Source organism: Mycolicibacterium hodleri (genome assembly GCF_025822245.1).
Lineage (GTDB): Bacteria > Actinomycetota > Actinomycetes > Mycobacteriales > Mycobacteriaceae > Mycobacterium > Mycobacterium hodleri.
In genome coordinates, this window is the sequence record NZ_JACKTL010000062.1 from 1 (window position 1) to 56,759 (window position 56,759).

Annotated in this window: 52 protein-coding genes (1 of these 52 running past the window's edge); 33 read left to right on the plus strand and 19 right to left on the minus strand. The window is 67.9% G+C overall.

The window, feature by feature from the left end; translation table 11 throughout:
• Positions 1-113: 113 nt before the first annotated feature.
• The 3 genes from H7J06_RS25635 to H7J06_RS25645 form a co-directional block, all read right to left on the minus strand.
• Positions 114-617, minus strand: coding sequence for a methylated-DNA--[protein]-cysteine S-methyltransferase (locus H7J06_RS25635; RefSeq protein WP_264042227.1), 504 nt, complete (start codon positions 615-617; stop codon positions 114-116).
• Positions 617-2,116, minus strand: a complete 1,500-nt coding sequence (locus H7J06_RS25640; protein ID WP_264042228.1) for a DNA-3-methyladenine glycosylase 2 family protein — start codon at positions 2,114-2,116, stop codon at positions 617-619. The genes H7J06_RS25635 and H7J06_RS25640 overlap by 1 nt, the downstream gene beginning before the upstream one ends.
• Before the next feature lie 144 nt (positions 2,117-2,260).
• On the minus strand, positions 2,261-2,722 hold the full coding sequence (locus tag H7J06_RS25645; RefSeq protein WP_264042229.1) for a winged helix-turn-helix transcriptional regulator: 462 nt from the start codon (positions 2,720-2,722) through the stop codon (positions 2,261-2,263).
• 137 nt (positions 2,723-2,859) lie between these two features.
• On the opposite strand from H7J06_RS25645, the gene H7J06_RS25650 reads away from it, so the two are divergent.
• The 7 genes from H7J06_RS25650 to H7J06_RS25680 all read left to right on the plus strand — a co-directional run bounded on the left by H7J06_RS25650 (position 2,860) and on the right by H7J06_RS25680 (position 12,052).
• Positions 2,860-3,291, plus strand: a complete 432-nt coding sequence (locus H7J06_RS25650) for a tautomerase family protein (protein WP_264042230.1) — start codon at positions 2,860-2,862, stop codon at positions 3,289-3,291.
• Positions 3,292-3,902: 611 nt separating this feature from the next.
• Entirely contained in the window at positions 3,903-4,940 is a 1,038-nt protein-coding gene (locus tag H7J06_RS25655) for an ABC transporter permease (RefSeq protein ID WP_264042231.1), read from the plus strand.
• 38 nt (positions 4,941-4,978) lie between these two features.
• On the plus strand, positions 4,979-6,070 hold the full coding sequence (locus H7J06_RS25660; RefSeq protein WP_264042233.1) for a substrate-binding domain-containing protein: 1,092 nt from the start codon (positions 4,979-4,981) through the stop codon (positions 6,068-6,070).
• Positions 6,071-6,094: 24 nt separating this feature from the next.
• A complete protein-coding gene (locus H7J06_RS25665; RefSeq protein ID WP_264042234.1) occupies positions 6,095-8,608 on the plus strand; it encodes an ATP-binding cassette domain-containing protein in 2,514 nt (837 codons plus the stop codon).
• Between the two features lie 26 nt (positions 8,609-8,634).
• The gene (locus tag H7J06_RS25670) at positions 8,635-10,023 is read left to right on the plus strand and encodes a M24 family metallopeptidase (protein WP_264042235.1); all 1,389 of its coding nucleotides are present in this window, start codon (positions 8,635-8,637) and stop codon (positions 10,021-10,023) included.
• Positions 10,023-11,075, plus strand: coding sequence for a zinc-dependent alcohol dehydrogenase (locus H7J06_RS25675; RefSeq protein ID WP_264042236.1), 1,053 nt, complete (start codon positions 10,023-10,025; stop codon positions 11,073-11,075). The genes H7J06_RS25670 and H7J06_RS25675 overlap by 1 nt, the downstream gene beginning before the upstream one ends.
• Positions 11,072-12,052, plus strand: a complete 981-nt coding sequence (locus H7J06_RS25680; protein WP_264042237.1) for a zinc-dependent alcohol dehydrogenase — start codon at positions 11,072-11,074, stop codon at positions 12,050-12,052. Before H7J06_RS25675 ends, H7J06_RS25680 begins: the two co-directional genes overlap by 4 nt.
• Here H7J06_RS25680 and H7J06_RS25685 read toward each other — a convergent pair.
• Positions 12,042-13,118, minus strand: coding sequence for an SDR family oxidoreductase (locus tag H7J06_RS25685; protein ID WP_264042238.1), 1,077 nt, complete (start codon positions 13,116-13,118; stop codon positions 12,042-12,044). The two genes, H7J06_RS25680 and H7J06_RS25685, sit on opposite strands and share 11 nt — an antisense overlap.
• A 205-nt stretch (positions 13,119-13,323) precedes the next feature.
• Between H7J06_RS25685 and H7J06_RS25690 the strand changes: the two genes are divergently transcribed.
• Positions 13,324-13,977 (plus strand): helix-turn-helix domain-containing protein, encoded by a 654-nt coding sequence (locus H7J06_RS25690; protein WP_264042239.1) that lies wholly within the window; start codon positions 13,324-13,326, stop codon positions 13,975-13,977.
• Between the two features lie 21 nt (positions 13,978-13,998).
• Here H7J06_RS25690 and H7J06_RS32475 read toward each other — a convergent pair whose 3' ends face one another.
• Positions 13,999-14,676 carry a GntR family transcriptional regulator gene (locus H7J06_RS32475; RefSeq protein WP_264042241.1) on the minus strand — a complete coding sequence of 226 codons (678 nt, stop codon included), beginning with the start codon at positions 14,674-14,676 and terminating at the stop codon, positions 13,999-14,001.
• Positions 14,649-15,173, minus strand: coding sequence for a VOC family protein (locus H7J06_RS25700; RefSeq protein WP_264042242.1), 525 nt, complete (start codon positions 15,171-15,173; stop codon positions 14,649-14,651). The genes H7J06_RS32475 and H7J06_RS25700 overlap by 28 nt, the downstream gene beginning before the upstream one ends.
• A 155-nt stretch (positions 15,174-15,328) precedes the next feature.
• Between H7J06_RS25700 and H7J06_RS25705 the strand changes: the two genes are divergently transcribed.
• Both H7J06_RS25705 and H7J06_RS25710 read left to right on the plus strand, forming a co-directional pair.
• The gene (locus H7J06_RS25705) at positions 15,329-17,545 is read left to right on the plus strand and encodes an alpha-ketoacid dehydrogenase subunit alpha/beta (RefSeq protein ID WP_264042243.1); all 2,217 of its coding nucleotides are present in this window, start codon (positions 15,329-15,331) and stop codon (positions 17,543-17,545) included.
• Complete coding sequence (locus H7J06_RS25710; RefSeq protein ID WP_264042244.1) at positions 17,545-18,885, plus strand: dihydrolipoamide acetyltransferase family protein; 1,341 nt, start codon at positions 17,545-17,547, stop codon at positions 18,883-18,885. Before H7J06_RS25705 ends, H7J06_RS25710 begins: the two co-directional genes overlap by 1 nt.
• Positions 18,886-18,913: 28 nt before the next feature.
• Here H7J06_RS25710 and H7J06_RS25715 read toward each other — a convergent pair whose 3' ends face one another.
• Positions 18,914-19,960 (minus strand): ketopantoate reductase family protein, encoded by a 1,047-nt coding sequence (locus H7J06_RS25715; RefSeq protein WP_264042245.1) that lies wholly within the window; start codon positions 19,958-19,960, stop codon positions 18,914-18,916.
• Between the two features lie 278 nt (positions 19,961-20,238).
• Between H7J06_RS25715 and H7J06_RS25720 the strand changes: the two genes are divergently transcribed.
• The 7 genes from H7J06_RS25720 (at position 20,239) to H7J06_RS25750 (ending at position 26,218) form a co-directional block, all read left to right on the plus strand.
• Positions 20,239-20,535, plus strand: a complete 297-nt coding sequence (locus H7J06_RS25720) for a Dabb family protein (RefSeq protein WP_264042246.1) — start codon at positions 20,239-20,241, stop codon at positions 20,533-20,535.
• Positions 20,536-20,541: 6 nt separating this feature from the next.
• Positions 20,542-21,573: a ketopantoate reductase family protein gene (locus tag H7J06_RS25725; protein ID WP_264042247.1), complete on the plus strand. Its 1,032-nt coding sequence runs from the start codon at positions 20,542-20,544 to the stop codon at positions 21,571-21,573.
• A 439-nt stretch (positions 21,574-22,012) separates the two neighbouring features.
• Positions 22,013-22,786 (plus strand): SDR family NAD(P)-dependent oxidoreductase, encoded by a 774-nt coding sequence (locus H7J06_RS25730; protein ID WP_264042248.1) that lies wholly within the window; start codon positions 22,013-22,015, stop codon positions 22,784-22,786.
• Positions 22,787-22,848: 62 nt separating this feature from the next.
• Complete coding sequence (locus H7J06_RS25735) at positions 22,849-23,907, plus strand: 2,3-butanediol dehydrogenase (protein ID WP_264042250.1); 1,059 nt, start codon at positions 22,849-22,851, stop codon at positions 23,905-23,907.
• Positions 23,907-24,668, plus strand: a complete 762-nt coding sequence (locus H7J06_RS25740) for an SDR family NAD(P)-dependent oxidoreductase (protein WP_264042251.1) — start codon at positions 23,907-23,909, stop codon at positions 24,666-24,668. Before H7J06_RS25735 ends, H7J06_RS25740 begins: the two co-directional genes overlap by 1 nt.
• A 30-nt stretch (positions 24,669-24,698) precedes the next feature.
• Positions 24,699-25,487 carry an SDR family NAD(P)-dependent oxidoreductase gene (locus H7J06_RS25745; protein ID WP_264042252.1) on the plus strand — a complete coding sequence of 263 codons (789 nt, stop codon included), beginning with the start codon at positions 24,699-24,701 and terminating at the stop codon, positions 25,485-25,487.
• A gap of 38 nt (positions 25,488-25,525) precedes the next feature.
• Complete coding sequence (locus H7J06_RS25750; protein ID WP_264042253.1) at positions 25,526-26,218, plus strand: helix-turn-helix domain-containing protein; 693 nt, start codon at positions 25,526-25,528, stop codon at positions 26,216-26,218.
• Positions 26,219-26,231: 13 nt separating this feature from the next.
• Here the strand turns inward: H7J06_RS25750 and H7J06_RS25755 are convergent, their stop codons facing one another.
• The 5 genes from H7J06_RS25755 to H7J06_RS25775 form a co-directional block, all read right to left on the minus strand.
• Positions 26,232-27,170, minus strand: coding sequence for an ABC transporter permease (locus H7J06_RS25755; RefSeq protein WP_264042254.1), 939 nt, complete (start codon positions 27,168-27,170; stop codon positions 26,232-26,234).
• Between the two features lie 108 nt (positions 27,171-27,278).
• On the minus strand, positions 27,279-28,766 hold the full coding sequence (locus H7J06_RS25760) for a sugar ABC transporter ATP-binding protein (protein ID WP_264042255.1): 1,488 nt from the start codon (positions 28,764-28,766) through the stop codon (positions 27,279-27,281).
• Positions 28,763-29,761, minus strand: coding sequence for a sugar ABC transporter substrate-binding protein (locus tag H7J06_RS25765; RefSeq protein ID WP_264042256.1), 999 nt, complete (start codon positions 29,759-29,761; stop codon positions 28,763-28,765). The genes H7J06_RS25760 and H7J06_RS25765 overlap by 4 nt, the downstream gene beginning before the upstream one ends.
• Before the next feature lie 426 nt (positions 29,762-30,187).
• Positions 30,188-31,051, minus strand: a complete 864-nt coding sequence (locus tag H7J06_RS25770) for an NAD(P)-dependent oxidoreductase (protein WP_264042257.1) — start codon at positions 31,049-31,051, stop codon at positions 30,188-30,190.
• A 196-nt stretch (positions 31,052-31,247) separates the two neighbouring features.
• On the minus strand, positions 31,248-31,835 hold the full coding sequence (locus H7J06_RS25775; RefSeq protein WP_264042258.1) for a TetR/AcrR family transcriptional regulator: 588 nt from the start codon (positions 31,833-31,835) through the stop codon (positions 31,248-31,250).
• A 92-nt stretch (positions 31,836-31,927) separates the two neighbouring features.
• Here H7J06_RS25775 and H7J06_RS25780 point away from each other — a divergent pair, with 92 nt between their 5' ends.
• Positions 31,928-32,332 (plus strand): nuclear transport factor 2 family protein, encoded by a 405-nt coding sequence (locus H7J06_RS25780; protein ID WP_264042259.1) that lies wholly within the window; start codon positions 31,928-31,930, stop codon positions 32,330-32,332.
• A 54-nt stretch (positions 32,333-32,386) separates the two neighbouring features.
• Complete coding sequence (locus tag H7J06_RS25785) at positions 32,387-33,157, plus strand: hypothetical protein (protein WP_264042261.1); 771 nt, start codon at positions 32,387-32,389, stop codon at positions 33,155-33,157.
• A gap of 81 nt (positions 33,158-33,238) precedes the next feature.
• Here the strand turns inward: H7J06_RS25785 and H7J06_RS25790 are convergent, their stop codons facing one another.
• A complete protein-coding gene (locus H7J06_RS25790; protein ID WP_264042262.1) occupies positions 33,239-34,843 on the minus strand; it encodes an adenylate/guanylate cyclase domain-containing protein in 1,605 nt (534 codons plus the stop codon).
• A gap of 47 nt (positions 34,844-34,890) precedes the next feature.
• Here H7J06_RS25790 and nucS point away from each other — a divergent pair, with 47 nt between their 5' ends.
• Together nucS and H7J06_RS25800 are read left to right on the plus strand one after the other, a co-directional pair.
• On the plus strand, positions 34,891-35,562 hold the full coding sequence (gene nucS, locus H7J06_RS25795; RefSeq protein WP_264042263.1) for an endonuclease NucS: 672 nt from the start codon (positions 34,891-34,893) through the stop codon (positions 35,560-35,562).
• A 17-nt stretch (positions 35,563-35,579) separates the two neighbouring features.
• Complete coding sequence (locus H7J06_RS25800) at positions 35,580-35,876, plus strand: Rv1322 family protein (RefSeq protein WP_264042264.1); 297 nt, start codon at positions 35,580-35,582, stop codon at positions 35,874-35,876.
• 3 nt (positions 35,877-35,879) lie between these two features.
• Here H7J06_RS25800 and mce read toward each other — a convergent pair whose 3' ends face one another.
• Positions 35,880-36,353 carry a methylmalonyl-CoA epimerase gene (gene mce, locus H7J06_RS25805; protein ID WP_264042265.1) on the minus strand — a complete coding sequence of 158 codons (474 nt, stop codon included), beginning with the start codon at positions 36,351-36,353 and terminating at the stop codon, positions 35,880-35,882.
• A gap of 84 nt (positions 36,354-36,437) precedes the next feature.
• On the opposite strand from mce, the gene H7J06_RS25810 reads away from it, so the two are divergent.
• The 3 genes from H7J06_RS25810 to H7J06_RS25820 all read left to right on the plus strand — a co-directional run bounded on the left by H7J06_RS25810 (position 36,438) and on the right by H7J06_RS25820 (position 38,999).
• Positions 36,438-37,619, plus strand: a complete 1,182-nt coding sequence (locus H7J06_RS25810) for an acetyl-CoA C-acetyltransferase (RefSeq protein ID WP_264042266.1) — start codon at positions 36,438-36,440, stop codon at positions 37,617-37,619.
• Between the two features lie 68 nt (positions 37,620-37,687).
• A complete protein-coding gene (locus tag H7J06_RS25815) occupies positions 37,688-38,095 on the plus strand; it encodes a DUF3817 domain-containing protein (protein ID WP_264042267.1) in 408 nt (135 codons plus the stop codon).
• A gap of 13 nt (positions 38,096-38,108) precedes the next feature.
• A complete protein-coding gene (locus H7J06_RS25820; RefSeq protein ID WP_264042268.1) occupies positions 38,109-38,999 on the plus strand; it encodes a tetratricopeptide repeat protein in 891 nt (296 codons plus the stop codon).
• Between the two features lie 84 nt (positions 39,000-39,083).
• On the opposite strand, the gene glgB is transcribed toward H7J06_RS25820, so the two are convergent.
• Together glgB and H7J06_RS25830 are read right to left on the minus strand one after the other, a co-directional pair.
• On the minus strand, positions 39,084-41,291 hold the full coding sequence (gene glgB, locus H7J06_RS25825; RefSeq protein ID WP_264042269.1) for a 1,4-alpha-glucan branching protein GlgB: 2,208 nt from the start codon (positions 41,289-41,291) through the stop codon (positions 39,084-39,086).
• Between the two features lie 5 nt (positions 41,292-41,296).
• On the minus strand, positions 41,297-43,387 hold the full coding sequence (locus H7J06_RS25830) for an alpha-1,4-glucan--maltose-1-phosphate maltosyltransferase (RefSeq protein WP_264042270.1): 2,091 nt from the start codon (positions 43,385-43,387) through the stop codon (positions 41,297-41,299).
• Between the two features lie 158 nt (positions 43,388-43,545).
• Between H7J06_RS25830 and glgP the strand changes: the two genes are divergently transcribed.
• Positions 43,546-46,140 (plus strand): alpha-glucan family phosphorylase, encoded by a 2,595-nt coding sequence (gene glgP / locus H7J06_RS25835; protein WP_264042271.1) that lies wholly within the window; start codon positions 43,546-43,548, stop codon positions 46,138-46,140.
• A complete protein-coding gene (locus tag H7J06_RS25840; RefSeq protein ID WP_264042272.1) occupies positions 46,137-46,985 on the plus strand; it encodes a virginiamycin B lyase family protein in 849 nt (282 codons plus the stop codon). Before glgP ends, H7J06_RS25840 begins: the two co-directional genes overlap by 4 nt.
• 13 nt (positions 46,986-46,998) lie before the next feature.
• Here the strand turns inward: H7J06_RS25840 and H7J06_RS25845 are convergent, their stop codons facing one another.
• The 3 genes from H7J06_RS25845 to H7J06_RS25855 all read right to left on the minus strand — a co-directional run bounded on the left by H7J06_RS25845 (position 46,999) and on the right by H7J06_RS25855 (position 51,854).
• A complete protein-coding gene (locus H7J06_RS25845) occupies positions 46,999-48,432 on the minus strand; it encodes a neutral zinc metallopeptidase (protein WP_264042273.1) in 1,434 nt (477 codons plus the stop codon).
• A gap of 110 nt (positions 48,433-48,542) precedes the next feature.
• Positions 48,543-50,432 carry an ATP-dependent DNA helicase gene (locus H7J06_RS25850; protein WP_275079929.1) on the minus strand — a complete coding sequence of 630 codons (1,890 nt, stop codon included), beginning with the start codon at positions 50,430-50,432 and terminating at the stop codon, positions 48,543-48,545.
• Between the two features lie 84 nt (positions 50,433-50,516).
• Positions 50,517-51,854 carry a nicotinate phosphoribosyltransferase gene (locus H7J06_RS25855; protein WP_264042274.1) on the minus strand — a complete coding sequence of 446 codons (1,338 nt, stop codon included), beginning with the start codon at positions 51,852-51,854 and terminating at the stop codon, positions 50,517-50,519.
• 56 nt (positions 51,855-51,910) lie between these two features.
• On the opposite strand from H7J06_RS25855, the gene clpS reads away from it, so the two are divergent.
• From clpS to rdgB, 7 genes are all read left to right on the plus strand, one after another.
• Positions 51,911-52,225: an ATP-dependent Clp protease adapter ClpS gene (gene clpS, locus H7J06_RS25860; protein WP_264042275.1), complete on the plus strand. Its 315-nt coding sequence runs from the start codon at positions 51,911-51,913 to the stop codon at positions 52,223-52,225.
• Positions 52,226-52,236: 11 nt separating this feature from the next.
• Positions 52,237-52,818 carry an oxidative stress transcriptional regulator AosR gene (aosR, locus tag H7J06_RS25865; RefSeq protein ID WP_264042329.1) on the plus strand — a complete coding sequence of 194 codons (582 nt, stop codon included), beginning with the start codon at positions 52,237-52,239 and terminating at the stop codon, positions 52,816-52,818.
• Between the two features lie 2 nt (positions 52,819-52,820).
• Complete coding sequence (locus tag H7J06_RS25870) at positions 52,821-53,849, plus strand: P1 family peptidase (RefSeq protein ID WP_264042276.1); 1,029 nt, start codon at positions 52,821-52,823, stop codon at positions 53,847-53,849.
• Between the two features lie 49 nt (positions 53,850-53,898).
• Entirely contained in the window at positions 53,899-54,555 is a 657-nt protein-coding gene (locus H7J06_RS25875; RefSeq protein ID WP_264042277.1) for a rhomboid family intramembrane serine protease, read from the plus strand.
• A gap of 171 nt (positions 54,556-54,726) precedes the next feature.
• Positions 54,727-55,500: a cyclic nucleotide-degrading phosphodiesterase gene (locus H7J06_RS25880; protein WP_264042278.1), complete on the plus strand. Its 774-nt coding sequence runs from the start codon at positions 54,727-54,729 to the stop codon at positions 55,498-55,500.
• Between the two features lie 30 nt (positions 55,501-55,530).
• The gene (rph, locus tag H7J06_RS25885; RefSeq protein WP_264042279.1) at positions 55,531-56,313 is read left to right on the plus strand and encodes a ribonuclease PH; all 783 of its coding nucleotides are present in this window, start codon (positions 55,531-55,533) and stop codon (positions 56,311-56,313) included.
• A protein-coding gene (rdgB, locus tag H7J06_RS25890; protein WP_264042330.1) for an RdgB/HAM1 family non-canonical purine NTP pyrophosphatase crosses the window boundary here: on the plus strand, positions 56,310-56,759 show its 5' portion. Its footprint extends 150 nt past the window's final position; 450 of the gene's 600 nt are visible here — the first part of the coding sequence; it begins with the start codon at positions 56,310-56,312; the stop codon falls past the right edge of the window. The genes rph and rdgB overlap by 4 nt, the downstream gene beginning before the upstream one ends.

Here is a 56,759-nt window from a genome sequence, read left to right on the forward strand (position 1 = left end):
AATGATACTGCCCCTTCGGGTGGAAAAGTAGGACACCGCCGAACACCCTTTCACCTAAGGCCCCCAACCACGTTGGGGGCCTTAGGCATTTCCACCAACAATTCGCCGAATTGTCAGTCGAATAGCGTGGCGACTGGAAACAAGCGATTACGTTCCATTTCCAGTAATTGCTTCTTCTTCGGCAGTCCGCCGCCGTATCCCGTCAAGCTTCCATTCGCACCGATCACGCGATGGCATGGCACGATGATGCCGATCGGATTGTGGCCATTCGCCAACCCGACCGCACGCGACGCACCAGGCGAACCAATGTCGAACGCGATCTGACCGTAGGACCGCGTTTCCCCATACGGAATCCTGAGCAGGGCCGCCCACACCCGGCGTTGAAACTCCGTACCGACGAGGTCGAGCTCCACGTCGAAGTCGAGGAGATCGCCGGCGAAGTACGCCTGTAACTGCGCGACGGCGTCGTCGAACTGCGTGTCGTCGGCTTCCCAGCCGTCGCGGCTGGGTTCGTAGGTCTGGTCGACCATCCGCAGATGCCGCAGTCGCCCACCACTGCCCGCCAACGTCAGCGGCCCCACGGGGCTCTCCATGGTGCGAAAGTGCACGGTCTCCATCATTTGTCCTTCCCCGACGGTTTCGGTGGCCAGTAGTTGACGTCGTGCTCTAGCGCCGTCCAAAGATGTTGAGTCGCATAGGCTCTCCACGGTCGCCACCGGCCGCTGCGTTCCAGGAGCACCTTCGGATCAGCCGGCAGTCCCAGCATCTTGGCTGCGGCGAGGACGCCGAGGTCGGTCACCGGGAACGCGTCGGGGTCGCCAAGGCCTCGCATCGCAATCACCTCCGCGGTCCATGGGCCGATGCCGGGCAGGGCGAGCAACTGTTGGCGGGCGCGGTCCCAGTCACACCCCGGATCCAGGACCACGTCCCCGTCCGCGAGCGCGCGGACCAGCGTCGTGAACGTCCGCTGCCGGGTCTTCGGGAACGCGAGATGGGCCGGGTCGACGCAGGCGAGCTGCTCGACACTGGGAAACACACGAGTCAGACCGCCCTTCGGGTCGTCGACCGGGGTCCCGTAGGCCTGCGCCAGACGGCCCGCGTGGGTGCGCGTGGCCTTGACCGAGATCTGTTGGCCGATGACGACCCGCAGCGCCAGCTCCGATTCGTCGACCGTCCTGGGGATGCGTTGGCCCGGTGCCTTGGCGATCAGGGCGCTCAACTTCGCGTCCGCGCTGAGCGCGTCCACCACGGCCTCCGGATCGGCGTCGAGGTCGAGCAGCCGGCGGCACCTGGCGATGGCACTCGACAGATCGCGGAAGTCGTCCAGGACGAGCTCGCACTGCACGTGGTCGGGATGAGGGGTCAGGCTGACGACACCGTTGCCCGCGGCCAGGCGCAGCGTGCGGCGGTAGGCGCCGTCGCGGACCTCCTCGACGCCATGCGCGCCGCTCGCCGCGAGGTGTCCGAACAGCCCCTCGTAGGCGAAGGGCACGCGTACCGGCAGTCGCAGAGTGATCACTCCGGACCCCGTGGACCGACCCGGGCCGAAGGTCGTCCGGGCCCGCTGACGCAAGGCCGTCGGGGTCAGGGCCGTCACGGACATCACCGTCTCGTTGAACTGGCGGATGCTGGAGAAGCCGGCCGCGAAGGCGACGTCGCCAAACGGCAGGTCGGTGGTCTCGATCAGGATCCGTGCGGTCTGGGTGCGCTGCGCTCGCGCCAGCGCGAGGGGATTGGCGCCCACCTCGGCCTGCATCAGCCGTTCGACCTGGCGGGTGGTGTAGCCAAGCCGGTCCGCCAGCCCCGTGACGCCGTCGCGGTCGACGGTGCCGTCGGCGATCAGCCGCATGGCCCGTGCCACCACGTCGCCGCGGACGTTCCACTCCGGTGACCCGGGAGAGGCGTCCGGCCGGCAGCGCTTACAGGCGCGGAAGCCCGCCCGTTGCGCGGCCGCCGCGGTCGGGTGGAATCGCACGTTGCGCGCCAGTGGAGGGCGCACGGGGCAACTGGGCCGGCAATAGATGCCGGTCGTGAGCACCGCCGTGACGAACCAGCCGTCGAACCGGGCGTCCTTGGACTGAACGGCCCGGTAGCAGCGGTCGAAGTCGTCGTACATGCCTAGACACTTACACGCAGCCACCGACAACACTGGCGGAAAACCGACATGAGTGTCCGCAGCAAGTAAGCACGCCGCGGCAGCCGCTGGATTCGACTGCGGTGGAGGCTGATTCGGATGCCCATGCAGGAGGCGAGCCGTGTCTCAGCTGGACGCGGCGAACCCTGGTCCCACCTCGACGGTGACGTCACGCGCGGTCAACTCGGAGCCGCACCGATCGCACGTGTGCAGCACTTCGGCATGTCCACCGCAGTCGCGGTGCCGATACAGCAGGAACGGGCCGTCGGGCGCCATGTACTTGTCGCCCCAGGTACGCAGCGCCATCAAAATCGGGTAGAGGTCCATGCCCTTGTCGGTCAGCCGATATTCGTGGCGAGTGCGGCGTTCGTCCTTGTACGCCGTGCGTTCGAAGATGCCGGCGTCCACCAGTTGCGCCAGTCGCTGGGCGAGCACGGCGCGTGACAGGCCCATCGTGGTCTGGAATTGGTCGAATCGCCGGACGCCCGTAAAGGCTTGGCGCAACAGGATGAGCGTCCATCGGTCTCCGAGCAGCGCGACCGGACGCGCGATCGAGCACTGCTCGTCCTGAAGGTCGTCCCGCGTCACATGGGTCACGGTACCACTTGCGTTCGTTTAACGAACTCAGTAACTTGAGTTCGGGATCAGAACTCAGCGATCCTGCTGCGACCGAGCAGCGCCTCGCATCGTCGGGGTCACGCCACTACTCACGAAGCGAGAACGACATGCCGCTCTATCAGGTGATCGCACAGCGGGACCTGCTCACCGACGACCTTCGTCGCCGGATCGCCGGCGAGATCACGAGGATCCACACGACGAACACCGGGGCACCGGCGGTCTTCGTCAACGTGCTGTTCCAAGACCCCGCCGCGGGCCATCTCTTCACCGCAGGGGAGCCGTCACGAACCACGATCATCGTCGGCAACATCCGCGCGGGCCGCGAGCTCGCCGTGCGGCAAGCGATCCTGCGCGACCTTGCCGAGATGTGGACCGCGCAGACCGGACAGTCCGGCGGAGAGCTGCTGATGTCGATCCAGGAAGTCGACCCCCGCGTGTCGATGGAGGCGGGCCTGCTCATGCCCGCGCCGGGGGAGGAGGATGCCTGGTTCGCCGAGCATGCGGATCAGCTTCGCGAACTCGGGCTGACCGCGCCCTGACACCACCTCCGCGTCTGCCACGGGGCCGGCGCGAAAAAGATGGCAGGACCGCTTCGCGCCGAGCCGAGTCCGACGAGAGCGGCGTCGTACACCGACGATGGACGGCGACAGCAGTTTCGGGCCGTCGATCCGGTGACTACGCCTTTCCGACGATGTCGGTGATGTCGGGACTGCTGTCCGATCTTGAGGGGTAACCCATACGGGTGATGGTCTGAATTCCTCAGCCCGGCCATACGGCCAAGGATGACGCCAGATAGCCCTGCTTGACTAGTCCAGGAGACTCCGCGATTTCGCTTGAGAGTCGCAAAGCCATTGCGCACGTGGAGGATAGAACGCAGGAACAACGGCCGTGCCGTTCGCATCGGAGCAGATGTCGAGCGCGTTGAGATGTCGGTCGTCCATCCGTTCAAAGTACCGCGCATCGAGTGGATCCAGGCTGCTGCCCGACATACCTGATCGTTGCCCGCCGCGGCCGCGTGGCTTGCCGCCGAGTGGCCACACCCTTGTGCGTTTTCATGCAACTACGTACAGTACGACTGAACACCCTGGAGTGACCTCGTTCACAACAGGGGCACGATGTGAAATGTCGTCACAGTGGAGGCGGAGCGACCATGCCAGCAGCACACCCGCAGTCCGACCGCGTCGACGAGAAGCCGAACAAAGCGCCCGCCGCCCGACTCTCGTTGTCGAAGGGGTTGGCAACGGTCGGTGCGTCGACCGTTCTGTTGTTCTTGGTGTGTGCGGTCGTCGCGCCCGCGAGCGTGTCGTTCACGTCGCTGTCGGGCATGCTCCCGGTTGCGGCGGTGCTGGCGATCGCAGGCCTCGGACAGATGCTCGTCGTCCAGCAGGGTGGCATCGACCTCTCGGTGGCCGGCGGAATCTCCCTGGCCGTCGTGATGGTCACGCACATCCCCAACGGGGACGGGTCGCTGCTGGTTCCCGCCATCGGGCTGGCCCTGGTCTTCGCCGTGGTCGCAGGGTTGCTGAGCGGCGTGCTGATCGCCACCCTCGGGCTCAACCCGATCATCGCGACGCTGGGAACCAACGCCGTGCTCTACGGTGTCAACCTCGCCATCTCCAGCGGGCGGCCGCGCACCACGACCGATCTGCTGGCGGGCATCGCGGGCGGGTCGACGGTGGGCATCCCGAACTCGGTGTTCTTCGCCGTCGTCGCCTTGATCGTCGTGGCCGTGCTCGTCAAGCGCACCGTCGCCGGACGCCGGTTCGAGGCAATCGGCGCGAACTGGCGGATGGCGCGCGCGGCCGGCCTCCGGATCCGTCTCCACCAGTCGTTGGCCTACGTGTGGGCGCAGCTGTTGTATTGCCTCGCAGGCATTCTCATCGCGGGCATCACCGCGATGCCGTCGGCCTACGCGGGCGACAGTTACCTGCTCCCCTCCATCGCGGCGGTAGTTCTCGGCGGCACGTCGCTCCTCGGTGGCCGCGGCTTCGCGCTGCCGACGGTCATTGCGGCCGTCTTCCTCCAGCAGCTCATCCAATTCGTCAGCGTGCTCGGCGTGTCCTCGGCCATCTCGCCGTTGGTGCAGGCTGCCGCGCTGGCGATCGGCATCTCGCTCTACACGCTCAACTGGAGGGCGATCCTCAGCCCGTTCACCACGCGGGCCAAACCCGCCGCGGCACCTGCCTGATCGTTGCCGACAACCAGACCACCAGGAAGACGATGCTCATGACTGTACGGTCCACGGTCCTGTTCGGATCGATCGCCGCAGTGGTCGCCCTCGTGGGTGGCTGCACGCCCGCTGGAGAGAAGGCGGCACCCGCGGCCAGCAATTCGGCTTCCACACAGGATGTCCCGTCGTGGTGCGGGCCCAAGCCGATCGACTTCGGCCTGCTCGACGGCAACGGCGGCAACAGCTGGCGGCTGGTGGCGACGGCGACGGGCCAGGAGGAGACCGCAAAGTGCCCCAGCGTGAAGGGCTTCCGCTACGCGGACGGCCAGGGCAACACCCTCAAGGCCATCTCGGACATCAAGGGCATGGTGGCCGCGGGGGTCGACGCGATGGTGGTCTTCCCCGACGCGGGCAAGGCGGTGCTGCCCGCCCTGACCGCCGCGTACCAGGAAGGGGTCGTCACCGTTCCCTACCGCGTCGACCCCGGCGGCAAGGCCGGCGTCAACTACGACGAGTGGATCGGCGACGACTTCGCCAACGACGCCCACAACTGGGCGGCGTGGATCAAGAAGAACGTGCCCAAGGGCGGAAACATCCTGTTCCTCGGCGGCCCGGCCGGATCAAGCCAGAGCACCACCGAATACGAAGCGCTGAGCGGCGATCTGGGCTCGGACTACACGTTCATCGGTCAGACGCCGTTCCAGCCGACCAACTGGGAGCCGACGCTGACGCAGCAACTGCTCACCGCTGACATCGCGAAGTACCCCAAGATCGACGTGATCGTGTCCGACTTCGGGCCCACGCTCGTCAGCGCGCTCCCGCTGTTCGCCAAGAGTGGACGGCCCATCCCGGCACTGGCGACGTCGGACGGCAACTCACTGAGTTGCTTCTGGGCGGACAACCAGAAGACCAACCCGTTCGACATGATCACCGTCACGACGGGAAACGACAACGTGCGGTTGGCCATTCAGCACGCAGTGGCGCTGGCGACGGGCGGCCAGCCCCCGACCGAGAAGGCGTTCAAGGGACCCGTCTTCGAGGATTCGACCGACCCGGCCAAGCCCGTGCAGTGTCGACACGACCTGCCCCCGGACACCTACCTGTCCGCCACGATGCCCGGTGACCAGCAGGCGAAGCTCGATGGCTGAGCCGACGAGACGAAGGACGATGCAGTGACTCAACCGAACGTCGACGTCATGACCGTCGAGAGGACGGGGGACGCAGCGTTGGAGCTGGCGGGCGTCTCCAAGCACTACGCCGGCGTTGCCGCGCTGACCGACGTGTCGCTCGTGGTGTTGCCGGGGGAGGTACACGCCGTCCTGGGTGAGAACGGCGCCGGCAAGTCGACGCTGATGGGCGTCGCCACCGGCGCCGTCACCCCCGACGCGGGCATCATCACGGTACGCGGGGAGGTCGTGACGGGCCTGGATCCCAAAACAGCTGCGCAGCTGGGTATCTCGATCGTCCACCAGCACCCCGCGGTGCTGCCGGATCTGACGGTGCTGGAGAACCTCCAGGTCGCGCTGCCCGACGAGGTCTTCGCCGACGGCCCGACCAACGAGGTGGCGCGCAAGATCCTCGACGGGGTGGGACTGAAGGTCCACCTCGGTGACCGCGTCGAGTCCCTCACTCTCGCGGAGAAGCACCTGCTGGAGATCGCGAAGGGATTCGCCGTCACGCCGAAGATCCTCGTCCTCGACGAACCCACCGCGCCTCTGGCCGCGGACGCGAGCGACATGCTCTTCCGCCGGATCCGCGAGGTCGTCGCCAAGGGCACCGCCGTCGTCTACATCACCCACCGGATGGCCGAGGTTCGGGAGCTGGCCACGCGGGTGACGGTGTTGCGCGACGGCCGGGTGCGCGGCACGTCGACCGTGGCCGCGATCACCGACGGCGAGCTGCTGGAGCTCATCGTGGGCCGAAAACTGGACTCCACGTTCCCCGCCAAACACACCAGCCAGCCCGGTGACCGCCCGAATCTGGTCATCGACGGGCTCTGCGGACCCGGCTTCGATTCGATCTCGGTGTCCGCTGCGCCCGGTGAGATCATCGGCATCGCCGGAGTGGTCGGCAACGGCCAAAGCGAACTGCTCAGGGCGCTGGCGGGGCTGGAGACCTTCACCGGAACCGTCACTGTCGGTGACGGGGTGCACGATGCACGAAATCTGCTGCATCGCAGTGCCTTCGTACCCGCCGACCGGCAGGCCGAAGGCCTGGCGATGAGCCTGTCGGTGCGGGAGAACGCCGCCTTGACGGCGCTGAAGTCGTTCACCAGCGGACCTCTCATCAGTCGCCGTCGCGAAACCGACTCCGTCCGTGCCTCTTTGGAATCGCTCTCAGTCAAGGCGCCGTCGATGGAGGCCGCCGTCTCAGCCCTGTCCGGTGGCAACCAGCAGAAGGTGGTCATCTCGCGCGCCCTGCTCTCGGAACCGGTGCTGCTGGTGGCCGACGAACCCACCCAGGGCGTCGACGTCGGAGCACGTACCGAGATCTACGGCATCCTCCGGGGCGCCTCGGCACGGGGGGTGCCGGTGATCGTGGCGTCTTCGGACGCCAAGGAGCTAGAAGGTCTCTGCGACCAGGTGCTGGTCATGTCGCGCGGTCACGTCGTGGAGACCCTCGTCGGGACCGACGTCACCGAGGAGCGCATCGTCTCCGCCGCCGTGACGTCCACGGCCGAGACGGTCTCGGTGGCCGCGGCGCAGCGCGAAGCGGGCGGTTCGGGGTTCCGTCGACTACTCGCGGGGGACTACTCCCCGGCAATGCTGCTCCTGGTGCTGATGGTGGTGCTTGGCGCCTGCATCGCGCCGGGAAGTGAGCGCTACCTGTCGAGTTTCAACATCTCGACGATCCTGACGGCGGCCACGGCGATCGGGCTCATCGCGATGGGGCAGACCATTGCCTTGCTCATCGGCGGGATCGACCTGTCGGTGGGCCCGCTCGCCGGACTACTGGTGGTGATCTCGTCGTTCTTCGTCGTCGACGGTGCGTCCGCGGCGACCGTCGTCCTCGGACTGGCAGTGATGCTCATCGTCGCCGCCATGGTGGGCGCCATCAACGGATCACTCATTCGCTTCGGCAAATTCACCCCGATCGCCGCCACCCTGACGCTGTACATCGCACTCGGCGGTGTGGCGTTCCTGCTGCGGCCCACTCAGGACGGTTACGTCAGCACCGCATTCCAGAACGCGGTCAACTACCGGGTTGGCCCGCTGCCGGTGGCCTTCGTGGTGTTCGTCGTCATCGCCGTCGGGATGGAGTACGCGCTGCGCCGCCGCAGGCTCGGCTGGAACCTGCGGGCGGTGGGCTCCGACGAACCGTCCGCGCGCCGCATCGGCATCGGCGTCAACAGGACCGTCATCCTCGCCTACGTGGGTTCATCGCTGTTCGTCTTCCTCGGTGCGCTGATGTTCATGGGCCAGTACGGCATTGGCGACCCCGCCCAGGGGTCCGCCTTCACGCTGACCAGCGTCACGGCGGTCGTGCTCGGTGGCACCAGCTTGCTCGGCGGCCGCGGCACCTTCATCGGCACGCTGGTGGGTGCAGTGGCACTGCAGCAGCTGCTCAACGCCACCGCGGTGCTCAATCTCGGCTCGGCAGCACAGTACTTCTTCCAGGGCGCACTCATTCTCATCGCTGCAGTGCTCTACACCGTGGCGCGGTCGCGCCGTGGCACCCGCGTCTAGGAAACGCGCAACCGAAGGGACTTGACATGGACACTGGCACGGCAACATTCGGCACCAATGCGGTTGACTGGGAGAGTCGGATCAACTTCGACCGCCTGCGCGAGGAGCGTCTCGGGCGGTTGAAGGCCGAACTCGAGAAGTCTGACCTGGGCGCGGTGCTGGCCTTCGACTTCTCCAACATCCGGTACATGTCCGCCACCCACATCGGTACGTGGGCGATGGACAAGATGATCCGGTTCTCGCTGCTGACCCGCAATTCGGATCCGATCGTGTGGGACTTCGGTTCTGCGGCGCGACACCACCAGCTGTACAACCCGTGGTTGTCGACCACGACGGCCGAGATGGACGCCGACCCCCACGCGCCTCATCACGGCGCGGTCCGGCCCCGCATCGAATCCGGTGCGCGAGCCGGTATCTCGACCCTGCGCGGGGCGTTCAACCCGGATGCCGGCATCGCCGACGAGGTGGCCCGCAAGATCAAGCGCGAGCTGGAGCGCTTCGAGCTCATCGGCGAGCCACTCGGCGTCGACGTGATCGAGCTGCCCATCCTCTTCGCGCTGCAGAAGGCGGGCATCGACGTCGTCGACGGCCAGCAGGTCTTCCTTGCTGCGCGCTCGATCAAGACGCCCGACGAGATCTCCCTGCTGACCCAGGCCGCGTCGATGGTCGACGCGGCATACGACAAGCTCTACGAGTTCCTGCGGCCGGGCGTCCGGGAGAACGAGACGGTCGGCCTGGTCGCCAAGACCCTCTACGACCTCGGCTCGGAGTACGTGGAGGGCGTCAACGCCATCTCGGGGGAGCGTTGCTCACCGCACCCGCACGTCTACTCCGATCGGATCATCCGGCCGGGCGACCCCGCATTCTTCGACATCCTGCACAGCTACAACGGCTATCGGACGTGCTACTACCGGACCTTCGCGGTGGGCTCGGCCAGCAGTGCGCAGCACGACGCCTACACCAGGGCGCGGGAGTACATGGACCGCGCCATCGCGCTGGTGCGTCCCGGCGCGACGACCGCCGACATCGTGTCGGTGTGGCCCACCGCCCAGGAATTCGGATTTCCCGACGAGGAAGCGGCTTTCGCGCTGCAGTACGGCCACGGCGTCGGCCTGTCGATCTGGGAGAAGCCGATCTTCTCGCGACTGGTGTCCCTGGACCATCCCGAGACGCTCGTCGAGGGGATGTTCTTCGCCCTGGAGACGTACTGGCCGTCCGCCGACGGCATCGGCGCCGCCCGCATCGAGGAGGAGGTCGTGGTGACGGCGACGGGCTGCGAGGTGGTCACGAAGTTCCCCGCCGAGGAACTTCTGGTCACCGGTCAGCGGTACTACTCCGTCGGTGGGCAGTTGCCGGTGGTGCGCAATTCGCAGTCCCACCTCAACACCGCCGCGGGGCGCGGTGAGGAGGGCTGATGCGCGCGTCGGTGTACTACGGCGCGCACGACGTGCGTGTCGAGAACGTGCCGGAGCCCGTCCGCAGGCCCGGTGAGGCAATGCTGCGGGTACTCCGCAGCGGCGTGTGCGGGACGGATGCCACGGAGTGGTCCAGCGGGCCGAAGACGTTCCCCGTCAACCGCGTTCACCCGGTCACTGCGCACAGCGGGCCGATGGTCCTCGGTCACGAGTTCGTCGGCGAGGTGGTCGAGGCGGCCGACGGCGGACACTTCGCCCTCGGCGACGTCGTCGCGTCGGGAGCGGGCGTGTCGTGCGGCGAGTGCGGTCGGTGTCGGGAGGGCCGCACCAACCTGTGCGAGATCTACTACACGTTGGGACTCAACACCGCCGGCGGCATGGCCGAGTTCGTATCGGTGCCCGAGCGGGTGCTGAGCCGGGTGCCCGCCGAGATGTCGCTCGACGGTGCAGGTCTCGCGCAGCCGATGGCGGTCGGCCTGCACGCGGCCAGACGCGCGGGTGCGGTCGACGGGGATCGCGTGGTGCTGATCGGCGCCGGCGCGATCGGGTCGTTCGTGTTGGCCGGGCTGAAGTCACTGGCAGACGTCGACGTCACCGTCGTCGACTTCCCTGGGACGCGGCTGGAGCGGGCGGAGCGGCTCGGCGCGGCCCGGACGGTGGCGGCTGGGACGGACGCCGTGTCGGATCTGCGTGGGGTCGAGGTGGTCATCGAAGCGAGCGGCGCGCCAGGCCAATTGAACAACGCGATCGGGATGGTGCGCACCGGCGGGACCATCCTGCAGGTCGGCCTTCCGTCTCGGCAGCAGGAGGTGGACGTGCACACGCTGGTGATGCGGGAGATCTCCGTCGTCACCACGCTGGCGCACGTGTGCGGGGAGGACCTCGGAGCGGCGCTGGAGATCCTGTCGGCGACCGATCTCGCCAGCGAGGTGCTGGAGTCGGTGCATCCGCTGGAGGACCTACCCGAACAGTTGGAACTACTGGCCACCGGAAAGTTGGAGGGCAAGGTGCTCTTCGACCCGTGGGCCGCGACGACGAAGGAGGACCGGTGAAGGCACTGCAGTACAGAGAGCAGGGAGTGGCCACCGTCGCGGAGCTGAGCGTTCCGCAGATCGCGGAGGACGAGGTGTTGGTGGCCGCCCGCTCGGTGGGGGTCTGCCACTCCGACATCGAACTGCTGGAGGGCCGGTACATCATTCCGTTCGCCTATCCGCTGATCCCGGGCCACGAGTGGTCGGGCGAGGTCGTCGCGGTGGGCGGCAAGGTCACCGGCTTGACTCCCGGTGACCGAGTGGTCGGGGAGTGCGTGATCGGCGCGGATCACTTCGGCTTCTCGATCAGCGGTGCGGCGGCGGAATTCTTCGTCGCCCGTCCCGCGTGGCTGCACCGCCTTCCCGACGAGTTGTCCCACACGATGGGCGCGCTGGTCGAGCCGTTCAGCGTGGCGTACTACGCCTTGGTGCGGGCCGGTGGCGTCGACGCCAGCGACACCGTGGTCGTCCTCGGTGCGGGACCGGTGGGACTGGCGGTGGTGGCAGCCGCGGTGGCGATGGGTGCGGTGGTCGTCGTCGCCGAGCCGTCGCCGGACCGACGCGCGTCGGCCAAAGCCCTTGGCGCACATCACGTGGTGGCCCCCGACGACGTCGAGGACCTGCTGGCCACCCTCACCGGCCGGGGCGGAGCCGACCTGGTGGTCGAAGCCAGCGGCCGGCCCGAGGTGATGGCGCGCGCGCTCGAACTGGTGACCTTCCGCGGGCGCGTCGCCTACATCGGCATCGACGTCGGCAGGGAGGCGCCTGCGAAGCTGGGCTTGATCCAGTCCAAGGAACTGCGCATCACGGGTTCCATTGGCTCACCGGGGGTTTGGCCCGAGACGCTACGGTTCCTGGCGAACAGCGGCATCGACCTGACGGGAATCGTCACGCAGCGCTTCGGCATCGACGACGCCGTGTCGGCGCTCGACGCGGCCCAGCACCCCGAGTCGACGATCAAGGCGCACATCGAGCTGACCGCTCAGCTCACGGCGTGACGCGCGCGGCGCGGTACCGCTCGGCGTAATCGAAGAAGCTGTCCCTGGTGTCGCGGGTACCCGTGAAGCCCGCCTTGCGGCTCTTGTTCATGTCGGTGAGGACCTCGATGTTGCGGCCGAGGTCACCATCGGTGTGCCACCAGGAGGCCACCCGGGACAGGTCCGACTCCACCAGGCCGTGCTCGTCGGCGATCTCGCGCCAGGTGGCCTCCGTGCCCGCCATCGCCGTCTCCAGGGTGCGCGGTTCGCCCGAGAAGCCCTCCCACTCCAGACCGAAGTGGTCGGCGATCTGCGGCCACAGCCACCGCCACCGGAACGCGTCGCCGTTGGCGATGTTGAACGCCTGGTCGCGCCCCGCGTCGTTGCCCGCGGCCCAGAGGATCTGCTCGGCCAACAGTTCGGCGTCGGTCACGTCGGTGACGCCGTTCCACTGCGTCTCCGAGCCGGGAAAGACGAACGGCAGTCCACGTTTCCGGCAGATGGCGGCGTAGGCGCACAGCGTCGCGACCATGTTCATCGCATTGCCGGTCGCATAGCCGAACACGGTGTGCGCCCGGTGCACGCTCCAGGTGAACCCGTTGCGCGCCGCGGAGCTGAAGAGCTCGTCCTCCTGGGCGTAGTAGAAGTTCGGCGCGTCGAGCCTCGGCTCCTCCTCGTGGAAGGGCGTGTCGGGCATCTTGCCGGTGGCGTAAGCCTCGAACGGGCCGAGATAGTGCTTGAGGCCGGTCATCAACGCAACGTGCCGCGTCGAGCCGGATGGTTCCAGTGCGGCCAGCAGGTTGCGCACGGCGCCGCCGTTGACGGCAATGTTCTCGGCTTCGGTGTCCTTGCGGGTCCACGCGGTGATCGCGACGAGTTCGGGAGCGACGCCGTCGAGCGCCTGGGACAGTCCGCTCGGATCGCCGAGGTCGGCCTTGACGGTGCTGACGCCGTCGACGGCGGTACCACTGCGGGACAAGCCGTAGGTCTCCCACCCGTCGGCGATCAGGCTGCGTGCCACTGCCTGGCCGACGATTCCGGTCACCCCCACGACCAGGGCGCGGCCTCGGTTCGACTCAACGGTCATCGGATTCCTTCCATCGGGACACGGGGCGGGTTCACTCCGGTTGACACCAATGTTCAGTGTAAATGAACGTTTGCCTAATCAGAAGGCCGGCTGTCGACCCGAAGCGGCATGTCGGCCACGTCAATCCCCTGTTCACGGCGCAAAACGTGCAGTATTGCTAATCTTCTAACGGCCACTACGACACCGGCCAGGACGGGGGACACCGATGGATCAACTGGGTCAACGGCTCAAGGCCATCAGGCTGCAGGCCGGCGTCTCGCTCCGCGAACTCGCGCGGCAGGCCGACGTGTCCCCGTCGCTCGTCTCGCAGATCGAGAATGGCAAGTCCCAGCCCTCCGTCGCAACGTTGTATGCCATTTCGCAGCTTCTCAACGTCTCGGTCGACGAACTGTTCGAGGACGAACCCACGGCGGTCCCGGTCGCCGCCGCGCGCAACCGCGGCACAGCCAACGGCACCGCAGGCACGAACGGGCGGATGGACCCGGTACACGCCTGGCGACCAACCGAATACGCGAACCGGGTGTCGGTCGTGCACCCGTCGCACCGCCCCTCCCTGGCAATGGCCGAGGGCGTGATGTGGGAGCGGCTCGCGGCGACCCCGGAACACGGCGTCAACTTCATGAAGATCACCTACGCGCCCGGCGCCACGTCGAGCGACGGTGACCACCTCTCGATCCACGACGGCTACGAGTACGGCTTCGTGGTGGCGGGCGAGGTCGAGATCACCGTCGGCGGCGAGGTCTTTCTGCTGCGCGAAGGTGAGTCGCTTGGCTTCGACTCGAACATTCCCCACGTGCTGCGCAACCCGGGACCGGAACAGTTCGAGGGCGTCTGGTTCGTTCACGGCCGCGATCACTGAGGGGGCGGCGCTCGTGCCCGCCTACTCGAACACCTCTGAGTGGCGCGCCAACTGGAGGCGGGTGCGGCGGATGTGGCCCAGCAGCACGCGCTCAGCCTCCTCGCAGTCCTGCTCCCGGATGGCCGTCACCAGCATGTGGTGTTCGTCGTGCAGGATTCGGTTGCCGTCGAGGTCGAGGAGACGGGTAAACGCGCGTCGGTAGTGCTGGGTGGTGTTCCACAGCCGCTCGACCGTCGGCCCGAGAAAGCTGGTCCGTGCGCCGGCATAGCTTCCAAGGTGGAACGCGCGGTCCAGCTCGAGGAACTCCTCGACGTCGCGGGCGCGTTCCATCTCCCCGACCAGTTCGGTCAGCCGGTCAATCTGATCCTCGCGCAGCGCAGGCATGCTGTAGCGCAGCAACAGTGGCTCGATCCGCTCGCGCACCTGGTACAGCTCGACGCACTCGTCGAGGCTCAACCGGGCGATCCACGCGCCCGTGTTGGCCACCGTCGTGATCAGCCCCTCGGACTCGAGTATGCGCAACGCCTCGCGCACGGGAACGCGACTGGCGCCGAACTGCGCCGCGAGTTCCTCCTGGCGCAACCGCGTCCCCGGCGGATGGGCGCCGTGCAGGATTGCCGAACGCAGTTCGTCGGCGACGCGGGCCCCGGTGATCCCGTCGCGGACGCGGATTACTCCGCCGGCCGGTTCGGGTTCCACAGCAGCACCTCGGCCTCCTTCTCGTAGGCCTTGCCGTTCGGAAAGCTCACCAGCTCGAACTGCATCCCCCACGGGCTCAGAAAGTACACCCAGCGCTGTCCCTCGCTCGCGTTCCGGCTCGGGGTCGGTTCGCCCAGAACGCGGATCCCTTCGGCGCGAAGGTAGCCCACGGCGGCGTCCAGGTCGTGGACGTAGAACGCAAGGTGGTGGCCGCCGACGTCGCTGTTGCGCGGGATCGGGGCCTGCCCGTCGGCGGGTTCGTACTGAAACACCTCGAAGTTGGCTCCCGTGCCACAGCGGTAGAAGCGCAGTTCGCGCATCACCGTGCGTGGGTGCACGTTGAGGTGTTCGCGCATCCAGTCGTCGTCGTGCTCGAACGGCCCCAGCGAGTAGACGGGGGTGCAGCCGAGGACGCGGACGAAGAAATCGTGGGCCTCCTCCAGATCCGGCACGGTGAATCCGATGTGGTCGGTGCCGACCAGGCCGGGCAAAGGCATGTCACTCCTCGGTGGTAGTGGATCCAATAGTGCCCAGAATAAGCACAAAGGGGTGATTCGTGGGCCAACTCTAGCCAAATTGGATCCAATAGAGTTATGTTGGTGTGGTCGCGCTCACTCTGGTCGAGCGCTGCCGCCAACCGAGATGAGGGTCCATGCCACTCGAACGCAGCCTTGAGACACATGCTTCATGGGTCGAGCTGACGACCACGGAAGACGACTGGAAGGCCGCCGACCCGGCGCTTCTCGCGACGATGCTCGTCGAGTTGCATCTCATCCGTGCCTTCGAGGAGACGGTGCTCGAGCTCGCGGGGGAGGGCCTCGTGCACGGCCCCGCACACTCCAGCATCGGACAGGAGGGTGGCGCGGTGGGATCCATCGTCGGACTGCGGTCCACCGACGCGGTCAACGGCTCACATCGCGGGCACCACCAATTCCTGGCCAAGGCGCTCACACACGTCAGCGGTGGCGCGCTCGACCCGGCCGACGTGGTGACCCCGAAGATCCAGCGGGTGTTGCAGCGCACGCTGGCCGAGATCCTGGGACTGAAACAGGGGTACTGCAAGGGCCGTGGCGGCTCGATGCACCTGCAGTGGTTCGAGGCGGGCGCGCTCGGAACCAACGCCATCGTCGGCGGCGGCGTGCCGATGGGCGCGGGCAATGCCTGGGCACAGAAGCACAGCGGCACGACCGATCTCACCATCAGCTACTTCGGCGACGGCTCCAGCCAGATCGGCTCGGTGCTCGAGACCATGAACCTCGCGGCGGTGTGGAAGCTGCCGTTCTGCTTCTTCATCGAGAACAACCTCTACGCCGTGTCCACGCACGTCGACGAGATCACCGCCGACACCCGTCTCTCGGTGCGTGGCCAGGGCTTCGGCATCCCCGGGTGGCGCGTCGACGGAATGGATCCGCTCGCCGTGCATCTCGCGACGCAGCAGGCCGCCGAGCGGATGCGCAGCGGGGAGGGCCCGGCCGTCGTCGAAGCCGAGGTGTACAGATTCTTCCACCAGAACGGCCCCTATCCGGGAAGCGCCTTCGGCTACCGCCAGAAGGAGGAGGAAGCAGAGTGGAAGCAACGTGATCCGCTGGAGCGGGTGGCGCGCGAGATGATCGCGCTCGGCCTCGTCGACGAGGCGGGTGTCGCGTCGGTGCGCACCCAGGCGCAGGAGGCCATGACCGCAGTGGCCGCCGAGCTCACCGAGCGTGACCCCGACAAGGACGGCAAGCGCCGGATCCGCGAGGACCTGTGGCCCGATCCCGGGTTCGTCAACGTCGGCGTCCGCGGCGACGCGAGCGAGCTCGACGAGCTGACCGCAATGGATCCCCTCGACTACGAAGGCCCCTGGCGCAAGACGAAGTTCGTCGACGCGGTCGCCGGTGTCATGGACCGCCGAATGGAGACCGACGAGCGCATCGTGGTGTTCGGCGAGGACGTGCACCGACTCGGCGGCGGCACCAACGGCGCCACCAAGGGACTCGCCAAGTATGGCGACGAGCGGGTGATCGGAACCCCGATCAGCGAGAACGCCTTCACTGGCGTCGGGGGTGGGTTGGCGCTCGACGGCAGGTTCCGGCCCGTCGTCGAATTCATGTACCCCGACTTCATGTGGGTCGCCGCCGATCAGGTGTTCAACCAGATCGGCAAGGCGCGCCACATGTTCGGCGGGGAGAACCCGGTGCCGTTCGTGCTGCGGACCAAGGTGGCGATGGGGTCGGGCTACGGCTCCCAGCATCTGATGGACCCGGCGGGCGTGTTCTCCAGCAGTCCCGGTTGGCGGATCGTGGCACCCTCCACCGCCGCCGATTACGTGGGTTTGATGAATGCTGCTCTGGCGCTGCAGGATCCGGTGCTGGTAATCGAACACATCGACCTGTACGCCAAGGCCGACGAGGTACCAGAGGGAGATCTGGACTACGTGATCCCGCCCGGAAACGCGGCAGTTCGTCGACGGGGCACCGAGGTCACGGTCATCAGCTATCTGTCGATGGTCGCCCGGTGCGTGGAGGCCATCGAGCAGACCGGGGTGGACGCCGAACTCGTCGACCTGCGCTGGCTGGACCGTGCATCCATCGACTGGGACACGATCGCCGCGAGCGTGAAGAAGACCAACGCCGTGCTGATCGTCGAGCAGGGGGCGCGGGGCAGTTCCTATGGCGGGTGGTTGGCCGACGAGATTCAGCGGCGGTTGTTCGACTGGCTGGACCAACCCGTCGAGCGAGTCTCGGGAGGGGAGGCCTCGCCGAGTATCTCGAAGGTGTTGGAGCGAGCCGCGATTGCAGGCACCGAGGAAGTCGTCGCAGGCCTGGAAAAGATCAGAGTCGGCATGGGACAGCCCGTGACGAGCGAAACGACGGGAAGTAATCGCTGATGCCCACTGTCGTACGGATGCCCGAGGTGCTCGCCAACGCCACCGAGGCCGTGATCCAGTCCTGGCTCGTCACGGAGGGTCAGGAGATCAAGGTCGGGGACGCGCTGGCTGAAGTCGAAACCGAGAAGGCCGTGGTCGAACTGGCCGCCGAGGTCGCCGGCGTGCTGGCACGGTTGATCGCCGAACCGGGCGCAACCATCGCCGTCGGCGACCCGATCGCGATCGTGTTGGCCCCCGGAGAGAGCGACGCCGACCTCGACGCCGAACCCCCGGCCGACCCGGCGCCCGCCACCCCCGATGCCGACCCCGACCTGGAGGCCGACGCCGTCGCCGACCCCGACTCGGCAGCCCCCGTGCTGGAGGCCGCGTCGCAGCGCGAATCGGCACCCGTGCGCGCAGCGGCCAACCAGCAGACCGCCGAACCCGAGCGCGAGGCGCCGCCAAGGGTGTCACCCGACACCAACCGCACACGCCTCTTCGCCACACCCCTGGTGCGAAAGCTGGCCGGCGAGAAGAACATCGACCTCACCACGGTGACGGGGACCGGGCCCGGCGGACGGATCGTGCGCCGCGACCTCGACAGGTTGGCCGTAGCACAGCCGGCGGCCGTCGACGCGCCAGCAGCCGAGCCGGCGCCACCGTCGACGCCCGTCGTGGCCGACGGTTTCACCGACGAGCCGCTCACCGGCATGCGCAAGGCGATCGCCCGGCGCCTCACCGAGAGCAAGACCACCGTGCCGCACTTCTACGTCAAGGCGGACTGTCGGGTGGATGCGCTGATGGAGCTGCGCCGCTCGGTCAACGAGGCTGCGGCGGTCAAGGTTTCGCTCAACGACTTCGTGTTGAAGGCTGCTGCCGGTGCTCTCGTCGAGGTACCCGAGGCCAACTCGATCTGGAACGACACGTCGATACGGCGCTTCGAGAAGGTCGACCTCGCGGTCGCCGTGGCCGTCGACGGGGGTCTGCTCACCCCGGTGTTGCGGGGCGTGGACCGGATGTCGCTGTCCGTCGTGGCGAGCACCGTCGCCGACCTCGCGCAGCGGGCCCGAGAGGGTCGGCTCAAGCAGGCCGAGCTCGAGGGCGGCAGCTTCTCGGTGTCGAATCTCGGGATGTACGGGGTGAGCGAGTTCTCGGCGATCCTCAACCCGCCACAGTCCGGCATCCTTGCCGTCGGGGGCGCGGCGCCCCGTCCGGTCGTCGTGGACGGCGAATTGGCCACCGCCACCGTCATGACGGTGACGCTGTCGGCCGACCATCGGGTGATCGACGGCGCGGTCGCCGCCCAATGGATGGCGGCGTTCGTCAGACGCATCGAGAACCCGTTGGCGATCCTGGTGTAGGGGACTCGGCGGTACCCGGATACAGCCGTCAGTCGGTGAGAGCGCGGGCGGCAACCAAGAGATCGGCGTTGTCCAAACTCGGCTCCAGGTCCCCAGATTCGATCCTGTTGGCGATCTGCAGGATTGCCTCGTTCACCGACGCGCTGCCGCCGACCTTCCGACGGGTCTCGACGATGTAGCCGTTGTACGCGTCGAGTTCGGCATGCCGCTTCTTGTCCCAATCCTGCAGCACCGCAACGCGAGTGTCCTCCAGCGAGTAGGACTTCAGAACGGCGTCGAGCAGGTCCAGGGCGTACTGATCCGAATCGGAAACGTCTCGGGCGGTCATGCCGAAGATCGGCACCATCGCGATGCCGAGTTCTCGGGCCAATGCGTAGGCCTCGCGAGACGCCTCGTCCATGGTCTCCCGGACGCCGGGGACGTGGACCGCGGTGAGAAGGGGCACGCCGAGGATGGCCGAGGGGAGCATCTCGGGGATGTTGGCCAAGAGCTTCATCCACTTCGACGCTCTGATGTCGCGCGAGGTCTCGGTCACCGCGGCGGTGGACAGCACGGCGCGTACGTTCTCCAGTTGCGGGGTCGGGGCGCCGCCATACGTTCCGACGGTGGTCCAGGTATCCGCACGCGACACTTGGCGGTTCACGACGCCGGGCTCGAACATGTTGGCCGCGATGCCCAATACGGCGCCGACGGTTCGCTCGGGGCCCACGATGTCGGCTACGTCGTCGATGGTCATGCCGTTCTGGAGGCCGACGACGACGGACTCCTCGTGAAGCAGCGGCTTGAGCAGTTCGACCGCCCAGCGGGTGTCGTAGGTCTTGACGCTGACGAACACGATGTCGAACGGGCGACGAAGTTCGGCGACCTGACACAGGTGGTACGCGTCTATCTCAGTACGCTCGACCGTGCCGTCGGGGAAGTTGACGGTGAGGCCGTCGGTCCGCATCGCCACGACGTGGGCCGGCCACTGGTCGACGTAGGTGACCGACAACCCGGCGCGGACCATGTCGGCGCCGAGCGAGGCCCCATTGGCTCCTGTCCCGACCACCGCGATGTTGAGCTCTTCGATGCTCATCGCGCACCTTCTTCCGTGGGCTGTGTTTAGCATCATGCTACATACGGGACCACGAAGTACACGAGCACTTCAACGAGCTGCGACGCCGGCCGGTGTCGACGCTGAGGTCTCCTTCGGCCACGTCGGAAATGTATTCGATTGTGGCTCAGCGCTTGTCGCAGCGACGTCCTTCGTCGCACGATTCGTCGAAAGTCGAACCAGTTTTTCATGGAGTCGACACGGCTTCGATGTTAATCTCCATTGCACACTGTCGTCGCACGTGATTCGAGGAGCAGTTCGTGATCAGACACATCGTGGCATTCGAACTCGACACGCCCGACGACGAGGCGCGGCAGGCGCACATCCAGCGGATGCAGGACGTACTGGAAGCGCTGGCGACGCTCGACGAGGTCGAATCGATCACGGTGCGCCCGGATCTGGGGACCGCTGAGGGGCACTGGGACGTGGTGTTGGTGTCCGAGCACCGGTCGAACGCCGCCCTTGAGGCCTATCAGGTGCACCCAGAGCACCAGAAGGCGGCCAAGATTGCGGGCGAATTCGTCGCCCGGCGAGCCATCGTCGACTACGAATACTGAGCAGCCATGACGTCGATTGCGATCGTGGGAACTGGCGCCAATGGCGCAGCCATCGGTGCGGACTTGGCTGAGGCTGGCCACGACGTCACCTTCATCGAGCAGTGGCCGGCCCATGTCGAGGCGATCCGTCAGCATGGAATCCGCGTCGAGACACCCGAGGAGAAGGTGTCGGCGAAGGTGCCGGTCCTGCACTTCTGTGAGGTGGCCACCCTGCGACGCAGGTTCGACGTGGTGTTGATGCTCGTCAAGGCCTACGACACGCGCTGGGCGTGTGAGCTGATCAAGCCCTACCTCGCCGACGACGGAATCGCCGTCGGCGTTCAGAACGGCATGACCGTCGACGACATGGCCGAGATCATCGGCGCAGAGCGGACATTGGGCTCCGTCATCGAGATCTCGTCGACGATGTTCGAGCCGGGCGTGGTCGACCGTCACTCGCCGCGGTCTCGCAGCTGGTTCGCGGTGGGCAGCCTCGGGTCGGCCACGGCCGGCCGGGAGGAGGAGGTGGCGTCCTTGCTGCGCCACTCCGGAGCCGTCGACGTCGTGGACGACATCCGGTCGGCCAAGTGGATGAAGCTCGTCATCAACGCCGCCGAACTCGTTCCGTCAGCCATCCTCGATCTGTCGATCGTCGAGGCGGGGCATCATCCCGGGATGAAGGACGTGATGCTGCAGGCCGGCTACGAAGCGGTCGACGCCGCGCTCGCCGCCGGCCAATCGGTGGTGCCGATCTTCGGCCTCACCTCGGTGGACGACACCAATCCGCACGGCTTCGTCGACACGCTGATGGACGTGCTCCTCGAGAAGTACGTCCTTTCGCACACGCTGTCCACCGTGCTCCAGGACTGGATGAAGTCCCGTCGCAGCGAGGTCGACCAGATCAACGGGCGGGTCGTCGAGGAGTTGGGTCGGGTCGGGCGGCTAGCGCCGGTCAACGACGCGGTCGTTCAGCTTGCCCACCGCATCGAACGGGGCGAGTTGACGCGCTCCACCGACAACGTGGCGGCCTTGCGCGAGGCTCTTTCAACACCGGTCTAGCCGAATCTCCGGTTTCGCCTGCACCGGGGCTGTCTCTGGTTGCCTGTTCCCCGGGGCGGATCTGGCTGAAGTGCCAGGACCGCTGCTTCGGGCACGTTCGACGTAGGCGTTCGCGTGGTCCTTGCCTACCTTCGCGATGGACCTTCCCCGGCGCGGAATTGGTTGACACCATCACGGCGAGTGTTTAGTGTCATGAATCAGTCCGTGTGTGACGCTCGTCGCAATCGGAGAACGTCGCTGCCTCGGCCTCCGAGGAGCCAGGAGTCGCTCGGCACGACTGACCTGCAGCATCACGGGTCATCTCGATCTTGGGCGGGTCACCCTGCGACGGTCACCCGAATGACGGCCGCCCCCGGACTGCTCGACGGGTTGTCCACCAGGACCGAACACCCGCGAGCGCGGAGACCGAATGCACGAACGGCGAACAGGACATCACGAGATGACTACCGAATGGTCCTTCGAAGGACGGTCTGCGATCGTGACCGGTGCGGGCAGTGGCATCGGCAAGGCGGTGACGCTCACCCTCGCCGCCGCAGGCGCGAAGGTGCTGGCCGTCGACGTCGACGGTGACGCAGCGAAGGCGACCGCACACGAGGCGACGTCGTCGGTCGTGCCGTACCGGGCCGACGTCGCCGATCGAACACAGGTGTTCGGCTATGTGGACGCCGCCGCGGCCGAGCACGGCGCGCCCACGTTGTTCTTCAACAACGCCGGCGTCGAGGGTGTGCACAAGTCGATTCTGGACACCGATCCCGCCGACTGGCTGCGCGTCATCGACGTCAACCTCAACAGCATGTTCTGGGGACTTCAGGCGGTGCTGCCCCACATGGTGGCCGAAGGTGCTGGCGCCGTGGTCAATACGGGGTCGATTCTCAGTCTGAAGTCCGCGCCCGACAGGTCCGACTACGTGGTCACCAAACACGCCGTCCTGGGTCTCACGCGCAGCGCTGCCAGCGAGATGGCAGCACACGGCATCAGGGTCAACTGCCTGTGCCCGGGTCCCGTCGAGACTCCGCTGATGCGCCGCTCCGAACTCCTCGTCAACCCCGAGGATCCCGACTGGGAGAGGCGCCGATTCGAGGAGGGCACGCCGATCGGCCGCTATGCCTCGCCCCGCGAGATCGCCGAGACCGTCATGTTCCTGCTTCGTGGTGACGTGGGCTACCAGACCGGGTCGGCGGTCGTCATCGACGGAGGCATCACCAGTGTCTGAGACATGCTGCCCACCGACCTCCACACGATCAATCCGCTGAAATAGGAAGAGGGAGAAACGAAATGCGCGCCGCCATTTTCTACGACGAGCACGACATCCGTGTAGAGGACGTGGCCGACCCGGGTCCGCTGAAGCGGGGTCAGGTCCGACTGCGTCCCATCCTGTGCGGTATCTGCGGGACGGACCTCCACGAGTACCTCGCAGGGCCGATCGTCATCCCGACGTCGCCTCACCCCCTCACGGGGTCGGCCGCGCCGCAGGTGCTCGGACACGAGCTGTCCGCCCGTGTCCTCGAAGTGGCCGACGACGTCTCCTCGGTGTCCGTGGGAGACCGAGTGTCCGTGCAGCCGTTGATCTTCTGCGGGGAGTGTTACTTCTGCCGGCGTGGCCTCAACCACCTGTGCGTCCAGATGGCCTGCGTTGGACTCAGCTTCGACGGCGGAGGGATCTCCGAACAACTGGTGCTCGACGCCAGCCAGGTGAGCGTGCTCCCCGACACGGTCAGCGACGAGCAGGGCGCGTTGATCGAGCCGTCGGCAGTCGCCGCCTACGGCGTCGACCGGACCGGGTTCACGGCAGGAGACTCGATCCTCATCACCGGCGCCGGGCCCATCGGCGCCCTGTCCGCGCTGTACGCCCACGTAGCCGGCGCCTCGCAGATCATCATCTCCGAGCCCAATCCGAAACGTCGTGCGCTGGCTGCGTCCTTCGGCATCGCGACGATCCTCGACCCCACGTCCGACGACGTCACCACGGCGGTCAAGGACATGACGGGCGGCGTCGGCGTCGACGTGGCCGCGGAGTGCTCGGGGTCCGAACCTGGCCTGAACGCGGCGTTGAACGCCGTACGCTCGCACGGCACCGTCACCCAGGTGGGGTTGCACGTCAAGCCCGCATCCTTCGATCCGATGAACCTGTCCAACCGCGATCTGAGCCTGATCGGAACGTGGTGCTACCCGGTCACGGACTGGCCGCGGATCATCGCGCTGGTGGCGTCGGGCCGATTCCCGGTGGAGAAGGCGGTCAGTGACGTCGTGCCGGTCGCCGACATCGTCGAGCGTGGCTTCGACCGCCTGCTCGACCCGAACGGTGACGCGCAGAAGATCCTGGTGGAGGTCTGATGAGTCCCGTCGCCCTGGTGACCGGTGCCGCGGGCGGCATCGGACGCGAGACCGTGAAGGCATTCCTGGACAACGGATACGACGTGGTGGCGGTCGATGCCGTCGACGCCGTTCATCAGCTGCCCGAGGAGCTGGGAGTCGACGGCGCGCGCGTCACCACCACGGTCACGGACATCACCGACGAGCGGAGCGTCAGCGCGCTGGCCTCCGAGGTCGGCTCCGTCCACGGCCGACTGAATACGATCGCGTTGGTCGCCGGTGTCGTGCAGAGCGCGGCCGCCGTGACCGAGCTGGATCCCGCGGAGTTCCGAAAGGTGATGGACGTCAACCTCACCGGACCCTTCCTGCTGACCCGGTCGCTGACGCCCCTGCTGTCCCGTGACGGCGGCAGCATCACCTTCATCTCGTCCTGGTGGGGCCGTTCCGGGCACGCCTACTTCTCGTCCTACTGCGCCTCCAAGGCCGCCGTCATCGTGTTCGCACAGGCGCTGGCCGAGGAGTTGGCCCCAGACATCCGGGTGAACACGGTGTGCCCGGGGAACATCGACACGAAGATGCACCGCGCGGCCCTGCACACCGAAGCCGCCGAGCGTGGAATCACGTTCGAAGAGATGAAGGACATCGAGTGGGCGAAGATCCCGCTCAAGATCGCGGGACCGCCGTCGGCCATCGCCGATGCCCTGGTCTGGCTGGCGTCCCCGGCGGCGTCGTACGTCACCGGGGCGTCGCTGGACGTCAACGGGGGCGTCGTCTTCCACTGACGGCGCCATGACACGGACAGGAGCTCAGGAATGGTCGATCGAGTAAGTGGCCGAACGGTTCTCGTCACGGGGGCGGGTCAGGGAATGGGTGCGGGCATCGCCCGCGCCTTGGCCGCCGAAGGTGCAAACGTCGCCGTCGGTGACATCAACGTGGCCGCCGCCGACGCCGTGGCTGCCGCCCTCGGGGACGAGGGGCATCGGGCAATCAGCGTCGGAATGGACGTCACCATGCGCGACGACGTGCGCGCCGCCATTGCTCAGACGGTGCGCGAATTCGGGCGCCTGGACGTCATGTTCAACAACGCCGGTCTCAACAAGCCCATGCAGTTCCTCGACGTCACCGAGGAGAATTGGAACCTCGTCATGGACGTCAACGCCCTCGGCGTCCTGATCGGCACCCAGGAAGCGGCCAAGCAGATGATCGCCCAGGGGGGCGGCGGCAAGATCGTCAACACCGCGTCGATCGCCTCCCGGCAGGGCTATGCGGAGTTCGTCCCCTACTGCGCAAGCAAATTCGCGGTCGTGGCGATCATCCAGGCCGGGGCTCGAGCGTTGGCCGGTGACCACATTACGGTGAACGGCTTCTCTCCTGGCGTGGTGGAGACTCCGCTGTGGGCTCAGCTGGACAAGGACATGGTCCAGATTCATGCCGCCGAGAAGGAGGGCGACGCCTTTGCCGCCTTCGCTTCGGGAGCCCTGCTTGGCCGCGCCGCGCAGGTGGCCGACATCGTCCCGACGGCGGTGTTCCTCGCCAGCGCGGACAGTGAGTTCATCACCGGGCAGGTGATGGCGATAGACGGGGGAATGGTTCTGGTGTAGGCCGTTTCCGGCGGTCCCATGGTGAAAGGTGGGTCGCGATGAGCGAAGCGTTCTCCGCGGTAGCGGACGGTGCGGAACAGCCGGGCACGCCCATGGGACAGCGCCTGCGAGCCGCCAGGGAGGCGGCGAAGATGTCGCTGCGCGAATTGGCGCGTCGCGTGGACCTGTCACCGAGCTTCATCTCCCAGGTGGAACTCGGCCGGGCGGCGCCATCGGTGGGCACGCTCTTCGCGATGACCTCAGAACTGGGGTTGTCGCTGGACTCGCTGATGGGCGTCGAGGACCCCAGGGCGGTCCCGGCCGCCGAGACGACGTTGCGACTTCGCAAGGCACATGCCGACAAGGCCCGCGGAGGACAGGTCGTCGCGCTCGCGGAGACGGGAACGTTGCCGGGCCTGCAGCGCGCCGACGAGCGGCCAGAGCTCTACCTCAACGGCGTGCGCTGGGAGCGCCTCACCCCCGCGCACGATCCGGACGTGGAATTCCTGCGGGTCACCTACCCACCGCGGACCGAATCGTGTCCCGCCGACAACTTGATGAACCACGGGGGATCCGAGTACATCCACGTGCTGACGGGCCGTCTCGAAGTTCAAGTGGCCTTCGCGCGTCAGGTGCTGGGCCCCGGCGACAGTCTGAACTTCGACTCGACGATTCCGCACCGTCTAAGCAACCCGTTCGACGAACCAGCCGTTGGCATTTGGTTCGTCGTGGACCGCAGCGGGACCCGCTGACCGGCCGTCCGACTCAGCGCTTGCCCTTCGACAACCTGCGGGAGTTGTAGGAGTCCAGAAGCACGGCGATGAAGATCAATGCGCCCTGCATGAACTGCACCCAGAACGGGCTGACGTTGAGCAGCGTCAGGCCGTTGTTGATCACGCCGATGAGCAGCACACCGACGAAGGTGCCCGCCAGACTTCCCTTGCCGCCGAAGAGGCTGGTGCCACCGATGACCACCGCGGCGATCACCTGCAGTTCCAATCCCGTTGCGGCAGTGGGTGTCGCCGAGCCCAGGCGGCCGACGAGGGTGATGGCGGCGATGCCTGCACAGACGCCGGCGATGGCGTAGACCGAGAACAGGACCCGGCGATCGCGGATGCCGGCCAGGCGCGCCGCCTCCCGGTTGCCACCGACGGCGTAAACCTGATGGCCGAACGTGGTGCGACTCAGCACGAAGTAGCCGATGGCGAACATCAGCACGGTGGTGATCACGGGGACCGGCAGTCCGAGCAGCGTGCCGCCACCCAGCCAGGTGAACGACGAGGGCAGGTCGTAGACGCTCTGCCCACCGCTGATCTGCAGCGTCAGACCACGACCCATGCCGAGCACGGCGAGGGTGACGATGAACGGGGCGAGGCGCAGCGCGGTGACCGAGAATCCGTTGAACGCGCCGATGAGGGCGGCGACGACGATGGTGAGCAGGACTCCGAGCACGCCGTTGAGTCCGCCGCCGACCAGGGTCGCGGCGAGCATTCCGGACAGCGCGATGTTGGAGCCGACCGAGAGGTCGATGCCGCCGGTGATGATGATGAACGTCGCTCCGACGGCGGCGATTCCGACGATCGACGACTGCGTCACGATGTTCGTCAGGTTCGACGTGGTGAGGAACTTGGGCGTCAGGATGAACATGACGATGCAGGCGACGACGAGGGCCGCGACGATGGGGAACAGTGGGCTCTTCGCCATTCGGCGGATGGTGTCGGTCGTGGTCGCGCGTTGATCGCCTAACGTCGTGTGCCCCTCGCTCGCGGGCGACGTTCCGGTGGTCGTCGTGGTCATGGTGTGCGCTTTCGCTTAGCCCGCCGCGGCGAGGTGGAGGATGTGTTCGCGGTCGTAGTCGGAGCGGGCGACTTCGCCTACGAGTCGTCCCGCCCGAAGGACGTAGACGCGGTCGGCCATTGCCAGCACCTCGTCGGTGTCCGAACTCGTCAGCAGGACGGCGACGCCCGTCTTCGCCAGTTCGATGATCTGTTGGTAGATGCCGGATTTGGCACCGACATCGACGCCGCGGGTTGGGTCGTCCAGCAGCATGACGGCGGGCTGACCCGCCGCGGCGCGGGCCAGGACGACCTTCTGTTGGTTTCCCCCGGACAGCATGCCGACGGCAGTGGCCGGTGACTCCGCCTTGACGCCAAAGCGCTTCATCGCCGCCGTCGCGAACTTCCGCTGAGCGGCCGGCATTCGGATGCCGTATCGGGAGACCCGGGAGTACAGGCCGTAGATCATGTTGTCCTGAATGCTCTTGTCCAGGATCACGCCTTCGGTCTTTCGGTCCTCCGGCGAGTACACGATCCCGAGCTTCTTGGCCGCCACGATGCTGCCCGTCTTCAATGAGGAGGCGTCGCGGGTGATGGTGCCGGCGGAGGCGTCGTTGATCCCCGCGATGGCCTTCATCAGTTCGGTGCGTCCCGCGCCGGCGAGACCGACGAGGCCCACGATCTCTCCGGCCCTCGCGGTCACCGTCGCGTTGCGAATGCCGGGCGCACTCAGGTCGGACACCGACAGTCGGACTTCGCCGAGATCCCTTGCCTCGAAGGGGTAGGCCTGTTCGAGATCCTTGGCGAGCATGGCCTTGATGAGCGATCTCTCAGTCCACTCGGCGATCGGACGGTCGTCGACCAAACGGCCGTCCCGCAGGACGCAGATCCTGTCTGCGATCGCGAACAGTTCGTCGAGGTGGTGGCTGACGTAGACGATGGTCAGCCCCTCCTGCTTGAGCCGTCCGATCAACGCGTGCAGATTCTTGACGTCGTGTTCCGGTAGCGCCGAGGTGGGTTCGTCGAACACCAGGACGCGGGCCTCCCGAGCCAGGCATCTGGCGATCTCCACCAGTTGGCGTTGTGCCAAGGTCAGCGATCTGACGGGTCGCGTGACGTCGACGTCGGTGAGTCCGACCCGGGACAGCGCGTCGCCTGCGGCGCGCCTGTTGCCACGCCGGTTGGTCATGTTCGCGCTGTGCAGCGGACGCCCGAGCATGACGTTGTCCACCACGGACATGTCCGGGATGTCGGTCAACTCCTGATAGATGACGCTGACACCGGCGTCGATGACGCGTCTTGGGTCGGCGGGCAGCTCGGCGCCGTCGAGCAAAACCCTTCCCTGGTCGGCGGATACGGCGCCTGCGAGGATTTTGATCAGCGTCGACTTGCCCGCGCCGTTCTCACCGGCGAGCGCGACCACGCTGCCGGGTCGCAACGTCATGGTGACGTCGGTGAGGGCATGCACTCCGCCGTAGGACTTGGTGAGCGATTCCAGCGTCAGCTCTGCCGCGCCGGAGGTCATTGCACCTCATCTGCCCAGATGCCGTATGTCTTGACCTCGGGCGAGTCGATGTTGGCCTTGGTGATCAGCTGCGCCGGGTACACCACGTTCTTCGGAACCTCCTTGCCCGCCTTGAGGTCGGCGACCAATTCGATTGCCTTCTCGGCCATCTTGATCGGGTTCTGGCTGACGGAGGCATCCTGGATGCCCGCGCGGACGTTGGCGATCGCAGGCTTGGAGCCGTCGACCCCGATCACGTAAATGTGGCCCGGCGTGCCGACCGGCTTGAAGCGTCCGGCTGCCTCGATCGCCGCGCTGACGCCGACCGCCTCGGCGTCGTTGCCGTTGAAGACGGCGTCGACCTTCGGGTTGGCCTGCAGGATGTCGTTCATCGCCGCGTTGGACTTCTCCGTGTCGTAGCCACCGTCCTGGGTGGCCACGATCTTGATGTCCGGGTACTTCCCGATCTCGTCGAGGAACCCCTTGTTGCGGTCCGATGCCGAGGGCGTCCCGATGATGCCCGTGATGTCGACGACGTTGCCGCGAGGGCCGCCGTTCACGGAGTTCAAGAACTGGACGATCTGCTGGGCGGCCAGCTGGCCCGCCGCGACGTTGTCCAGGTTCACGGTTGAGGTGATGTCCGCCTCGACCGAATCGGCGATCGAGATGACCGGGATGTTCTTGGCCTTGGCGGCATTGAGGGCCGGTGTGACGGCCTTGCCGTCGGCAGGGGTGAGCAGGAGATACTGGGCGCCGCGGTTCAGGAGGTTCTCGATATCGCTAACCTGTTGGCTCGGTTCGCCATTCGCGTTGGTCGTCACCATTTGGTAGCCGTGTTGGCTACTGCCGGCGTCGAGTCCCTTCTGCATCCCCGCGAAGAAGGGGTTGGACACCGTGTAAGTGCTGTATCCGACGGTCGTCGCGGACTCGCTGGAGTCGCGGTTGCAGGCGGTCAGGCTGGCTACGCACGCCAGACTCACCGCGCCCGCGGCCAATGGGCGCATCAGGTTCGTCATGCGGTCATCTCCTCGTGAACGTTTTGAGGCCGGCGATGGAGGTGTCGTCGCAGGCGGCCATCTGCCGTCGTCAGCCTAAGTTCACGATGAACAGTGTGTCAATCGTCACTATACAAATGAATTGTGACGGGGGCCCCACCTGCACAGCGGGGGTGGATGGCGAGTCAGGCCGCACGTGTAGGCATCGGCGCAGGTCAACCTCCACTTGAGCCGAGACTGACTGCGCGCCGGCACGCTCCCGTCACGACGCCGTTCACATGTCCTCACACGTCAGTGTGTAGTGCCACTGAAGCAACGGGGTCGCGGCGGGAAGCCCTGCACCGTCAGCTCGGCTAGCCCTCGTGAGGTGCGAAGAGGCCGACCGCATTCGAGGCGAAGGCGGGGGCAATCCGTTCTTGCCGGTGCCCGAGACGTACGGTGACCCGGTTACAACCGGCGGGTCACCTCGGCCACTGCAGACCAGTCCAGCTTGGAGAGCTCCTCGTCGGCAAGGGCGGACTCGAACAGCGATCGCAACACGGGACTCGTGGGAAGCGCGGTGCCGGTGTCGACGGCCGCCCGTTCGGCGAGGCCGAGATCCTTGAGACCCAAGGCGGCGGTGAAGCCCACGGGCTCGTAGTTCCGCCGGGCGATCATGGGACCGTAACCGCCGTAAGCGCTTCCGGTATATGCCGTGTCGGTGAGTATCTCGACGAAGGTGTCGCCCGAGACGTTGCCGCGTTCGACCATCGTGACCGATTCCGCGAGCGCCTGCAGAGTGTGGATGAGGTTGTAGTTCACCGCGATCTTGACCAGGTTCGCCCGTTCGGGTTCGTCTCCGACGGACCAGGTCTTCTTCCCCAGCACGTCGAGAAACGGCCGCGCACGTTCGATGTCTGCGGACGGTCCGGCGGCGACGATGTTGAGTTGACCGCTCGCGGCGAGATGTGGCCGGCCAAGGACGGGGGCGGCGACGTAACCGACGTCGGCGGCTCGATGCCGAGCGTCGAGGGTTCGCGCGGTGTCCATGCTCACCGTCGCCATGTTGACGTGGGCTGCGCCGACGGCAGAAGCCAAGGCCTCGTCGGAGAAGACGCCGAGGGCTGCGTCGTCATCGGCCAGCATGGAGAAGGCGAGACCCGCCTGCAGTGCCTCCTGGGCAGTCCTCGCCACACGGGCGCCGGCGGCAGCCAACGGCTCGGTGGCGCCCGTGGACCGATTCCACACGACGACATCGTGGCCCGCGTCCACCAAACGGCGCGCCATGCCGGCGCCCATCGTGCCCAATCCGATGAAACCCACTGATGCCATGGTGTCTTCCTCTCGTCGTACCCGGTCGTCGTCACCGATGTCAGCCAGGACTGACTCAGATGTTCACCATACTGTTCACTATGGATGTACACCCGTGATTGTCTGGGCATCGCTCAATCGGCGTAGCGGCAAGCTTGCTGGGCAAACCGTCCGCTCTCTCGGGTCACGATTCGGACCGAGAACCCATGGGAACTCCTCAACCGTCGCCGGAGGAGAGCACCCGGTCGACGAGAGCTCTCACGTTGCGCCGCACGTCGTCTCTCGCCATGCCCTCGGTGTTGACCAGGTGGTCGACCAGATCGACGCGAGTCGCGGCCAGCAGGGCGTACGCGATCCACGCTGCGTCGTCCGCACCGATCACCTCGGCGAGCAGGGTGGTCAGCAAGTGATGGGTCTCGACGTAGCTCGGTGACGTGTACAGCGTTGCCGCGCCGTCTCTTTGGTCGCGCTCCAGGTTCATCGCCAACTTGCGGTTGTCGAGCTTGAAGTCGACGAGGGCGTCGAGCAGGGCCGGTATCCGCTCGCGGGGATTGGCTCCGGGGCCCAGGGGTGGGGGGCCGTCCGCGATGGCCGTCCGCAGCTCCGTCAGTCTGGCGTCGTAGACGGTGCGGATCAGGGTCGTCCGATCGCCGAAGCGCCGGAACAACGTGCCCTTGCCCACGCCCGCAGCCCGGGCGACGTCGTCCATCGAGACCGCGCCGAGCTCGGCGGCGTCGTCGAACAAACGTCCGGCCGCCTCGAGCACCGCCTGTCGATTGCGGGCCGCGTCGGCGCGTTCGACCACCCCAGCCTCCTTGCGCAAACGGACCGTTGGTCCGTATCGTTGGGAGGACGACCGGACTACCAGTCCGAATAGTAGACGACACGGAGGTTGGCATGACGGATTCCACTCCTGGAGCAGTGTTCGCCGCGGCGACGGCTGCCATCAGCGCGGGCGACGTCGACGGCTGGCTGGCACACTGCCGAGACGACGTCGTACTCGAATTCCCCTACGCCCCAACGGGAAGGCCGCGGCGCGTCGAGGGCAAGCCGGCCGTTGAGGAGTATCTGCGAGCCGTTCCCGGTCAGGTGGAGTTCGAGCGAATCACCCGTCAACACGTCCACCAGACCGTCGACCCCGACACCGCGGTCATCGAATGGTCCGTGACCGGCCACGTCAAGGCGACGGGCGCCCCCTACGAGATGTCCTACGTCGTCGTGCTGACCCTGGTCGACGGGCTCATCGCCGTCTATCGCGACTACTGGAATCCGTTGACCCTGCTCGAGGCCGCCCTGTCGTAGTGGGGAACGCCCACGTCATTGGAGACCTGACCCGAAACCGGCAATGATCACGGCATGGCTCTCATCCCCATGCCCACCGCCGTGATCGACGACGCGGACGTGTCGTGCGCGCTGAGCCGCGCGGTCCGCGTCATCAACCCCGTCGTCGACGTGCTGTCGCGCAGCGATCCCTTCGGGTTGAAGGGTCGCAGCCACCGCATCGGGGACTCCGACGGCTCGGTCGACAGGGCGCTCGACGCGCTCGCCTGGGTGCTCAACACCGCCGACGTTCCCGGCACGCAGGCCTGGAACGACATGGACCTCGACGACAGGGTCGACTGGTGGGTGCACCGCGTGGGTGCCGTCGACACCGTGCTGGTGGCGTTTCCCGGGGTCTTCGGCGCGGTGGCCGACCGGCTGCCCCTCCAGGACGCGCTCGGGTTCGCCAACCAGGCCGTCGTGTTGTGCGCAGTCGCGCGGGAGTGCGGCGTCACCGACTACGGGCAGCAGGTCCGCCTGCTCGGGGCCGTGCTGTGCGATCGCGACCTGGGCGCCGACGCCTACGCCGACGTCGACCAGGGCACACCGGAGCCGGCGTCCAGCCCGATGGACGGTACGCCGCTGGCCTTCCTCAAGCCGTTGTGGCGGGTGGCCGGACAGCTGCGCGCGATTGGTGACGAACTGGGCAAGCGCTCACGCCCGCGACGGATCTTCCGTTACCTGGGGATGCTGCCCGCGGTGGGCGCCGTCGCCGACTACTTCGGTGAATACGGGGCACTCGTGCGCGCGGCGAAGGCCGGCCGCAGGTGGATCGCGCAGCAGCCGGAGTTGGTCAGCCGTGGGTGATGGGGCAGGAGACGTCGAATCGTGGTTCCCGTCAGTGGGAATGCCCCGGGCGTAACCGTCGGGAGTCGCCGTTCCCGGGGTCTACGCCGGCACGGCGAGCCGCGTCGGTTCGTCGTGACCGCGCAGCGTCACCGTCTCTCCCAACGTCCATCTCGCGCCCTCGACCTCACCCGCCCGGGCGACGGTCTCCGACGAGGCGACGAGGTGCCCGTCGATGGTCTTGGACAGCTCGCACAGCCGGGCTGCCTCGTTGACCGGTTCACCGATGACGGTGTACTCGAACCGGTCCTTGGCGCCCACGTTTCCCGCCACCACCTGGCCCGCCGCGACCCCGATGCCCGCCTGCAACTCGGGCACCTCGGCGCGCAGCCGCTCCGCCATCCCGCGTGCGGCCGCCAGCGCCTCCTCCTCGGCGTTGTCCAGAGCCACCGGCGCACCGAAGACCGCCAGCACTGCGTCGCCCTCGAACTTGTTGACCAGACCGTGGTGTCGGTCCACCTCGTCGACGACGACCGCGAAGAACCGGTTGAGCAACTCCACCACCTCGACGGCGGGCCTGCTGGTGACCAGCTGCGTCGACCCGATGACGTCGACGAAGATGACCGCGGCCGGGCGCTCCTCGCCGCCGAGTTCGGGCTGCTGCTTCTCGGCCAGCATCGCTACCTCGCGCCCGACGTGCTGGCCGAACAGGGCGCGCACCCGTTCGCGTTCGCGCAAGCCGCCGACCATCGAGTTGAATCCCCGCTGCAGTTGGCCCAATTCGGTGCCGTCGAAGACGACGAGGTTGGTCTTCAGGTCACCCTGTTCCACGCGGTTCAGTGCGGCGCGCACGACCCGCACCGGGGTTGCCGTCAGCCACGACAGGATCCACATCAGGATGAAGCCGAAGATCAGCGCGAACAGGGCCAGAACCACGATGGCCCAGGCGAATTGGGTGGGGGTCTGGTTCTTGAGCGTCAGGGAGAAGATGGCTGCGAGCAGGATGCCCAACACGGGTACGCCCGAGCCGAGAGCCCAGAACACCATGATGCGGCCCATCACCCCGGGGGCGAACCGGCGCGGGGGAGGACCGACCTCGAGCGCTTGCGCCGCGACCGGGCGCAGCGCGAATTCGGTGAACAGGTAGCAGCTGGCCGATACGACGATGCCGGGAAAACTGATGCCCAACAACCACTTCGGGATGAACTGGGTGTCGTGCATGCCGTACATGGTGGTGAGCATGACGGTCCCGATGCCCCAGAGAATCAGCAGCACGCGGGTCAGCCGCCACGGTGCGAAGAACGTGTTGAATTGGTCGGCCTTGGTGGGCGGGCGCTCCTCGATGGCCCAGCGGACGTTCTTCATCACCCGGTAGGTGGCCCAGAACGTCCCGACGATCAAGGCGCCGAAGAGGTAGACCGGGACCGCGATGAACGTGATCCACCGCACGTCCGGGGCGAAGACGTTGGGCGTCGGGAAGGCGACGGTGACGACGAGCGCCACGACGCCCATGCCGATCAGGTTCGCGACGATCACGAACGTCGTGAGGATGACCTGGATGCGGATCCGGCGGCGGACCTGGCTCTCCGAGACGCGCCCGAGGACCCACGAGCCGTATTCGGGTGTCGTGGACCCTCGTCCGCTCTGGCTTGTCAGCCTCTCCAGCACCCGGCCCAGGCGTTGTGCCGCGTTCTTCTCGTCCGTCATCGTGGCGTCAGCCTAGTGACCCCGGCGCGGCCATCTATGGTGGTTCGGTGCGCCTCGTCATAGCCCAGTGCACCGTCGACTACGTCGGCCGTCTCACCGCCCATCTACCGTCCGCGCGGCGGCTGCTGCTGTTCAAGTCCGACGGCTCGGTCAGCGTGCACGCCGACGACCGCGCCTACAAGCCGCTGAACTGGATGAGCCCGCCGTGCTGGCTCGTCGAGGAGAACGGCGGCGACAGTCCCGTCTGGGTGGTGGAGAACAAGGCGGGCGAGCAGCTTCGCATCACCGTCGAGGACGTCGAACACGACTCGAGTCACGAGCTGGGCGTCGACCCCGGCTTGGTGAAGGACGGCGTCGAGGCACACCTGCAGAAGCTGCTGGCCGAGCACGTCGAGCTGCTGGGCGTCGGGTACACGCTGGTGCGCCGGGAGTACATGACGGCCATCGGTCCGGTCGACCTGATGTGCCGCGACGAGCTGGGACGTTCGGTGGCCGTCGAAATCAAGCGCCGCGGCGACATCGACGGCGTCGAACAGCTCACCCGGTACCTCACCTTGCTCAACCGGGACACGGTGCTCGCGCCCGTCAGCGGCGTCTTCGCCGCCCAGCAGATCAAGCCGCAAGCGCGCACGCTGGCCGTCGACCGTGGGATTCGTTGTGTGACTTTGGATTACGATCAGATGCGCGGATTGGACAGCAACGAGTTCAGGTTGTTCTGACGCCGTAGGATGGTCGAATGGCCAAGCGGCGCACCCCACCTCGCAGGCAGCGCCCGTCGGCGCCCCTGCCGCTGTCGCGCCGGGTGGAGATCGGGCCGGACGGCTACGACTATGACGTCAGGCCCGTTGCGGCCTCACGGGCCGTCAAGACCTATCGGTGTCCCGGCTGCGATCACGAGATCAAGCCCAGCGTCGCGCACGTGGTGGTGTGGCCCGCCGACCTGGGGGAGTCCGCGGTGGACGACCGGCGGCACTGGCACACGTCGTGCTGGGCCAATCGCGCCAACCGTGGACCGACGCGAACGTGGTCCTAGCGGTCAGTGCTCGTCGGCGGCCGGTTCGACCAACTCGACGAGGACGCCACCGGAGTCCTTGGGGTGGATGAAGTTGATCCGCGAATTTGCCGTACCGCGACGCGGCGCGTCGTAGATCAACCGAACGCCGTCGGCGCGTAGCCGCTCGGACAACGCGTCGAGGTCGCTGACGCGGTACGCGAACTGCTGCAGGCCCGGTCCGCGCTTGTCGATGAACTTCGCGATGGTCGACGTTTCGTCCAACGGCGACATCAGCTGAATCTGGGTGCTGCCGCTCGGTGCGCCACGGACCGCGAGCATGGCCTCGCGAATGCCCTGGTCGTCGTTGACCTCTTCGTGCAGGACGATCATCCCCAGATGGTCGTGGTACCACTTGATCGCCACGTCGAGGTCGGGGACGGCGATGCCGACGTGGTCGACGGCCGTTACCAATGCGCTGGCGAGGGCCGGACGTGCACCGACATGCTCCGTTGTCATTTAGCCACGGTAACCTTCAATGGAATGATTGCGTAAGTGTGATAGGCCACACAGTCCCTGGATCGAAGCTCGTGGAGGTTGGACATGACGACATCGGTGATCGTTGCTGGTGCACGCACCCCGGTCGGCAAGCTGATGGGTTCGCTGAAGGACTTCTCGGGCAGCGACCTGGGTGGCATCGCCATCGCCGGCGCCCTGGCCAAGGCCGGCGTCGACGCCTCGGCCGTCGAATACGTGATCATGGGCCAGGTCCTGACCGCCGGAGCGGGGCAGATGCCCGCGCGTCAGGCCGCGGTGGCCGGTGGCATCGGGTGGGACGTGCCGTCGCTGACGATCAACAAGATGTGCTTGTCCGGGATCGACGCGATCGCGTTGGCCGATCAGCTGATTCGCGCCGGTGAGTTCGACGTGGTGGTGGCCGGCGGCCAGGAGTCGATGACCAAGGCGCCGCACCTGCTGATGGACAGTCGCGCCGGGTACAAGTACGGCGACGTGACGGTGCTCGACCACATGGCCTACGACGGTCTGCACGACGTGTTCACCGATCAGCCGATGGGCGCCCTGACCGAGCAGCGCAACGACGTCGACCAGTTCACCAGGGCGCAGCAGGACGAGGTGGCGGCCCGGTCGCACCAACGTGCCGCCGCGGCGTGGAAGGACGGCGTGTACGCCGACGAGGTGGTGCCCGTGAAGATCCCGCAGCGCAAGGGCGATCCGATCGAGTTCACCGAGGACGAGGGCATCCGCGCGACCACGACGGCCGAGTCGCTGGCCGGGTTGAAGCCCGCCTTCCGCAAGGACGGCACCATCACCGCGGGGTCGGCGTCGCAGATCTCCGACGGGGCCTGCGCGGTCGTGGTGATGAACAAGGCCAAGGCCGAGGAGCTGGGCCTGACCTGGCTGTGCGAGATCGGCGCCCACGGCGTGGTCGCCGGCCCCGATTCGACGCTGCAGAGCCAGCCGGCGAACGCCATCAAGAAGGCGATCGCCAAGGAGGGCATCTCCGTCGAGCAGCTCGACGTGATCGAGATCAACGAGGCGTTCGCGGCGGTCGCCCTGGCGTCGACCAAGGAGCTGGGCCTCGACGCGGACAAGGTCAACGTCGACGGCGGGGCCATCGCCATCGGCCACCCGATCGGCATGTCCGGAGCGCGGATCACCCTGCACGCGGCTCTGGAATTGGCGCGCAAGGGCTCCGGCTACGCGGTGGCCGCGCTGTGCGGTGCCGGCGGCCAGGGCGACGCCCTGATCCTGCGCCGACCCTGAGACGTTGCCGGCCCGCCTTCACCGAGCGCAACGACACAACGTAGTAGCTGGCGGCGCAGTCAGGCACAATGGCGGCCATGAGTAGCACCTTCGACCGCCACCGGACCGCGGGCTGGTTCCGAATCGTCGCCTTCACCGAGGCCGTGACCTGGGTGGGACTGCTGGCCGGCATGTACTTCAAGTACCTCGGTACGCCGCGCACCGAGATCGGCGTCAAGGTCTTCGGCATGGCGCACGGCCTGGTCTTCATCGCGTTCGTCGTGACCGCGGTGCTGGTCGGCCTGGCGTACACGTGGTCGCCGGCGACGTGGTTGCTGGCGTTGCTGGGAAGCATCGTGCCGCTCGGCAGTGTGATCTTCCTCATGTGGGCCGAGCGCACGGGCCGCACCAGCCCGCGCGGAGGGCAGGAGCGAAGCGACCTGGGACGTGGAGCCGGTACCACCGTGGCCGCCCCGCCAGTCGCCGAAACAACGTGACAAACTTGTCCATGTGACTCGTCCACGACCTTCCGTCGGCCCCGCGTTGGCGGGTGCGTTCGATCTCTCGGCCCTCAAGCAGCCCCCACCGTCACGCGACGCGCCCGCAGGCGCCGCGGCCGCTGGGCTCGACATCACCGAGGCGAACCTCGAGAGCGAGGTGCTCGCCCGGTCCAACCAGGTGCCCGTCGTCGTCCTGCTGTGGACGCCGCGCAGCGACGCCAGCGTCCAACTGGGTGACGTGCTGGCATCCCTGGCCAAGGCCGACGGGGGTTCGTGGGCGTTCGCGACGGTCAACGTCGACACCGCGCCCCGGGTGGCCCAGGTCTTCGGCGTGCAGGCCGTGCCCACGGTGGTCGCCGTCGCCGGTGGCCAGCCGATCTCGAGCTTCGAGGGCGTGCAGCCGCCCGAACAGCTGCGACGGTGGGTCGACTCACTGCTCAATGCCACCGCGGGCAAGCTCGAGGGCGGCGAGGGTGGCGACCCCGAGGAAGCCGACCCGGAGCTCGAGCGGGCGCGCTCACTGTGGGACGAGGCCGAGTTCGACGACGCCCTCGCCGCGTACCAGGCCATTCTCGACGCGCGCCCCAATCACGCCGAAGCCAAGGACGCGCTGCGTCAGATCGCGTTCCTCAAGCGGGCGACGGCTCAGCCCGCGGACGCCGTCGACCGCGCCGACGCCGCACCGACCGACGTCGAGGCCGCGTTCGCGGCAGCCGACGTCGAGGTGACCCAGGACCTGGTGGTGGAGGCGTTCGAGCGGCTCATCGGGCTGGTGCGGCGCACCGCAGGCGACGAGCGGGCCGCCGTACGCACCCGATTGGTCGAGCTGTTCGAGCTGTTCCCGCAGGACGACCCCAGGGTCATCGCGGGCCGCCGGAACCTGGCCAACGCGCTCTACTGACTCCCTGCCGCCATCGAGTGTGCGGCCAGATCGCGATCCGGGCGTGAACCGCGATCTGTCAGCACACTCGATGAGGGTGTGGGCCTAGACCGGTTCGAACCAGAGCGCCGACAGCGGCGGGATGACCATCTCCGCCGACGCCGGGCGACCGTGCCACGGGTCCGCGGTCGCCTCGACGGCGCCAAAGTTGCCGGCACCCGCCCCGTTGTAGATCGTCGCGTCGGTGTTGAGCACCTCGCGCCACGTGCCCGTGTGCGGCAACCCCAGCCGGTAGGAGCTGTGCTCCGAGCCGGAGAAGTTGAACACGCACGCCAGCATCGAACCGTCGTCGCCGAAGCGCAGGAAGCTCAGCACGTTGTTGGCCGAGTCGTTGGCGTCGATCCACGAGTAGCCCTCGGGGCTGGAGTCGCGGGAGAACAGCGCGCGGCGGGTCTTGTAGATCTCGTTGACGTCGGCGGTGAACCGCTTGATGCCGCCGGAGAAGCCCTCCTCGTCGAGCTGGAACCAGTCGACGCCGCGCTCCTCGGACCACTCCGCCCGCTGGCCGAATTCCTGGCCCATGAACAGCAGTTGCTTGCCGGGATGGGCCCACTGGTAGGCCAGCAGGCTGCGCACGCCGGCGGCCTTCATGTGGTCGTTGCCCGGCATCCGGCCCCAGAGCGTGCCCTTGCCGTGCACGACCTCGTCGTGGCTGATCGGGAGGACGAAGTTCTCGCTGAACGCGTACAGCAGCGAGAACGTCAGCTCGTGGTGGTGGAAGCTGCGGTAGATGGGATCGCGCTGCATGAACGCCAGCGTGTCGTTCATCCAGCCCATGTTCCACTTCATCGAGAAGCCAAGTCCGCCAAGGTTGGTCGGGCGGGTGACGCCCGGCCACGAGGTGGACTCCTCGGCGATGGTGACGATGCCGGGGGTGGCCTTGTGCACCGTCGCGTTCATCTCTTGCAGGAACTGCACCGCCTCGAGGTTCTCCCGGCCGCCGTAGATGTTCGGCGTCCAGCCGCCCTCGGGCCGTGAGTAGTCGAGGTACAGCATCGAGGCGACGGCGTCGACGCGCAGCCCGTCGATGTGGAACTCCTGCAGCCAGTAGAGCGCATTGGCCACCAGGAAGTTGCGCACCTCGGCCCGGCCGAAGTCGAAAACGTAGGTGCCCCAGTCGAGTTGCTCACCACGCCGGGGGTCGGAGTGCTCGTAGAGGGCGGTGCCGTCGAAGCGGCCCAGCGCCCATGCGTCCTTGGGAAAGTGGGCCGGCACCCAGTCGACGATCACGCCGATGCCGGCCTGGTGCAGCCGGTCGACGAGGAATCGAAATTCGTCGGGAGTGCCCAGTCGTGACGTCGGCGCGTAGTACGACGTGACCTGGTAACCCCACGACCCGCCGAACGGATGCTCCGCGACGGGGAGCAACTCCACGTGGGTGAAGCCCTGCTCGACGACGTACTCGGTCAGCTGGTCGGCGAGTTCGAGGTACGTCAGGCCGGGGCGCCACGACATCAGGTGCACCTCGAGGGTGCTCATCGGTTCGAAGACCGGGTTCTTGATGGCCCGCTCGGCCATCCAGTCGGAGTCCTCCCACGTGTACTCGCTCTTGGTCACCCGGGAGGCGCGCTTGGGCGGCACCTCGGTGGCGAACGCCATCGGGTCGGCACGCTCGGTGGTGACGCCGTCGGCGCCATGCACCCGGAACTTGTACAGCCCGTCTGCCGGGAAGTCCGGCCAGAACAGTTCCCACACCCCGGAGGAGCCCAGGGTCCGCATGGGGGCGTCGTTGCCGCTCCAGTGGTTGAAGTCGCCGATCAGGCTGACTCCCTTGGCATTTGGTGCCCACACGGCGAAGGACACGCCGGTGACGGGGCCGTCGGCCGTGCTGTAGGTGCGCGGATGCGCGCCCAACGCCTCCCAAAGTCGCTCGTGGCGACCCTCGGAGAACAGGTGCATGTCGATCTCGCCGAGGGTCGGCAGGAATCGGTAGGGGTCGGCCACCGTGTAGACGTGCGGGTCACCGTCGCCGTTGGGATAGCTGACCTCGAGGCGGTAGTCGATCAGCCCGGTGAACGGCAGCGCCACCGCGAACAACGCATCCTCGACGTGGGTGAAGGTGTAGCGCTCCTTGCCGATGAGGGCGACGACCTCGAGCGCGTTCGGACGCAACACCCGGATGACGGTGTGGTCGTCGTACTCGTGGGCGCCGAGGATCGAGTGCGGGTCGTGGTGGGTGCCCCACAGCAGACGCGACAACTCCGCGTCGTCCGGCCGTAGGTTCTTGGTGGTGATGTCGTTGGTACTGGTCATGTGAATCAATCCCTCCGCAGCAGCTCGAGCCGCTTGTCGGTCGGTATGTACGGCATGTTCAGGATGTGTGCGACGGCCCGCCCCGGCTCGATGCGGACGTAATTGGCCTGGCCCCACTGGTATTCGTCACCGGTGACTTCGTCGCGCACCCAGAAGCGGTCGTGGTCGGTCATGCCCAGTGCCGCCATGTCCAGTCTGAGGGTGCCCTCCTCGGGGCCGAAGGCGTTGAGCGTCACCACCACCAGGACGCAGTCCCCGCTGATGGGGTCGAACTTGCTGTAGGCCAACAGCGCATCGTTGTCGATCTCGTGGAACGTGATGGTGCGCAATTCGGCCAGGGCGGGATGCACCTTGCGAATCTCGTTGAGCCGCTGGATGAACGGCTCAAGTGAATTGCCCGAGGCGAGCGCGCCGTCGAAGTCGCGCGGACGCAGCTCGTACTTCTCCGAATCCAGGTACTCCTCGCTGCCCGCGCGGACCGCCTGGCCCTCGAACAGCTCGTACCCGGAGTAGACGCCCCACGTCGGGCTCATCGTGGCCGCCATCACCGCGCGGATCGCGAACATTCCTGGCCCGCCGTACTGCAGGATCTCGTGCAGGATGTCCGGGGTGTTCACCCACAGGCTTTGGCGGGCGTAGTCGGCGTGCTCGGCGATCTGCTCGCCGAACTCGGTCAACTCCCACTTCGCCGTTCGCCAGGTGAAGTAGGTGTAGGACTGCGTGTAGCCGAGCTTGGCCAGGCCGAACAGCCGCGCCGGACGGGTGAAGGCCTCGGCGAGGAACAGTACGTCCGGGTCGTCGTTCTTCACCTCGCCGATGAGCCAGGCCCAGAAGTTCGGTGGCTTGGTGTGCGGGTTGTCGACCCGAAAGACCTTGACGCCGTGGGACACCCAGAATCGAACCACGCGCAGCACCTCGGCGTAGATGCCCGCCGGGTCGTTGTCGAAGTTGATCGGATAGATGTCCTGATACTTCTTGGGCGGGTTCTCGGCGTAGGCAATCGTCCCGTCGGGCAGGACGGTGAACCACTCGGGGTGGGCCTTGGCCCACGGATGGTCCGGCGCGCACTGCAGGGCCAGGTCGAGTGCCACTTCGAGACCCTGGTTGCGGGCCTCGGCGACGAAGTCGTCGAAGTCGTCGATGGTGCCGAGGTCGGGGTGCACCGCGTCGTGCCCACCCTCGTCGCTGCCGATCGCCCACGGCGAGCCGACGTCGTCCGGGGCCGCGGTCACGCTGTTGTTGCGGCCCTTGCGGTGCACCTTGCCGATCGGGTGGATCGGCGGCAGGTACACGATGTCGAAGCCCATCCGTGCGATGCGGGGCAGCGTCTTGCTGGCCGTGGCGAACGTGCCGTGGACGGGCCTTCCCTCGCCGTCCCAGCCGCCGGTGGACCGCGGGAAGATCTCGTACCAGGAACTGAACCGCGCCAGCGGACGGTCCACCCAGACGCCGTACTGCTCGCCGCGGGTGACGAGTTCGCGCAGTGGATAGTCGTGCAGCAGTGCCGTCACGGCGGGTGCCAGAGCCGCTCCCGCCCGGGTGAAGGGGTCACCGGGGGTGCGCAGGTTCTGCGCGGCCTCCAGCAGCGGATAGCGGTCCTGGCGGGGTACGCCCGTCGACGCCCGCTCGAACAGCTGCGCGCCGATGAGCAGGTCGTTGTTCAGCTCGGCTTCGCCCTGACCGGCGTTCAGCTTGGCCGTGACGTTCTTGCGCCAGGTGGCGATCGGGTCGCCCCAACCGTCCACCCGATAGGTCCACAGGCCGACGGCGTCGGGGGTGAACGCGCCGTGGTAGACGTCGGGTTCACCGCCCGGCTCCATCGGCAGCCGCTGGGGCTTGATGCGCTGCGAGCCGCCGACGACCTCCTCGATCGGCACGGCTTCGACGTGCGGGTTCGCCAAGCCCTGGGGTGCCGCGGCGAGCTGCGGATACGTCTTCCCGTGGTAGCGCACCACCAGCGTCGCGGACACCGCGTCGTGGCCCTCGCGCCACACCACGGCCCTGACCGGCATCACCTCGCCGACCACGGCCTTGGCCGGATATCGGCCGTTGGAAACTACCGGTGCGACGTCGTCGATCTCGATACGACCGGCCACCACTGCTCCTCACGCCCGCGGCTCAACCGCGGGCTGTCATGTGCTCGATTACCTTGTCGCGCCCTATACCCACCGTAGTGGCCGACTGAACCCCATGTGCCGGATGGACCGATCGAGCTGACCTTGAACGGGTGGTTCGGTGGGTAGGGTGAATCCGCGTGAAGGCACTCCGTAGATTCACCGTTCGCGCCCACCTCCCGGAACGTCTCGCGGCGCTGGAGCGGTTGTCGGTCAACCTGCGCTGGTCATGGGACAGGCCGACACAAGAACTGTTCGCCACAATCGATTCCGGGCTGTGGGAACAGTTCGGTCAGGACCCGGTGGCGGTGCTCGGGGGAGTCAGCCCGGGGCGCCTCGACGAGCTTGCCGGCGACGAGGCATTCCTCCGGCGTCTGGACCACCTTGCCAACGAACTGGACACCTATCTGACCCGGCCGATGTGGTACCAGGAGCGGACCAACGCCGGAGTCTCGCTGCCGACCGGCATTGCCTACTTCTCCATGGAGTTCGGCGTCGCGGAGGTCCTGCCGAACTACTCGGGAGGCCTCGGCATCCTGGCCGGTGACCACCTCAAGTCCGCGTCCGACCTGGGGCTGCCGCTGATCGCAGTGGGGCTGTACTACCGGTCGGGCTACTTCCGTCAGTCGTTGACCGCCGACGGGTGGCAACGCGAGGACTATCCGTCACTCGACCCGCAGGGGCTGCCGCTGCGGCTGCTCACCGACGCGTCGGGAGAGCCGGTCCTGGTGAGCCTGGCGATGCCCGACGACGCGGAGTTGAACGCCCGGGTATGGGTCGCGCAGGTCGGTCGAATTCCCTTGCTGCTGTTGGATTCCGACGTCCCCGAGACCGAACACGAGCTGCGCTCGGTCACCGACCGGCTCTACGGCGGCGACCAGGAACACCGCATCAAGCAGGAGCTGCTTGCGGGCATCGGCGGCGTGCGCGCGATCCGCGCCTTCACCGCGGCGGAGGGACTGCCGGAGCCGCAGGTCTTCCACATGAACGAGGGACACGCCGGATTCCTCGGCGTCGAGCGGATTCGTGAGCTGGTCACCGACGGTGAACTGGACTTCGACACCGCGCTGGCCGTGGTGCGCTCGAGCACGGTGTTCACCACCCACACCCCGGTCCCCGCGGGCATCGACCGCTTCCCGGTCGAGATGGTCGAACGGTACTTCGGCGCATCCGCCGACGGCGCCGAGCTGACGCCGGGCGTCCCCGTCGACCGGATCGTCGCCTTCGGCGAAGAGGAGGACCCGTCGAAGTTCAACATGGCCCACATGGGGCTGCGGCTGGCCCAGCGCGCCAACGGGGTGTCCCTGCTGCACGGCAACGTCAGCCGGGGCATGTTCAACGACCTGTGGCCGGGCTTCGACCAGGACGAGGTGCCGATCGGCTCCATCACCAACGGCGTGCACGCCCCGACGTGGGCGGCGCCGCAGTGGGTCGAGCTGGCCCGCGAGCTGATCGGCAGTGACGACCTGAGCTCGCTCGAGGAGGCCGACACCTGGCAGCGGCTGCAGCAGGTCGACACCGGCCACCTGTGGTGGATCCGGTCCCAGCTGCGCGGGTTGCTGATCGACGACGTGCGCCGTCGCCTCCGGCGCTCCTGGCTGGAGCGCGGCGCCGCGGAGGCCGAATTGGGTTGGATCGCAAGCGCATTCGATCCCAACGTGCTGACCGTCGGATTCGCCAGGCGGGTCCCGACCTACAAGCGGCTGACGCTGATGTTGCGCGACCCCGAGCGGCTCGAGAAGCTGCTGCTCGACGAGCAACGACCGGTGCAGCTGATCGTGGCCGGCAAGTCCCATCCCGCCGACGACGGCGGCAAGGCGCTGATCCAGGAGATCGTCCGGTTCGCCGACCGGCCCGAGGTGCGGCACCGGATCGCCTTCCTGCCCGACTACGACATGTCGATGGCGCGGTACCTGTACTGGGGCTGCGACGTGTGGCTGAACAACCCGCTGCGGCCGTTGGAGGCGTGTGGCACGTCGGGGATGAAGAGCGCGCTCAACGGCGGGCTCAACCTGTCGATCCGCGACGGGTGGTGGGACGAGTGGTACGACGGCGAGAACGGGTGGGAGATTGCGACGGCCGACGGCCTCGCCGACGAGTCCCGGCGTGACGACCTGGAGGCGTCGTCGCTCTACGACCTGCTGGAGAAGTCGGTCACCACCAAGTTCTACGAGCGCGACGAGCACGACGTGCCTCGGCGCTGGATGGAGATGGTGCGGCACACGCTGCAGGTGCTCGGCCCGAAGGTGCTGGCCTCGCGGATGGTGCGCGACTACACCGAGAAGTACTACGCGCCCGCGGCGGCGTCCCTGCACCGCACGATCGAGGCGGTGGACGGCGTGCCGTTCGGGGCGGCGCGCGACCTCGCGGCGTTCTGCGAGCGGGCGCGCACGTGCTGGCCGCGGGTCCGCATCGCCGACGTCGACGCCTACGGCCTGCCCGACACCCCGCTGCTGGGGTCGGAGCTGACGTTGACCGCGACGGTGCACCTCGACGAACTGCGGCCCGACGAAGTGGTGGTGCAGGCGGCGGTCGGTCGGGTCGACGGAGCCGACGTGCTCGTCGACCCCGTCGTCGTGGCCATGACCCACGCCGGGCCGTCCGACGGCAACGACGTCTTCACGAGCACCATCCCGCTCCCGGTCGCCGGGCGCGTGGGGTACACCGTTCGGGTCTTGCCGCATCACCGGTTGCTCGCCGAGGACGACGAGCTCGGTCTCGTCACCCTGGCATGAGCCGCATCTTCGAAGTCGCCGTCGACGGCGGCCCGTATGCGTTGGCGGCCGGCTCCGACGGCGCCATGTGGGTGACGCTGGTGCACCGCGGTGCGATCGCCCGCGTCGGCGCGGGCGGGGATCTCGAGGTCTACCCGGTGGCCGAGGACAGCAAGCCCTCGATCATCACCGCCGGACCCGACGGCGCGCTGTGGTTCACGCGCGCCGGCGACGACCGGATCGGCCGGATCTCCACCGACGGGCACCTCTCCGACTACGAATTGCGCAGCGGCAGTGCGCCGTTCGGGATCACGGTCGGACCCGACGGTGCGCTGTGGTTCACGGCCACGGGTACCGGCGTCGTCGGCCGGGTCGACGTCGACGGCGAGGTCAGCGAGGAGGCCGTCCCCGGCGGCATGCCGTCGGCGATCACCACCGGACCGGACAACGCGCTCTGGTTCACGTTGAACCGGGCCAACGCCATCGGTCGGCTCGACCGCGGCGAGGTCACGGTGCGCAAGGTGCCGACGCCCAACGCCGGGCCGGTGGGCATCGCCCAGACCCACGACGACGCGGTCTGGTTCACCGCGGTCCTCGCCGACAAGGTGGGCCGCATCCCGATGAACGAGGCAATGCAGGAACTGGACCTGCCGGGCAAGCCACACGCGGTGGTCGCCGACCCCTCCGGCGGGGTGTGGGTCAGCCTGTGGGGTTCCGATCAGATCGCGCACCTCGGCGCCGACGGCGAGGTCGACACCGTCGACCTGCCTGCGGGCAGCGAGCCGCACGGGTTGGCCATCGGACCCGACGGAGCGCTGTGGGTGGCACTGGAGGCGGGATTCGTCATGCGGCTGCCGACGGCCTGAATCGCCCTGGGGGTCAGTCGAAGCGCGTGAAGCAGCGGTCCTGGTCGCCGAGCACGCCCACGCGGAAGGCGTCGATCCGCGAGAAGCCCGACGGCACCGAGTCGCCGTTGACGTCGCTGGCGGCCAAGCCGTTGACGAGGATGCCCGAGATCGCCTCGTCGACGTCACCGGCGGTGAGCTGGATCGTGTCGCCGTCGGGAGTGGTGATGCTGTCGGTCATCTTCACCGTCGCCACACCCGTGAGGCACGCGGTGCGCAGCGCCGCCTTGGCGTCGCCGAGTTCGACCCCGCCACGTTCGTGCTGCACCGCCTGCATGAAGCGCGACACCACCACGGAGTACGCGGTGTTGTCGCCGGTGAGGACACCGCTGTCGTCGACGCTCTGGGCGCCGAGCTCCTCCAGCGCGGGGAGGTCGACGGTGATGGTGTTGCTCGCGGGGCAGTAGGACGCCGGTCCGCCGGACCGCGCGTCGGGGCAGGCCGACTGCGCGAAGCTGAGCCGCGGGGGGTCGGCGGGGGTGAACGCGACGTTCATCGCGTCGACGATCGACGTCACGGACTCTCCCGTGACGGGCAGCTCGCCGGTCTGGTCGTCGGGCAGGAGCACGGGAAGGTCGCCGCGCCGCTGCTTGATCTCCTCGAGGTCGATCGCCTTGCACACGGCGGCGCCGTCGGTGAACCCGAACTGGAACGCCGACACCCGCTCGAACGCCGAGCCGTGTTCGTCCTCGCCGACCTCCCCGTCGCTCTCGGTGAGCAGCGGGTCGCGGAACGCGATCATCGCCGCGAGGAGGTTGTTGAGCCCGTCTCCGGTGCTCAGCGTGAACCTCGACGACGCGCCCTCGGCGACCGAGCGCATGTACACCCCGGCCAGGCAGTCGGCCTGCTGCTCGCCCACCAGCGTCGGTGTCTCGCTGGTCAGCAGACCAGCCTGGTGGGCGACGGAGTGCCCGTATTCGTGGGCGAGCGCCATCGTCACCGCCATGTCGCCGTTGGCGTCGCGCAGCTGCGGCAACAGCTGACCGCGGTCCCAGCCGAGGGTGTTGTCGTCGAGGCAGTAGCCGGCGTTGACCAGGCCGAACACCCCGTCCCCGCAGAAGTGGGCGTCGGCGTCGTAGTCCGTGGAGTCCCACGAGACCAGGCCGTCGACGGGGGCGAAGTCCCCGTCGAACGTCTCGCCGTAGCGCGCGGCCCAGAACTCTTCGACGTCGCTGACCGCGCTGCCGGCGAGTTGGTCGATGCGTCCGCCGTCGGTGTTCTCGACCGTGCGCGAGGGCGGCTGCGCGTCGTCGCGCAGGCCGGTCGGACCGTCGACCGCCGGCATGCCCGCCACGCTAAACGGGTTGGCGAACACCGACACCGGTGTGCCCCGCAGGGTCGTCGTACAGCCCGCGAGGGCGACGGTGCCGACGGCGATCACGAGGGTCACCACGTGCCGTCGCTTCATCGACGCCGCCCCTTCCGATGGGTCCGGCGGCCGCGGGACGGCGCGCTCGTGAACACCCAGGCCAGGATAGTGAGCGCCAGGGACCCCGATCCCATGTTCCGGGGCCGGGCCTACCCCTCGCGCAGGCGTTCCAACGCCCGTCGCACCTGGCTGGGATCGGTGGTCGCCCAGAACGGGGGCAGGGAGGCGCGAAGGAAGCCGGCGTAGCGTGCGGTCGCCATCCGCGAGTCCAGGACCGCCACCACGCCCCGGTCGTCGACGCTGCGGAGCAGACGACCGGCGCCCTGGGCCAGCAGCAGCGCCGCGTGGGTGGCGGCGACCGCCATGAACCCGTTGCCGCCGTGGGCGGCCACCGCCCGCTGGCGGGCCGTGACGAGCGGATCGTCGGGGCGGGGGAACGGGATCCGGTCGATCAGCACCAGGGACAGCGACGGCCCCGGCACGTCGACGCCCTGCCACAGCGACAGCGTGCCGAACAGCGTCGTCGCGTCGTCGGCGGCGAAGCGGCGGACCAGCGCCGTGGTGGTGTCCTCACCCTGGCAGAGCACGGGCGTGTCGAGCCGGGCGCGCATGGCCTCCGCGGTCGCCTTGGCGGCCCGCATCGACGAGAACAACCCCAGCGTCCTGCCGCCCGCCGCGGTGACGAGCGCCTCGATCTCGTCGAGCTGTTCGGTCGAGCCGGTGCCGTCGCGGCCGGGTGGGGGCAGGTGCGCGGCGACGTAGAGGATGCCCGACTTCGCATGGGCGAAGGGCGATCCGACGTCGACGCCCTTCCACGTGGGCGCCTCCGCGCCGGCCAGACCCCAGGACCGGGCCATGGAGTCGAACGTGCCGCCGATGGTCAACGTCGCCGAGGTGAGGATCACCGTCGACTGCTCGAAGAGCCTGTTGCGCAACAACATTGCCACCGACAACGGTGCCACCCGCAATATCGACCGTCGGTTGCCGCGCACCTCGTCCTGGTCCAGCCACACCACGTCGGTGCGGTCCGGAATCGCCGGGCCGTAGGAGACCAGGATGCGCGACGCGGTGTCGCTGACGTCGTTGAGCGCCGTGACGGCCTCGTTGCGGGCGGCCGCCGCCTTGGGATCGGTCGGGGCGGTGTCGATCGCCGTCCGCACCCGGTCCGCCGAATCCCGCAGCGCGGTGAGATAGGTGGCCATCTCCTCGTCGAGGACGTCCTTGCGACCGGGTTCCCAGTCGTAGAGCGCGGAGGTGAACGTCGCAATCGACGCCTCGAAGCGTTCCGCGGTCTCCGGGTCGACGAGTCGCGCCGAGCGCCGAAGCGCCATGCCCAGCATGGTCGCCGACAACTCGCCGGTGGCCACGCTGGTCACGCGGTCGACCAGTTCGTGGGCCTCGTCGACCACGAGCAGCTGGTGCTCGGGCAGCACGTTGATGTCGGAGATCGCGTCGATGGCCAGCAGGGCGTGATTGGTGACGACGATGTCCGCGGTGGCGGCGGTGCCGCGGGCCTTCTCGGCGAAGCAGTCCGCGCCGTACGTGCACCGGGCCGCCCCGATGCACTCCCGGGCGGACACGCTGACCTGACTCCAGGACCGGTCGGCGACGCCGGGCACCACTTCGTCGCGATCCCCGGACTCGGTGTCCGAGGCCCACTCGATCAGGCGCTTGACGTCGCGGCCCAACGCGGTCGTCGCGACGGCGTCGAACAGCTCGTCCTGCGGGAGGTCGTCGGAGTCGGAGGCACCGTTGTGAACCTTGTTCAGGCACAGGTAGTTTCCGCGTCCCTTGAGCAGGGCGAACTCCGGGCGGCGGGGCACCTCGCCGGTGAGTGCGTCGGCCAGCCGGGGCAGGTCGCGGTCGAACAGCTGGCGTTGCAGGGCGATGGTGGCCGTCGAGATCACCACCGGTTCGGCCCGCTCCATCGCGCGTTTGATCGCCGGCACCAGGTACGCCAGCGACTTGCCGGTGCCGGTGCCGGCCTGGACCGCGAGGTGCTCGCCGCTCTCGAAGGCGTGGTCGACGGCCTCGGCCATCTCGATCTGGCCGCTGCGCTCGGTGCCGCCCAGCGCGGTGACGGCCTTGTCCAACAGCTCCTTGACGTCGCCCGTGACTCCTCCTCAGGCCCGGCGCGTGGCGTCGACCATGCGGGTGGGGATCGCGGGCTCGCCGCTGGACAGGCCCAACCCGTCCCAGGGCAGGCTGACCAGTCCCGCCGCGACGCGGGCCCGCGCGGACTGCAGGTCGGAATTGGCCACGACCTCACCGCCGCGCACCAGCGGGTGGGCCAGCGCCGTGGCGACCAATCCGTCGGCCTCGACCGCGGGCTGATCGGCCAACTGGACGACCTCCTCGACGACGGTGCCCGTGGGCTTGGCCAGCCGGTAGGCCTGCTTGCGGCCGCCGTGGGACTCCTTGTGGCTGCTGCGCTTGGCGACGGGCACGCCGTCCACCTCGACGAGCTTGTAGACCATGCCCGCCGTGGGGGAGCCCGACCCGGTGACCAGCGAGGTACCCACGCCATAGGAGTCCACCGGCTCGGCCCGCAGCGCGGCGATCGCGAACTCGTCGAGGTCACTGGTCACCACGATCCGCGTGTTCGGCGCACCTAGCTCGTCGAGCTGGGCGCGGACCTGGCGCGCCAGAACGCCCAGGTCGCCCGAGTCGATGCGAACCGCGCCCAACTCGGGGCCGGCGACGGCGACGGCGTTGGCCACCCCGGCGGTGATGTCGTAGGTGTCGACGAGCAACGTGGTGCCGACGCCGAGGGCGTCGACCTGCGCCCGGAACGCCGCCTGCTCGTCGGGCCCGTCGGGGGAGGTGTGCAGCAGCGTGAACGCGTGCGCGCTGGTCCCGAGCGCGGGGACGCCGAAGCGGCGCTGCGCCTCCAGATTCGACGATCCGCTGAAACCCGCGACATAGGCGGCGCGCGCGGCGGCGACGGCCGACATCTCGTGGGTGCGCCGGGAGCCCATCTCGATGAGCGGCCGGCCCTCCGCGGCGCTGACCATCCTGGCCGCCGCCGAGGCGATCGCGCAGTCGTGGTTGAGGATCGACAACGCCAGGGTCTCCAGCAGCACGCACTCGGCGAAGGAGCCGTGCAACGACAGAACGGGGGAGCCCGGGAAGTACAGCTCGCCCTCGGGGTAGCCGTCAACGTCGCCGGTGAACCGGTAGTCGGCCAGATAGGCCAGCGTCGTCTCGTCGAGGAAGTCCGCCACCAGGGCCAGTGCGGCGTCGTCGAACCTGAAGCGCGGCAGGGCTTCCAGGAATCGCCCCGTCCCGGCGACGACGCCGTAGCGCCGGCCGTCGGGAAGTCTGCGGGCGAAGACCTCGAACGTCGTCCCCCGGTGGGCCGTGCCGTCACGCAGCGCCGCGGCGAGCATCGTCAGCTCGTACTTGTCGGTGAGCAAAGCCGTCACCGCGCACTCCTCGCGCGTGGGCTCGTGGAAAGTCACAGCGCCAACCGTAGCCGTTGGGACCGTCGCCGAGACGGGTGTCTATTCTTGGCGGCATGGTTACCCCGGCGCGAACCAAGCCTGGGACTCGCGTGGAACGCGACGTGGAGACCACCACGGACGAACAAGTGGCCACCGAGAGTCCGTGGGTCACCCTTGTCTGGGACGATCCGGTGAACCTCATGTCGTACGTGACGTACGTGTTCCAGAAGCTCTTCGGTTACAGCGAACCGCACGCGACCAAGCTGATGATGCAGGTGCACGAGGAAGGCAAGGCCGTGGTGTCGGCGGGAAGTCGGGAATCCATGGAGGTCGACGTGACCAAACTCCATGCGGCGGGCCTCTGGGCCACCATGCAGCAGGATCGTTGAGCCCGTCCAACGTGCGTAAGTGGAAGCGTGTGGAAACCGCGGAGGGGACGCGGTTTCGGTCTGCCCTCGCGGCGCACGAGGCGACGTTGCTGCAGAGCCTCGTCAACTCGCTGATGGACATGCTCGTCGACCGCGAAACGTCCTCGCCCACCGACGAACTCGAAGAACTCACCGGCATGCGGACCGGCCACTCGAAGCCGCCCGAGGACGACACGATGTTGCGGTTGCTACCGGACTTCTTCCGCCCGCAGCACGACCACCCGGCGGGCTCGCGCACCGCGGAGAGCCTCAACAGCGCGCTCCGCAGCCTGCACGAGCCCGAGATCATCGAGGCGAAACGCCATGCGGGACAACGGATGCTCGCCACGCTGCCCGCCGGCGGGGGTCGGTTCGAGATCGCCGAGGACGACGCGCACTGCTGGGCCGCCTGCGTCAACGACCTCCGGCTGGCGCTGGGGACCATGCTCGAGATCGGCGCCGACGGCCCCGACCACCTGCCGGCCGAACATCCGATGGCGGGCCACCTGGACGTGTACCAGTGGCTGACCGTCCTGCAGGAGTATCTGGTGCTCGGGCTGATGGGCAAGAAGTAGACGTGCCGGGCTCGATCACCGACGTGTCCGGCATCCTCGTCGGCAACCATCACCGGCTGGATCCCGACGCGACCCTGGGTGCCGGGTGGGCGTGCGGCACCACCGTGGTCCTGGTCCCGCCGGGCACGACCGGCGCGGTCGACGTGCGGGGCGGCGCGCCAGGCACCAGGGAGACCGACCTGCTTGACCCCGCCAACACCGTGCGCTACGTCGACGCCGTCGTGCTGACGGGCGGCAGTGCCTACGGACTCGCGGCCGCCGACGGCGTCATGCAGTGGCTGGAACGGCACGATCGCGGGGTGGCGATGGACGGCGGCCTGGTGCCGATCGTGCCCGCCGCGGTGATCTTCGACCTTCCCGTCGGCGGGTGGCAGTGCCGCCCGACCGCCGACTTCGGCGCCGCCGCGGCCGACGCCGCCGGCGTCGAGGTGCCGATGGGCAACGTCGGCGCGGGGGTGGGTGCCCGAGCCGGCGTGCTCAAGGGCGGTCTGGGCACCGCGTCGGTGGTTCTCGACGACATCGGCGTCACCGTCGGCGCGGTCGTGGTGGTGAACTCGGCGGGCAACGTGGTCGACCCGCGCACCGGACTGCCGTGGATGGCCGACCTGGTCGCCGACTGGGGCCTGACCCCGCCACCCGCCGATCAGATCGCGGCGCTGGCCGACCGTGACGCCGAACTGTCACCCCTGAACACGACGATCGCCGTCGTCGCCACCGACGCCGCGCTGAGCAAGTCGGCGTGCAAGCGCGTGGCCGTCGCCGCCCAAGACGGCTTGGCGCGCACCACGAGGCCGTCGCACACCCCGCTCGACGGCGACACCGTCTTCGCGTTGTCCACCGGGGCCGTCGAGGTCGCACCCGCATCCGACGTCCCGGCCGCGATGTCGCCGGAGACCACGTTGACCACGCGCGTCGGCGCGGCCGCCGCCGACTGCCTGGCCAGCGCGGTGCTCGCCGCGGTGCTGGCCGCCGAGACGATCGCCGGCGTGCCGAGCTACCGCGACCTGCTGCCGGGAGCGTTCACGACGTAGTGGGTCCCGGCGCGCGCCGGTAGCCTCGTTGGGGAGCGGAAGGGCGGCAATGGCGACGAGTGGAACCGGTCTCACGGCGAACCCGAAGAAACCCGGCTGGATGGTCGGCGGCGCCACCGTCCTCGCGTTCGTGGCGCTGCTGTACGTCGTCGAGGCCGTCGACCAGGTGTCCGGCAGTCGACTCGAGCAGGACGGCATCCGGCCACTCGAGGTGGACGGACTGTGGGGAATCCTCTGGGCCCCGCTGCTCCACGCGAACTGGGCGCACCTCGCCGCCAACACCGTGCCCGCGCTGGTCCTCGGCTTCCTGGTCTCACTCGCGGGAATGGCCCGGTTCGTCTACGCGACCGCCATCGTGTGGATCCTCGGTGGGCTCGGCACGTGGCTCATCGGCAACCTCGGCGCCCCGGCCGGTGTGGAGACCAACCACATCGGTGCCTCCGGGCTGATCTTTGGTTGGTTGACGTTCCTGATCGTGTTCGGGTTCTTCACCCGCCACGCCTGGCAGATCGTCGTCGGAATCGTGGTCTTCCTCGTCTACGGGGGCGTGCTGTGGGGCGCGCTGCCCGGCACGTTCGGGGTGTCGTGGCAGGGCCACCTGTGCGGTGGCATCGCCGGCGTCTTCGCCGCGTACGTGCTCTCGGGTCCCGAGCGACGAACGAGGGCCAAGCGCACGCCGAAGATCGCGCCACGCTCGGCCGTCTGAGCATCCGTTGCGCTTTGCTGACACGAGGCTTTCGCCACAATCGCGTCGCGCCGCGGGCGCCGTCTCGGTGGGCGTCGGGCCAGCTGAGAGCTCACGATTCGCCCGGTTCATGACACTGGGAACGAATTGCACTGATGTTTTCGTCACGCGCGGATCGGGCATGGCAAGCTGATGGGCGTGCGAGTCACCGTACTGGGCTGTTCCGGTAGCGTCACCGGGCCGGATTCGCCTGCTTCCGGGTACCTGGTCACGGCGCCGGACACCCCGCCGCTGGCCGTCGACTTCGGCGGCGGAGTGCTCGGCGCACTGCAGCGCCACGCCGACCCCGGCACCGTCAACGTCCTCCTCTCGCACCTGCATGCCGACCACTGCCTGGACCTACCCGGTCTGTTCGTCTGGCGTCGCTATCACCCGACACCCCCCAAGGGCCGAGCGCTGATGTACGGACCGGCCGACACGTGGTCGCGGCTGGGCGCGGCGTCCTCACCGGAGGGTGGTGAGATCGACGACTTCACCGACATCTTCGACATTCACCAGTGGGTGGACGGTGAAGCGGTCCAGATCGGGGCGCTGAACGTGCTGCCCCGCTTGGTGTGTCATCCGACGGAGTCCTACGGCATGCGCTTCACCGATCCGTCCGGGGCGACGCTGGTCTACAGCGGTGACACGGGCTACTGCGACGAGCTGATCGAATTGGCCACCGGCGCCGACGTCTTCCTCTGCGAGGCGTCGTGGACGCACGCCGCCGACCGGCCGCCGAAGCTGCACCTCTCGGGCACCGAGGCGGGCCGCGTGGCCGCCAAGGCCGGGGTGCACGAGCTGCTGTTGACCCACATCCCGCCGTGGACGTCGCGTGAGGACGTCATCAGTGAGGCCAAGGCGGAGTTCGACGGACCGGTGCACGCCGTCGTGTGCAACGAGGCGTTCGAGGTCGTGGCGCACTAGCCACCACCCCGTACCGGTTAGGGTTGGCGGGTGTCCAGACGAGAAGACGGACGACTCGACGACGAGTTGCGACCGGTAACCATCACCCGCGGCTTCACCAAGCATCCGGCCGGATCCGTCCTCGTCGAGTTCGGTCAGACGCGCGTGATGTGCACGGCCAGCGTCACCGAGGGCGTGCCGCGCTGGCGCAAGGGCTCGGGGTTGGGCTGGCTGACCGCCGAATACGCGATGCTGCCCGCCGCCACCCACACGCGCTCGGACCGTGAGTCGGTCCGGGGCAAGGTCGGCGGCCGCACCCAGGAGATCAGCCGACTGGTCGGACGCTCGCTGCGGGCGTGCATCGACCTTGCGGCGCTGGGGGAGAACACGGTCGCCATCGACTGCGACGTGCTGCAGGCCGACGGCGGCACCCGGACCGCGGCCATCACCGGTGCGTACGTGGCCCTGTCCGACGCGGTCACCTATCTGTCGGCCGCCGGGCGGCTGTCGGACCCGCGGCCGTTGTCGTGCGCCATCGCGGCGGTGTCGGTCGGCGTCGTCGACGGGCGGGTGCGCACCGATCTGCCGTACGAGGAGGACTCCCGCGCCGAGGTCGACATGAACGTCGTCGCCACTGACACCGGGACCCTCGTCGAGATCCAGGGCACCGGCGAGGGTGCGACCTTCCCCCGCACGACGCTGGACAAGATGCTCGACGCCGCGCTGGCCGCCTGCGACCAGTTGTTCGTGGTGCAGCGCGACGCACTTGCGCTGCCCTACCCGGGCGAGCTGCCGGAGCCGACGACGCCGCCCAAGAAGGCGTTCGGAAGCTGACCGTTCTGCTGGTCGCCAGCCGCAACCCGAAGAAGCTGGCCGAATTGCGCCGCGTGCTCGACGACGCCGGCGTCGGGGGTCTGCGCCTGCTGTCACTCGACGACGTGGAGCCGTTCGAGGAGGCGCCCGAGACGGGTGCCACGTTCGAGGAGAACGCGTTGGCCAAGGCGCGCGATGCGTATCGGGCGAGCGGGCTCGCCTCGGTGGCCGACGATTCGGGGCTCGCCGTCGACGCGCTCAACGGGATGCCCGGCGTGCTCTCCGCGCGGTGGGCGGGGGCCCACGGCGACGACGTCGCCAATCTCCAACTGCTGCTTGGTCAGCTGCACGACGTTCCCGACGACCGGCGCGGTGCGTCGTTCGTCTCGGCGTGCGCACTGGTGTCGTCGGCGGGCGAGAGCGTGTTCCGTGGGGAGTGGACCGGCCGCATCGCCCGCGCCCCCCGG

Coding starts and splice junctions, on each gene's coding strand:
- H7J06_RS25635 (WP_264042227.1), bottom strand. CDS start 617: ATGGAGACCGTGCACTTTCGCACCATGGAGAGCCCCGTGGGGCCGCTG.
- H7J06_RS25640 (WP_264042228.1), bottom strand. CDS start 2,116: ATGTACGACGACTTCGACCGCTGCTACCGGGCCGTTCAGTCCAAGGAC.
- H7J06_RS25650 (WP_264042230.1), top strand. CDS start 2,860: ATGCCGCTCTATCAGGTGATCGCACAGCGGGACCTGCTCACCGACGAC.
- H7J06_RS25655 (WP_264042231.1), top strand. CDS start 3,903: ATGCCAGCAGCACACCCGCAGTCCGACCGCGTCGACGAGAAGCCGAAC.
- H7J06_RS25660 (WP_264042233.1), top strand. CDS start 4,979: ATGACTGTACGGTCCACGGTCCTGTTCGGATCGATCGCCGCAGTGGTC.
- H7J06_RS25670 (WP_264042235.1), top strand. CDS start 8,635: ATGGACACTGGCACGGCAACATTCGGCACCAATGCGGTTGACTGGGAG.
- H7J06_RS25675 (WP_264042236.1), top strand. CDS start 10,023: ATGCGCGCGTCGGTGTACTACGGCGCGCACGACGTGCGTGTCGAGAAC.
- H7J06_RS25685 (WP_264042238.1), bottom strand. CDS start 13,118: ATGACCGTTGAGTCGAACCGAGGCCGCGCCCTGGTCGTGGGGGTGACC.
- H7J06_RS25690 (WP_264042239.1), top strand. CDS start 13,324: ATGGATCAACTGGGTCAACGGCTCAAGGCCATCAGGCTGCAGGCCGGC.
- H7J06_RS25700 (WP_264042242.1), bottom strand. CDS start 15,173: ATGCCTTTGCCCGGCCTGGTCGGCACCGACCACATCGGATTCACCGTG.
- H7J06_RS25705 (WP_264042243.1), top strand. CDS start 15,329: ATGCCACTCGAACGCAGCCTTGAGACACATGCTTCATGGGTCGAGCTG.
- H7J06_RS25710 (WP_264042244.1), top strand. CDS start 17,545: ATGCCCACTGTCGTACGGATGCCCGAGGTGCTCGCCAACGCCACCGAG.
- H7J06_RS25715 (WP_264042245.1), bottom strand. CDS start 19,960: ATGAGCATCGAAGAGCTCAACATCGCGGTGGTCGGGACAGGAGCCAAT.
- H7J06_RS25725 (WP_264042247.1), top strand. CDS start 20,542: ATGACGTCGATTGCGATCGTGGGAACTGGCGCCAATGGCGCAGCCATC.
- H7J06_RS25730 (WP_264042248.1), top strand. CDS start 22,013: ATGACTACCGAATGGTCCTTCGAAGGACGGTCTGCGATCGTGACCGGT.
- H7J06_RS25735 (WP_264042250.1), top strand. CDS start 22,849: ATGCGCGCCGCCATTTTCTACGACGAGCACGACATCCGTGTAGAGGAC.
- H7J06_RS25740 (WP_264042251.1), top strand. CDS start 23,907: ATGAGTCCCGTCGCCCTGGTGACCGGTGCCGCGGGCGGCATCGGACGC.
- H7J06_RS25745 (WP_264042252.1), top strand. CDS start 24,699: ATGGTCGATCGAGTAAGTGGCCGAACGGTTCTCGTCACGGGGGCGGGT.
- H7J06_RS25750 (WP_264042253.1), top strand. CDS start 25,526: ATGAGCGAAGCGTTCTCCGCGGTAGCGGACGGTGCGGAACAGCCGGGC.
- H7J06_RS25755 (WP_264042254.1), bottom strand. CDS start 27,170: ATGGCGAAGAGCCCACTGTTCCCCATCGTCGCGGCCCTCGTCGTCGCC.
- H7J06_RS25760 (WP_264042255.1), bottom strand. CDS start 28,766: ATGACCTCCGGCGCGGCAGAGCTGACGCTGGAATCGCTCACCAAGTCC.
- H7J06_RS25765 (WP_264042256.1), bottom strand. CDS start 29,761: ATGACGAACCTGATGCGCCCATTGGCCGCGGGCGCGGTGAGTCTGGCG.
- H7J06_RS25770 (WP_264042257.1), bottom strand. CDS start 31,051: ATGGCATCAGTGGGTTTCATCGGATTGGGCACGATGGGCGCCGGCATG.
- H7J06_RS25780 (WP_264042259.1), top strand. CDS start 31,928: ATGACGGATTCCACTCCTGGAGCAGTGTTCGCCGCGGCGACGGCTGCC.
- H7J06_RS25785 (WP_264042261.1), top strand. CDS start 32,387: ATGGCTCTCATCCCCATGCCCACCGCCGTGATCGACGACGCGGACGTG.
- H7J06_RS25790 (WP_264042262.1), bottom strand. CDS start 34,843: ATGACGGACGAGAAGAACGCGGCACAACGCCTGGGCCGGGTGCTGGAG.
- H7J06_RS25800 (WP_264042264.1), top strand. CDS start 35,580: ATGGCCAAGCGGCGCACCCCACCTCGCAGGCAGCGCCCGTCGGCGCCC.
- mce (WP_264042265.1), bottom strand. CDS start 36,353: ATGACAACGGAGCATGTCGGTGCACGTCCGGCCCTCGCCAGCGCATTG.
- H7J06_RS25810 (WP_264042266.1), top strand. CDS start 36,438: ATGACGACATCGGTGATCGTTGCTGGTGCACGCACCCCGGTCGGCAAG.
- H7J06_RS25815 (WP_264042267.1), top strand. CDS start 37,688: ATGGCGGCCATGAGTAGCACCTTCGACCGCCACCGGACCGCGGGCTGG.
- glgB (WP_264042269.1), bottom strand. CDS start 41,291: ATGACCAGTACCAACGACATCACCACCAAGAACCTACGGCCGGACGAC.
- H7J06_RS25840 (WP_264042272.1), top strand. CDS start 46,137: ATGAGCCGCATCTTCGAAGTCGCCGTCGACGGCGGCCCGTATGCGTTG.
- H7J06_RS25845 (WP_264042273.1), bottom strand. CDS start 48,432: ATGAAGCGACGGCACGTGGTGACCCTCGTGATCGCCGTCGGCACCGTC.
- H7J06_RS25850 (WP_275079929.1), bottom strand. CDS start 50,432: ATGGCCGAGGCCGTCGACCACGCCTTCGAGAGCGGCGAGCACCTCGCG.
- clpS (WP_264042275.1), top strand. CDS start 51,911: ATGGTTACCCCGGCGCGAACCAAGCCTGGGACTCGCGTGGAACGCGAC.
- H7J06_RS25875 (WP_264042277.1), top strand. CDS start 53,899: ATGGCGACGAGTGGAACCGGTCTCACGGCGAACCCGAAGAAACCCGGC.
- H7J06_RS25880 (WP_264042278.1), top strand. CDS start 54,727: ATGGGCGTGCGAGTCACCGTACTGGGCTGTTCCGGTAGCGTCACCGGG.